A 55,339-nucleotide genomic window follows, 5' to 3' on the forward strand; every position below is an offset into this window, starting at 1 on the left:
GACCGGTAGTTCAGTTGGTTAGAATGCCGGCCTGTCACGCCGGAGGTCGCGGGTTCGAGTCCCGTCCGGTCCGCCAGTTTCACTCGATCCAGTTCGCTGGAAAAGTCCGGTCCTGTTACCGGCGCTTATTTCGAAAGGCCCCGCTGCTACGCAGCGGGGCCTTTTTCGTGTGCGTCAGGTCAGCGGTGGTGGACGAGGGTTGCCTGGAGGGCTATCTAGAGAGCTGTTCCAGGAGGGCGATTCCAGGGGCCATTTTAGTAGCTGTTTCAGGAGCTGTTTCAAGAGCTATCCCCGGAGCTGGCCGGAAAGAAACCTTTGCCCGACGATGCGTTTTGCGCGCATTTTCATCGTGGGGGGTGGCAGAGGGTGGACTGCTATCATACAGTTGTTTGAAATTGGTCGATGAGTGGCGCCAATTGTGTGAGCGCGCCATCCGACACCGCCAACAACAACGCGCAGCCTGTGCTGCGAAGGACCGCCCCGTGACCGCCTATCCCCAGCTCTTCACTCCCTTGCGCCTGGGCCATCTGAGCCTGCCCAACCGTGTGCTGATGGGCTCCATGCATACCAACCTGGAAGAAGCACCGCGCGGCTTCGAGCGTCTGGCCGCCTTCTACGCCGAGCGCGCCCGGGAGGGAGTGGCGCTGATTGTGACCGGCGGCATCGCCCCCAACGTCGAAGGCGCCGTCTTCCAGGGTGCCTCGCAGTTGACCAGCGAGGACCAGCTCGAGGGACATCGTCAGGTCGTCGAGGCGGTGCACGCCGAGGGCGGACGCATCTGCATGCAGATCCTGCACGCTGGGCGCTACGCCTACTCGCCGGAGCTGGTGGCGCCGTCGGCGATCCAGGCGCCGATCAACCCCTTTACCCCGCGTGAGCTTACTGACGAGGATGTGGAGCGGCAGATCGACGACTACGTGCGCTGCGCGCGCCTGGCCCAGCAGGCCGGCTACGATGGCGTCGAGATCATGGGCTCCGAGGGCTACCTGATCAATCAGTTCATCTGTCGGCGCACCAATCAGCGCCAGGATCGCTGGGGCGGCGACTTCGACAATCGCTGTCGCTTTGCGCTGGAGATTTTGCGCCGGGTACGCGCGGCGGTGGGGGATCGCTTTCTGCTGATCTACCGGCTGTCGATGATCGACCTGGTGGAGGACGGCAGCACCCATGACGAGGTCATCGCCCTGGGGCGGGCGGTGGAAGCCGCCGGTGCCGACGTGATCAACACCGGCATCGGCTGGCACGAGGCCAGGGTGCCGACCATCGTCACCAGTGTGCCGCGGGCGGCCTTTACCGAGGTGTCCCGGCGCATGCGCCAGGCGGTGACAATTCCGCTGATCACCACCAACCGCATCAACATGCCCGAGGTGGCCGAGCGGGTGCTCGCCGAGGGCCACGCCGACATGGTCTCCATGGCTCGGCCTCTGCTGGCCGACCCCGCCTGGGTGGCCAAGGCTCGCGGCGACAGGGCAGACGAGATCAACACCTGCATCGCCTGCAACCAGGCCTGCCTCGACCACACCTTCCAGGGCAAGCTGACCTCGTGCCTGGTCAACCCTCGCGCCTGTCATGAGACCGAGCTGTCGCTGGAGGCGGCCGCCACGCCGCAGACGGTGGCGGTGGTAGGGGGCGGTCCTGCCGGACTCGCTACCGCCGTCAGTGCCGCCGAGCGGGGCCACAGGGTCACCCTGTTCGAGCGCCAGGCCAGTCTGGGGGGACAGTTCAACTTTGCCCGTCGGATACCTGGCAAGGAGGAGTTCGACGAGACGCTGCGCTACTTCCGGGTCATGCTCGACAAGACCGGTGTCGACGTCAGGCTGTCCTGTGAGGCAACGCTGGCCGACCTCGAGGGCTTCGATCACGTGGTGCTGGCCACCGGCGTCCGTCCCCGCCAGCTTCAGTTGCCCGGTGCCGATCATGCCAGTGTGCTGAGCTACGCCGAGGCAATCGAGTCACCTGGGCGGGTCGGGCGGCGGGTCGCCATCATCGGCGCCGGCGGTATCGGCTTCGACGTGGCGGAGCTACTGACCCACGTCGCCCCGGGTGACGACCCCCTGGCCGAGTGGTGTGACGAGTGGGGCGTGGATCTCGCCGTGAGCGCGCCGGGAGGGCTCAAGCCCGCACAGCGTCCCGAGTCACCGCGGGAGGTCTTTCTGCTGCAGCGCAAGAGCTCCAAACCCGGCAAGGGGCTCGGCACTACCTCTGGCTGGGTGCATCGGGCCTCGCTGCGCCATCGGGGCGTCCAGGCGATACCCGGCTGCGAGTATCAGCGTATCGACGACCAGGGCCTGCATCTGAGCGTTGACGGCGAGGAGCGCACCCTGGCCGTGGACAGTGTGGTGGTGTGTGCCGGGCAGGAGTCGGTGCGTGAGCTGGTAGCGCCACTTGAGGCCGCCGGCGTTCGGGTGTCGATCATCGGTGGGGCGGACAAGGCAGCGGAGCTGGACGCCAAGCGCGCCATCGATCAGGGCGTGCGTCTGGCGGCGTCGCTGTAGGATTGTCGACAATAAAATATGCAGATTCGGTAATCCTCAGGAGGTGCGTTGTCGTGCCTCATGAGGACCGGGCAGGTGGCGTCCGGCGCTGGCTTCCCGGCCGTCGGCTACCTCGGCTTTGGTGCCTCTTGACCCTCTTAGGTCGAATTACGTCTGGACAATGAAACGCTTCTGCTGGCATGAGTTCTTATAGGTAAGGACGTTCAGCGTTGAAGACTCGAGCATCGTCATTGGCTAATGCTGTTCTACGCTGAGAGTACCCCCTCGACAAGGGCGATGGCAGGCAAGGGTGGGTGACGTCGTCCAGATCGAGTCCCGGGCATCACAGGAGGCATCGATGAGCATCTTCGACCACGTGCAGAACCGCTTCGCTCGCGTCCAGCAGGAAGAAATGTCCCTGCAGGAATATCTGGAACTCTGCCGTCAAGACCCTTCCGCCTACGCCAGTGCGGCCGAACGCATGCTGGAGGCCATCGGTGAACCCGAGGTGATCGACACCGCCAAGGACCCGAGGCTGGCGCGGATCTTTTCCAACAAGGTGATACGCCGCTACCCGGCGTTCAGTGAATTCCACGGCATGGAGGAGGCCATCGAGCAGATCGTGGCCTACTTCCGCCACGCCGCTCAGGGCCTGGAAGAGAAAAAGCAGATTCTCTACCTGCTGGGGCCGGTGGGTGGCGGCAAGTCGTCTCTGGCCGAGCGGCTCAAGCTGTTGATGGAAAAAGTGCCGTTCTACGCCATCAAGGGTTCTCCGGTGCACGAGTCCCCGCTTGGCCTGTTCTCGCCCGAAGAAGACGGCGAGCTGCTCGAGAAGGAGTACGGTATTCCCGGTCGCCACCTGCGCAGCGTGATGTCCCCCTGGGCAGCCAAGCGACTCAAGGAGTCCGGTGGTGACATCTCCCAGTTCCGGGTGGTGCGGCTGTATCCCTCACGTCTCAATCAGATCGCCATCTCCAAGACCGAGCCTGGCGACGAGAACAACCAGGACATCTCCTCGCTGGTGGGCAAGGTGGACATCCGCCAGCTCGAGCTTTATTCCCAGGATGACCCGGACGCCTACAGCTTCTCCGGTGGCCTGTGTCGGGCCAACCAGGGTCTGATGGAGTTCGTCGAGATGTTCAAGGCGCCGATCAAGGTGCTGCATCCGCTGCTGACCGCCACCCAGGAAGGCAACTACAACCCCACCGAGGGCATGGGCGCGATCCCCTTCGATGGCGTCGTGCTGGCCCACTCCAACGAGAGCGAGTGGCAGGCGTTCCGCAACAATCGCAACAACGAGGCCTTCCTCGACCGGGTCTACATCGTCAAGGTGCCTTACTGCCTGCGGGTCTCCGAAGAGATCAACATCTACAAGAAGCTGCTCGAGCACTCCTCGCTCAACCAGGCTCCCTGCGCGCCGGATACCCTGCGCATGCTGGCCCAGTTCTCGGTGCTGTCGCGGCTCAAGGAGCCGGAGAACTCAAGCGTCTACTCCAAGATGCGGGTCTATGACGGCGAGAACCTGAAGGACACCGATCCCAAGGCCAAGTCGATTCAGGAGTATCGCGACAGCGCCGGGGTGGACGAGGGCATGGACGGGTTGTCCACACGCTTCGCCTTCAAGATCCTGTCGAAGGTATTCAACTTCGACAACCATGAGGTGGCGGCCAACCCGGTGCACCTGCTGTACGTGCTGGAGCAGCGTCTGGAGCAGGAGCAATTGCCCAAGGAGACCTTCGAGCGTTACCTGCGCTACATCAAGGAGTACCTGGCGCCGCGCTACGTCGACTTCATCGGCAAGGAGATCCAGACCGCCTACCTGGAGTCCTACTCCGAGTACGGTCAGAACATCTTCGACCGCTACGTCACCTACGCCGACTTCTGGATCCAGGATCAGGAGTATCGGGATCCTGAGACTGGCGAGCTGTTCGATCGCCAGTCGCTCAATGACGAGCTGGAAAAGATCGAGAAGCCGGCGGGCATCTCCAATCCCAAGGACTTCCGCCACGAGGTGGTCAACTTCGTGCTCAGGGCGCGTGCCCAGAACAACGGCATGAATCCGGGCTGGCAGTCCTACGAGAAGCTGCGTGGTGTGATCGAGCACAAGATGTTCGCCAACACCGAGGAGCTGCTGCCGGTGATTTCCTTCAACGCCAAGGCATCCTCTGCCGACATCAAGAAACACGAGGACTTCGTGGCGCGGATGAAGGATCGAGGCTACACCGAGAAGCAGGTGCGCCTGCTGTCGGAGTGGTACCTGAGGGTGCGCAAGTCGCAGTAGCCGTGAAGGCACCGGGAGCGTCCCGGTGCCTGCCACCCTTGTCGACTGCGCCCAGGAGGTCCCATGACCTACTTCATCGATCGCCGAGCCAACGCCAAGAACAAGAGCGCGGTCAACCGCCAGCGCTTTCTTGACCGTTATCGGACCCATATCAAGCGCTCCGTGGAGGAGGCGGTGAATCGCCGTTCCATCACCGACATGGAGCGCGGCGAGAAGGTCTCGATCCCGAGCCGTGATATCTCCGAGCCGGTATTCCAGCACGGCAGCGGGGGGCGTCGCTCCATCGTCGCGCCGGGCAATCGCGAATTTCAGGAAGGGGATCGCCTGCGCCGTCCGGACGGTGGCGGCGGTGGTGGCGATGGCAGCGGCGAAGGCGGCGCTTCCAATCAGGGTGAGGGCATGGACGAGTTCGCCTTCACCCTGACGCGGGAGGAATTTCTCGAGTTTGTCTTCGACGGCCTGGAGTTGCCCCACCTGGAGCGCAAGCCGCTGGTCGACGTCGAGGAGGTGCGGCCGGTGCGCGCCGGGGTGTCCCGGGACGGGGTGCCGGCGAGGATCAACATCGTGCGCTCCATGCGCGAGGCCCAGGCCCGACGTATCGCTATGCGGGCGCCCATTCGTCGGGCCCTGCGCGAGGCTCAGGAGGCACTGGAGGTCGAGGAGCGCAAGGATCCGGTGCTCCGAAACCCCGCTCGCATCCAGGAGCTCAAGGACGAGATCGAGCGCCTGGAGCGGCGCCTGGAGGCGGTGCCCTTCATCGACACCTACGATCTTCGCTACAACCACCTGATCAACCAGCCCCAGCCATCGAGCAAGGCGGTGATGTTCTGCGTGATGGACGTCTCCGGGTCGATGACCCAGGCCCACAAGGACATCGCCAAGCGCTTCTTCCTGCTGCTGTACCTGTTTCTCGAGCGCAGCTACGAGCGGGTCGAGCTGGTCTTCGTCAGGCATCATACCGCCGCCAAGGAGGTCGACGAGGAGGAGTTCTTCTACTCCCGCGAGACCGGCGGCACCATCGTCTCCAGCGCCTTGACCCTGGTCGACGAGATCATCGACAAGCGCTATCCGCCGGGGCAGTGGAATCTGTACGTGGCCCAGGCCTCGGATGGCGACAACTGGGACGATGATTCGGTGAACTGTCGTGAGCTCCTGACCAAGTCACTGATGGGGCGCCTGCAGTACTTCACCTACGTGGAGATCACGCCCCACGCCCACCAGGCCCTGTGGGAAGAGTACGAGCGGGTGGAGGCGGCCTATCCTGACCGTTTCGCCATGCGTCAGATCGTCGAGCCGGGGGATATCTATCCGGTGTTCCGTGCCTTGTTCAAGCGTCGCGCCGAGAGTTGACCCCTAGGTCGACTCGACAGCAGGCCGGGGCCTTGCGGCCCCTGAACAAGCGCTACGCAACTCCGGGCGATAATAGAGCCCCGGAGAGGAGGGGAGCTCCATGACCACCTTGACCAAGCGCCACGCCAAGCCCATCGCCACCGGCTCCGACTGGAGCTTTGACGATCTCACCGAGTTCGAGGCCGAGATCGCGCGACTGGCAGACGAGTACCGGCTCGATACCTACCCCAACCAGATCGAGATCATCACCACCGAGCAGATGATGGACGCCTACGCCAGCGTCGGCATGCCGGTGGGCTATCACCACTGGTCCTTCGGCAAGCAGTTCCTGGCGGTGGAGCAGGCCTATCGGCGTGGTCAGATGGGGCTGGCCTACGAACTGGTGATCAATTCAGATCCCTGCATCGCCTACCTGATGGAAGAGAACACCCTGATGATGCAGGTGCTGGTCATGGCGCACGCCTGCTATGGCCACAACTCCTTCTTCAAGGGCAACTATCTGTTTCGGACCTGGACCGACGCCTCCTCGATCGTCGACTACCTGGTGTTCGCCCGCAAGTACATCAGCCAGTGCGAAGAGCGCCACGGTGTTCAGGCGGTGGAGCAGCTGCTCGACGCCTGTCACGCCCTGCAGAATTATGGCGTCGACCGCTACAAGCGTCCGTCCCCGGTATCTCCCGAAGAGGAGGCTCGCCGTCAGCAGGAACGCGAAGACTACCTGCAGACCCAGGTCAACACCCTGTGGCGCACCATTCCGACCGGTGATGTGGGCAGCATCGCAGAGCCCATGGCGTCCGAGGACGATCCGCTGGGGCTGCGAGGTGGCGGGCGTTATCCGCCGGAGCCCCAGGAAAACCTGCTGTACTTCATCGAGAAGAACGCTCCGCTGCTGGCGCCCTGGCAACGCGAGGTGGTGCGTATCGTGCGCAAGCTGGCCCAGTACTTCTACCCCCAGCGCCAGACCCAGGTGATGAACGAGGGCTGGGCGACCTTCTGGCACTACACCCTGATGAATCGTTTGTTCGACGAGGGCGCGGTGGACGAAGGGCTGATCCTCGAGTTCCTGCAGTCGCATACCGCCGTGGTCAGTCAGCCGGCCTTCGATAGCCCCTACTACAACGGCATCAACCCCTACGCCCTGGGGTTCGCCATCTTCACCGACCTGAAGCGTATCTGCGAGGCGCCCAATGACGAGGACCGCGAGTGGTTCCCCGACATCGCCGGCAGTGACTGGCGCGAGACGTTGAACTTTGCCATGCGCAACTTCAAGGACGAGTCCTTCATTCAGCAGTTTCTCTCGCCCAAGGTGATCCGCGATCTGAAGCTGTTCCAGATCGTCGACGATGACCAGGAGGAGACCCTGGAGGTCGGCGCCATCCATGATGAGCGAGGCTACCGGCGGGTGCGCGAGGCGCTGTCCACGCAGTATGCGCTGTCGCTGCGTGAGCCCAATATTCAGGTCTACGAGGCGGATATCCGTGGTGATCGTTCGCTGACGCTGCGCCACGTGCAGGATCAGCGGCGACCGCTGGCACGCAGTGTCTACCCGGTGATCCGTCATCTGCATCAACTGTGGGGCTTTCCGGTCAAGCTGGAGTCCTGGGACGGCGATGAGGTGGTGCGTCGCTATCAGTGGCCGCTGCCGGACAGCGAAGAAGGCGCTTGAGACTCGGCAAGAGCGGCAAACGACAACACCCCGGGCCATCGGCCCGGGGTGTTGTCGTTCTGGTGTGGCTCAGGGGTGAGCTCTTTTCAGCCTACCCCTGGTAGATCCGACGCTGGGTCAGCCAGACGTCAAGGCTTGGCGGTCCAGGACTGGCACCACCCGCCCGGCTCCACGCTGTTCTGCGGGAACAGCTGGCAGCCTTCGGTCTCGGCGTTGAAGAACATGCAGTTGGCGCAGGTCTCTCCCTCTTCGTAGGCGGCGTTGCCACTGGCGTCGCTGGCGTTCTCGACGTAGCCGAGCGCCTTGGCCTGGGCGTTGTCGATATCCAGGCGCGGCAGGCTCTGGGCCAGGGCGGTGCGGGACAGTACGCCAGCGCCCAGAGGCAGGGCGGCGATGCCCAGCAGACTGTGGCGCAGGAAGTCACGGCGGCTGTGCTTGGCCATGGTGGGGCTCCTCGTTGTGGCTCGATCGATAGTGATCGAATTCGATAGTCGAACGGTCTTGGTTGGGTCCTTTTCTGCTGGACCGATGTTATCGAGTGTGCCCGGTGAGCCTGGGCGACCTCGTGCGCTCTAGGCGGCGCTGAACATTCAGATTAGCTAAGCCTTTGAGTCTTGGCGAATCCTCGCTACTCCGCTGCGGCAATCCGCCACGCAGGTGGTGCCTGTCGGGTGGTGCTGCCCGTGCCGCGCCGGCGCTGATATACTGCGCCGCGAGCACACCACATCTTGCCGTCTGTGCCGTGGGCTTGGTTGGCCTGGCGAAGACGGACATCGAAGGAGGGCGACCATGCAGAATGCAGTGATCCTGATCAATGCCGAAAAGGGCCAGGTCAAGGCGGTGGCGGAGCGCCTCGCCGAGGTCGACGGCATCAGCGAGGTGTACTCCACCTGCGGTCGCTACGACCTGGTGGCGATCGCGCGCACCCGTGATTTCGAGAGCCTGGCCGAACTCGTCACCGGGCGCCTGAACGCGGTGGAAGGGATCGCCGACACCGAGACCCTCAACGCCATGCAGGTGCACTCCCGTCACGACCTGGAGACCATGTTCTCGCTGGGGTGGTAGCAAGATCGCGTCGGCGGCCCGGTGACTGCGCCGGGCCGGCGCAACGCCGCTCGTTCGACGCGCCGGCGACCAGCACCTCTTCGCCATCTCGTGACTCTTTGCATCAAGGAAGCGTGTGGACCTTTCACTCGATCGCCTGATACCCCGCCCCCGAAACCTCCTTGTCTCGCTGGTGCTGGTCGCCGCGGGTGCCTTTCTGTGGCACAGCACAGAGCAGGGCTACCGTGATCGCATGAGCTGGATGGGGGTAACCGAGTGGGCCGAGCCCGGCGTCTTGTCCTTCACCCGCGTCATGCGTAACGATGGCTATCTGCTGGGATGGTCGGATGTCCGCGTCGGTGCGCTGTGGGTCAGCTATGAGCTACGCCAGAGCGGGGATCGGCAGATCGGGCCGCGACCCGGTTTCCGCCAGGACTGGCGCACGCTGTGGCCTGTCAGCACCACGAGCTACTCGGGCAGTGGTTACGACCGCGGCCACCTGGCCCCGAACTACGCCATGGCCAAGGTGTGGGGAGAAGACGCCCAGGACGACAGCTTTCTGATGAGCAACATGATGCCGCAGAAGCCCGCGCTCAATCGGCAGCTGTGGCAGCGCCTGGAGGAGGTGGTGATGGACCACTTCCTGCCGCGCTTCGGCCGGCTGCAGGTGATCACCGGCCCGATCTATGCCGAGACACGAATCACCGATCTCGAGATCGATCGTCTACTCGATCGCGTCGGCTTCGTCGAGGTGCCGGTGGCGTTCTACAAGATCGTGGTGGTACCGGGGGATACGCCGCTGGCGGTGGCTTTTATCATGCCCCAGGACGTGCGCGGCGACGAGTCGCTCAAGCAGTATCTGGTCAGCATCGACGACGTGGAAGCAAAGACCGGGTTGAATTTCCTGCCGAGGCTGCCGGCGAGTCAGGAAGCCGACTGGGAGTCGGTCGCGGGGGTCGGCGACTTGGCATTGTCCCAGGTGGCCGAGTTGCCCTCTCGATTCGACTAGGTAGCGAGTTCGCGGGTGCCGGAAAGACGGCGGAGCTGGCTGTTGCTGTTCTGCTGCGTCAGGAGGGGGCGCAGAGGGATAGTGCAAGAGGAAGGTGAGGTAGAGGGATAGCCGGGAGCGGTGCAGATTTCAGGCACAAAAAAACCGCGACGAGGCGCGGGTTCTTGTTGATCCGATGTGGATCCGTTGTCTGCATGACGATGGTGCCCAGGAGAGGACTTGAACCTCCACGTCCATAAGGACACTAGCACCTGAAGCTAGCGCGTCTACCAATTCCGCCACCTGGGCGAACACGTGCTGCTTGACTGACAAAGAGCGTGACGACTTGCATCGTCGTGATCCCGAAGGATCGTTGGTGCCCAGAAGAGGACTTGAACCTCCACGTCCATAAGGACACTAGCACCTGAAGCTAGCGCGTCTACCAATTCCGCCATCTGGGCAAGTGGCGCGTATGTTACCGAATCATCTGAATAATGCAAGCGTCTCGATAGGGAATCGCGCGATTTTTTTTGCCGTTGTGACCATCGCCTGAATGGGCCCTCGGTGGGCGGCGGGTCTATCCACGGGCGCTTATGGTTGGGTCAAGGCCGCGCCAGCGCTATACTGCGCGCATGTTACGACAAATTTTCGACAAGACCGCACGCTCGCGCCCGGGAGTCGGCGCTCACCTGCCGTCCTCGACCCTGCCAAGGATGCCTTTCGCATGACCCATTGGACGCTCGACGCCGACGAACACGCTCTCCGCGAAGCCCACAAGTACGACAACCCCGCCCCGTCCCGCGAATACCTGCTCAAGCGGCTCGAGGAAATCGGGGCGCCGGTGACCCATGAGGCCATGAGTGATCAGCTGGGTCTCGATGACGAGGACCTGCGCGAGGCGGTGCGTCGCCGACTGTCCGCCATGGAGCGGGACGGCCAGGTGCTGCGCAACCGTCGCAACGCCTATGCGCTGATCGACAAGCTCGATCTGATCAAGGGCAAGGTGCTGGGGCATCGGGACGGTTTCGGCTTTCTATTGCGCGACGACGGCAAGAAGCCTGATCTGGTGATCCCCCCGCGACAGATGCGCCGGGTGTTTCACGGTGACCACGTGCTGGTGCGCATCAGCGGACGCGATCGCAGGGGCCGTGACGAGGTCACGGTGGTGGACGTCATCGCGCGCAACACCCAGACCATCGTCGGTGTGTATCGCGAGAATACTCCCGAGTTCGGGGTACTGATCCCCGAGAACAATCGGATCACCCAGGAGGTGATCATCCCGCACAGCGCCTGTGGTGGCGCCCAGGACGGCCAGGTCATCTCGGCACGCATCGTCAAGCAGCCCGAGACCCGGGTGCAGCCGGTGGGCGAGGTCATCGAGGTGCTGGGAGAGCGTATGGATCCCGGTATGGAGATCGATATCGCGCTGAGAAGCTACGAGATCCCGTCCGAGTTTCCGCCGGATGTCACCGACCAGATCGCCAGCATGTCCGCCGAGGTCGCCGAGGAGGACAAGCTCCACCGCATTGACCTGCGTGACAAGCCGCTGGTCACCATCGATGACGAGACCGCCAAGGACTTCGACGACGCGGTGTGTGCCTACAAGACGCGTTCGGGCAGCTGGAAGCTCCTTGTCGCCATCGCCGACGTGTCGCACTACGTGCGTCCCGGCAGCCCGCTCGATCAGGAGGCCATCGCCCGCGGCAACTCGGTGTACTTCCCGGGGCAGGTAGTGCCGATGCTGCCGGAGCTGCTGTCCAATGGATTGTGCTCGCTGAATCCGGACGTCGATCGTCTGGCGCTGGTGTGCGAGCTCAACATCTCCAAGACCGGGGCCATCAGCCGTTATCGCTTCTACGAGGCGGTGTTCCGTTCCCATGCCCGGCTGACCTACAACAAGGTGGCGGCGATCCTTCAGGACGAGGGGGAGGAAGGCGAGGCCCTGCGCCAGGAGTACAAGTCGCTGGTGCCGTCGCTGAAGAACCTGCACAGCCTCTACCAGTTGCTGCGAGAAGCGCGCACCGAACGGGGTGCCATCGACTTCGAGACCACCGAGACCGCCATCGTCTTCAACGACGAGCGCAAGATCGAGAAGATCGTGCCGCGCTCACGCAACGACGCCCACAAGATCATCGAGGAGTGCATGCTGGCGGCTAACGTTGCCACCGCGCGCTTCCTCGACAAGCACGACCTGCCGGCGCTGTACCGTATCCACGAGCGTCCGTCGCCGGAGCGCCTGGACAAGCTGCGGCTGTTCCTCAACGAGATCGGCATGTCACTCGGCGGTGGTGATGAGCCGACGCCCCAGGACTACCGTGACCTGGCCGAGGCGATCAAGGGTCGCGACGATGCCGACATCATCCAGACGGTGATGCTGCGCTCGATGAGTCAGGCGGTGTATTCGCCCCACAACGAGGGCCACTTTGGCCTGGCCTACCCGGCCTACGCCCACTTTACCTCGCCGATTCGTCGCTATCCCGATCTGCTGGTGCACCGCGCCATTCGTTCGGTGATCCGCGGACCGCGCCAGACCAACACCGTGCTGCGCGCCGAGGGAGCGCCGGTGGAGCCGCCGACCAAGTGGTGTCCCTATACCTTCGAGCAGATGCTCGAACTTGGCGAGCACTGCTCGATGACCGAGCGTCGTGCCGACGACGCCACCCGTGACGTCGAGGGCTGGCTCAAGTGCGAGTTCATGTCCGACAAGCTCGGCGAGGTCTACGACGGTACCATCGCCTCGGTCACCCAGTTTGGTATCTTCGTGCGCCTCGACGCGTTCTATGTCGAGGGACTGGTCCACGTCACCTCCTTGCCGTCGGACTACTACCACTACGAGCCCGAGAAGCATCGTCTCAAGGGCGAGCGTACCGGCACCAGCTATCGCCTGGGCGATGGGGTCACCGTTCAGGTGGCTCGGGTCGACCTCGACGAGCGCAAGATCGACTTCGAGATGGCCGACGACAAGCCGCGCCCTCGTCGGGCACCGCGCAAGCGTCGCGACGCAGGCGCCCAGAGTCAGGGCAAAGGCCAGGGTAAGGGGCGCGGCGGCAGGACGGCCCAGGGCGACACCAAGCGCCGTGCCGACGGCCCTTCCGGGGTCGGCGAACAGGATGCCCCGAAGAAGAAGGGCGGACGTCGGCGCCGCGGTCCGCGGCGTGGCAACAAGGGATGAACACCCGCGTGAAGATTGACCAGGAGGCCGCCCGTGGCCAAGCATGATTCCAGACGCCGTCGCCACGGCCAGAGCCAGTCCCAGGCGCATGACCAGGCGCGTACTCAGGCGCGTGGCAAGGGACGTGGTCAGCATGGTCCGGCAGTGCCGAACGGCCTCGACAGTGTGTTCGGCGTCCACGCCGTCCGGGCGCTGCTGGAGCGTGGCGAATCACCCAAGGAACTGTGGGTGCAGGAGGGCGACGCCGGGCGTCGTCTGAGTGAGCTGGTCGATACCGCGCGCAGTCGCGGCGCCAGGCTCAGGAGCGTGCTCCGTGAAGAGCTCGACGGCCTTTCCCAGGGTGCCTCCCATCAGGGTATCGTGGCGTTCTGTCCGCCACTGGCGCCGGAGGGCGAGGAGTCCCTGTGGCACAAGCTCAAGGCCTGGCCGCTGGAGACGCCGCCGCTGCTGCTGATCCTCGATGGTGTCACCGACGTTCACAACTTCGGCGCCTGTCTACGCAGTGCCGATGCCGCCGGGGTGCACGGCGTGATCGTGCCCAAGGACAAGTCGGCACCGCTCAACGCCACCGTGCGCAAGGTGGCCTGCGGTGCCGCCGAGAGCGTGCCGGTGTATCAGGTGACCAACCTGGCCCGCGCCATGGCGCGACTGAAGGAAGAAGGGGTGTGGATCACCGGTACCGCCGGCGAGGCCGACGCCAGCGTCTTCGCTGCCGACTTCACCGGGCCCATGGCGCTGGTGATGGGGGCCGAGGGCAAGGGCATGCGTCGGTTGACCCGGGAGGCCTGCGACAACCTGGTCAAGCTGCCCATGGCGGGCACCGTCTCGAGTCTCAATGTGTCGGTGGCCACCGGCGTCTGTCTGTTCGAGGTGGTACGCCAGCGCGAACTCAAGGCCCGCGGGTGACGGTGTCGCTCCAGCATCGGCTTGCAACCCTGATCACAACTCCGTAGAATCTGGGCGCCCGTGCGTTCTGCGCGGGACAGGCTAATTGTTATTCACTCCTTGCTTCCCCCGGCGCCGAGACGACTCAGGCCCCTGCGGAAGCTGCCAAACCGAAAGGAGAATCCATGCGTCACTACGAGATCGTCTTCATGGTCCACCCGGACCAGAGTGAGCAGGTTCCGGCCATGGTCGAGCGCTACACCAGCATCGTCACCGAGAACGCCGGTACTGTTCACCGTCTCGAGGATTGGGGCCGCCGTCACCTGGCCTACCCGATCAACAAGATCCACAAGGCTCACTACGTGCTGATGAACGTCGAGTGCAGCGGCGAGACCCTCGAGGAAATCGAGAACATCTTCCGTTTCAACGACGCCATCATTCGCAGCCTGGTGGTGCGCTGCAAGGAAGCCATCACCGAAGCGTCTCCGATGATGAAGCCGGTGGAAGAGAAGCGTGCCCGTCGCGAAGAAAAGCCGCGCACCGCTGAATCCGCCTGAGCCGCGCATCACTAGCTCTGCAACGCACGTATAAGGAGTCTTTCCATGGCACGCTTTTTCCGTCGCCGCAAGTTTTGCCGTTTCACCGCTGAAGGCGTGAAGCAGATCGACTACAAGGATCTGGACACGCTCAAGGCCTACATCACCGAGACCGGCAAGATCGTTCCCAGCCGCATCACCGGTACCAAGGCCCGTTACCAGCGCCAGCTGTCCACCGCGATCAAGCGCGCACGCTACCTGGCCCTGCTGCCTTACACCGACAGCCACCAGTAAGTCGTCGCCGATGCTGCCCGTCGCCCGATGGTCGATGAAAGGCATGCCCCAGGCGACTCTGGTCGCGCTGGTGGCGTCTGCGGTGCCCTGGCTGTTCTGGTTCGGGGCGGCGATTGCCGCTCTGGTGACCTTGCGCAAGGGCATGGCACCGGCGATGCCGGTGATCGCCGCTGCGGCGGTGCCGGCAGGCTGGTGGTGGACCCAGGGAGATCCGATCCCCCTGGCGACCACCCTGCTGGCGCTGTTGATGGCCATCGTGCTGCGCTCCCGCATGCGCTGGGGCGAGGCGCTGATCCTGGGGTCGCTGGCCGGCGCTGCGATGATCCAGCTGGGGGTGTTCCTGCCCAAGGCAGACACCGCCCTGATGCTGGAGCAGCTGCGCCAGAGTTCCTCCGAGGTGGCGGCCATGCTCGACGAGCTGGCTGCCCAGGGGCTCGACGCCAGTCGGCTGGCCGAGCTGGTCATCAGCGGTGTCACCGGTCTGGTGGTGATGCTCGCTGCGGTGGCCTGTCTGGCCCTGGCACGCAGCTGGCAGGCGGGGCTCTACAACCCGGGAGGTTTCCGGGAAGAGTTCCACGCCCTGCGGCTCACCCCGAGGGAGCTGATCCTGTTGGTGGTGCTGGTGATCGCCGGCACCCTGCTGGGTCTCCCCGGGATCGGCATGCTGGCCTGGATTCCGCTGCTGATGGCAGGCATCGGCCTGACACATGGTGTAGTTGGACGTAAGGGAATGAACGGGTTGTGGCTGGTCGCGTTCTATCTGCTGCTGATCACCACCTGGCCCATGATTCTCATCGTGCTGGTTGTGGCCCTGATCGATACCTTCGCGGACTTCCGCGGGCGTCTGGGTCACAGCAACTGACATAGAGGTTTACGAGATGGAAGTCATTCTGCTCGACAACATTGGCAAGCTGGGCGGTCTCGGTGACAAGGTCACCGTCAAGCCTGGTTACGGCCGCAACTACCTGGTGCCCTACGGTCTCGCCGTGCCGGCCACCAAGGACAACATCGCTGCCTTTGAAGCCCAGCGTGCCGAGCTCGAAGCTCAGGCCGCCGAGCGCAAGGCCGAAGCCGAAGCTCGCGCCGAGCAGCTCAACGACATCGAGCTGTCTCTGGTCGCCAAGTCTGGCGACGAAGGCAAGCTGTTCGGTTCCATCGGTCCGCGTGACCTGGCCGAGGCGATCTCCAGCGCCGGTATCGACGTCGCCAAGAGCGAAGTCCGCATGCCGGAAGGCCCGATCCGCCAGACCGGCGAATACGACATCGTGCTGCACCTGCATGCCGACGTCGACGCCACCGTGCGCGTGGTGGTGGTGGCCGAGTAAGGTCGTCTCCCACGGCAGTGGCAAGGGCGCGGGAGTCACATCCCGCGCCCTTTTTTGTGGCTCGCGATCGCCCGCATGGGTGATCGTGCGACGGACCCGGCTTCGGGTAGACTAAGGCTTGTCTGGAGAGTGGCTGCGCTCGTCGACTTTTCGGACACAGCCTGGATCCAGTGGCATGGCGCCGTGAACAACAGCGAAGAGACAAGCGCATGAGTGACGTCCAGACCATCGATCGTGAAGCCGCGGCGCTGAAGGTTCCGCCGCACTCGGTGGAGGCCGAGCAGTCGGTGCTGGGTGGCCTGATGCTCGACAATCAGGCCTGGGACAATATCGCCGACCGGCTGGTGGCCGACGACTTCTATCGCTACGAGCATCGCCTGGTGTTCAACGCCATGGTGGCGCTGGCCGAGTCGAGCCGTCCGCTGGACGTGGTGACCCTGTCCGAGGCCCTGGAGGGGCGCGACCAGCTCGACACCGTGGGCGGGCTCGCCTACCTGGCGGAGCTGGCCCGCAACACTCCCTCGGCCAGCAATATCCGCGCCTATGGCGACATCGTGCGCGAACGCGCCACCCTGAGAAAGCTGATCCAGGCGGCCAACCAGATCGCCGACGGCGCCTTCAGCCCCAATGGGCGTCCTGCCGATGAGCTGGTCAACGAGGCCGAGCGGCTGGTGTTCCAGATCAGCGAGGACCGCCCCAAGGCCGGCGGCCCCATCGGCATGAGCGAGCTGCTGACCAAGGCCGTCGATCGCATCGACGAGCTGTTCAACATGAAAGGCGAGATGACCGGCCTGTCGACCGGCTTTCGCGATCTCGATGACATGACCTCCGGGCTGCAGCCCTCCGACCTGGTGATCGTCGCCGGCCGTCCGTCCATGGGCAAGACCACCTTCGCCATGAACCTGGTGGAGCACGCGGTGGTGTCCAGCGACAAGCCGGTGATGGTGTTCTCCATGGAGATGCCGGCGGACTCGATCATGCTGCGCATGCTGTCGTCACTCGGCCGCATCGACCAGACTCGAGTGCGCTCCGGTCAGCTCGAGGACGAGGACTGGCCGAGGTTGACCTCGGCGGTCAACCTGCTCAAGGACAAGCAACTGTTCATCGATGACACCGCTGCGCTGTCGCCCAACGAGATGCGCTCACGGGTGCGTCGCGTGGTGCGCGAGCACGGCAACCTGGCGATGATCATGATCGACTACCTTCAGTTGATGCAGGTGCCGGGGTTCGGTGACAACCGTACCGGCGAGATTTCGGAGATCTCGCGCTCGCTCAAGGGGCTTGCCAAGGAGTTCGGCTGCCCGGTGATTGCGCTGTCGCAGCTCAACCGCTCGCTGGAGCAGCGCCCCAACAAGCGTCCGGTGATGTCGGACCTGCGTGAATCCGGGGCCATCGAGCAGGACGCCGACCTGATCGGTTTCGTCTATCGTGATGAGGTCTACAACCCGGATAATCCCGACAACAAGGGACTCGCCGAATTCATCATCGGCAAGCAGCGTAATGGCCCCATCGGGACGGTGCACATGGCCTTTATCGGCAAGTACACCCGCTTCGAGGATCTGGCGCCGGACAGCTACGGTGATACCTTCGGCGAATAAACGTGCTTGAGCCTGACCGACGGGCTCGTATAATGCCGCCCCTTGCGATTTCGACAGACACAGTGAAGGAGACCTGACATGGCAGGCGGATTTCGACGCGGCAATCGCCGTCGCGCGCCCAAGCTGGAAGCCCGTGGCGAATTGACCTCGGTGGAACGGGAAGGCCCGTTCAAGGAATGGCTCGGCATGCCCGATCTGTATCGCTATCACCTAGTAGTGGACGGCGTGGACTACAGCTACCAGACAGAAGACTCCGAGCTGCCGGTGCAGATCGGCGACAAGGTGGTGTTTCGCTACAAGGAGACCAAGGCCGGCAATTGGGTCGACCGCAACTCCCTCGGCAAGGCCATCGATCCCTCCGACTACCAGTAGTCTCACCGCCGGATCCGTCGCCCGCGAGCATTCGTGTCGCGGGCCTTCGTTTTCCCTCCTTCAAGCTCTCCACTTCCTCCCGCAAAGGCGCTGCCTGCCGCTGAAGACCCCCTTTTCTCCGCCGCGATCATGGAGGTCGTTTAACCCGCTGTGCGCGCGAAACGGCCAATATGTATCCAGATCAGAGAAATTCTTCACACCGTCACGGGAATGTCACCCGAAGGGCCCAGGCTGTGCCATGATCAGAGAGTCACATGCGCGGCACAGGGAAATGAAACGAGCGTCATGGTCTGCCGAAATATCATCGGCACGCTCGTCGCCGTAGTGTCGTCACATAAGGAGGGCGGGGGCCACAGGACCCCCGTCGCGACAGGATGAAAAGAGGCGAAAGATACGATGGAAATTAATGATCTCAAGGCCTTTGTCGGCCGCCACGACAACTTCGAGATTCGCGTGATCGGCCATGCCGGCAGCCGTTTTTACCAGGTCGAACTGGAAGACGTGGAAGGTGCCCGCAAGATGCTCTGCCGCCGCGGCAAGCCGGTGTTGTTCCGCTCGCTGGACGACGTCTACCTGGAGCTCAAGCGTGCCGGTATCCACCGCGCCTACCTGGTCCAGCACGTGGCCCACGACGAGGTGATCGGTCGCGAGGCCCACTATGCCGAACCGCTGGCCTCACGTATGCCCCTGGTGTTTTGAGTGACATCGTTCCACACCACCCTGGTGCTGGAACCCTCTCGACGGCAGTCTCGCCGTCTCTGCCTTGCCACTGATGTACCCACGTTCACCGAACAAGTCCCTGGCGCAAGCTGCCAGGGCCCTTGGCGGTGTCGACCTGCCTTATCGCTTCCTTTGAGTCCCTGTTAGTCAGGGGCGCAGTCGGGCGAAGCCCAGATAGCCGATGTCCAGCAGTCCACGCAAACCGGGTACGCTGCTTAGCTGCACCCAACGGCGATGACCCAGCGTCGCGTACAATGCGCGAGTGGCATCCATGCCGATGAACCAGCGACCTGTGGCGTCGCGCAGGTGCAGCTTGCCCAGCATGTCATCGAAGCGCTGGCCCCAGGCCTCGGCGCAAAAATCGTCGTCGCGGATATCGATAAAGTGGATCAGCCGGCTGCGCGGATGCCGCCTCAGCCAGGCGATCTCCTTGCGGCATAGTGGGCACTGACCATCATGAAACAGCGCAAGCGGTGTGGCGAGTGTCTCGAACCGATTCATGGATTCGCTCCCTGAGGTCGATAGCCGTCGCGGTGGGGACCCTGACCGTAGCTCGGTTCGCATGCCAGGTTGTCGAGAAAGGACGTGGCCTGGCGGCGCATGGCGCTGCGCTTGTCATCGCTCATGCGGCGCAGCGAGCCATAGATCAGCTTCATGCGAGGATTGCTCGCCAGGGTGTCGGCGTGACGTTCGAGAAAGTCCCAGTAGAGGCTGTTGAAGGGACAGGCGTCTTCGCCCAGGGTCTTTTTCACGTCATAGCGACAGTGGCGGCAATGGTCAGACATCCGATCGATGTACTTGCCTGACGCACAGTAGGGCTTCGAGCCCATCAGTCCACCGTCGGCGTGCAACACCATGCCAAGCGTATTGGGCAATTCGACCCATTCGCAGGCGTCGGCGTAGACCGCCAGGTACCAGTCGCACAGGGCCTCGGGGCTGACGTCGCACAGCAGAGCAAAGTTGCCGGTCACCATCAGACGCTGGATATGGTGCGCGTAGGCGTTGTCCCGGGTCATGCCGATCGCGCGGGATAGACAGCGCATGCCGGTGTCACCGCTCCAGTAGAAGTGGGGCAGACCCCTGCGGGCCTGCAAGGCGTTATAGCCCTTGTAGTCCGGCATACGGGTCCAGTAGATGCCCCTGACGTACTCTCGCCAGCCGAGGATCTGGCGGATAAAACCTTCCACCGCATTGATCGGTGCATGCCCCTCGAGATAAGCGGTTTCGGCGGCCTCGCAGACCTCTCTCGGGCTGAGCAGGCCAAGGTTCATGGGAGCGGACAGGCGCGAGTGGAAGAGAAAGGGATCGCTGTCGCTGATGGCGTCCTGGACGTCACCGAAGCTCGGCAGCAGGTGATCGATGAAGTGTCTGAGATCGACCAGCGCCTGGCGTCGGGTGACCGGCCAGTGGAAGCCATCCAGACGACCGAAGTGTTCATCGAAGTGTTCCTCCACCAGTGTCAGCACCTCACGGGTCATGTCGTCGACGGTGTGGCGGGGAGGCTTGGGCAGCGTGTAGTGCTGGGGCAGGGGCCGTCGGTTGTCCTTGTCGAAGTTCCACTGGCCGCCCATGGGTTCATCGCCCTCCATCAGCAGGCCGGTGCGGCGACGCATCAGTCGATAGAAGCCCTCCATGCGAGGCTGCCGGCGATGGGACAACCAGTCGCCGAATTCACCAGGCGTGCAGTAGAAGCGGTCGTCCTCGACCCATTGCCAGGGTATCCCGCCCTGGCGGCGCTCCATGGCATCCAGCAGCCGCCATTCGCCGGGCCTTGTGGTGACAATCCGCGAACAGTCGTAGGCTTGCGCGAGGCGTTCCGCCTCCGCCAGCAGGCCATGGGCGTTGTCCGGATCATCGAGGGCGCTGTAGTGGACGCGATAGCCCTTGTCGCGAAGAGTGGCGGCGAAGTGGCGCATGGCCGACAGCATCATGGCGATCTTCTGAGGATGATGCGGCACGTAGCGGCCTTCCTCGGCGACCTCGCACAGCGCGACGACGTCGTCGTCGCCAGTGGTCTGCAAGAGTCCGAGGTCCAGGCTCAACTGGGCGCCGGTGATCAGGATCAAGGATCTGGACATGGGTTCACCAAAAATTGTACAAATCCTCTTCATAGTAACACTTCATTCGAGCCTGATACCCACCGGTGATAGGCTTTGTGCATTCGCTACCAAGAGGAAGTCACCTTCATGGATCAGTCCGTTCCCCCCTCAGTGGTGGAGGCCCATCGCCCGGAGCAGGCGCCGGTCGACCACCCCGCCGTCGCACGTGAAAAGATCGGCGTGCTGGTCGCCAACCTGGGTACGCCGGACGATACCGACTACTGGTCCATGCGCCGCTATCTCAGCGAATTTCTGTCGGACCAGCGGGTGGTCGACTATCCGCGCTGGCTCTGGCAGCCGCTGCTGCAGTTGATCATCCTGAGTCGCCGGCCATTTGCCTCCGGGGCGGCCTATCGCAGCATCTGGAACACCGACAAGGACGAGAGTCCATTGCTGACCATCACCAGAAGCCAGAGCGAGAAGCTGTCGACGCGGCTGCGCGCTGAGCTGGGGGACTCGATCGAGGTCAGCTTCGGCATGCGCTACGGCAATCCTTCCACCGACAAGGCGCTCAAGGAGCTGGAGGAGAAGGGATGTCGGCGTATCCTGTTCTTCCCGCTGTATCCCCAGTACGGCTCGCCCACCACCGCCACCGCCTGCGATCAGTTCTTCCGTCAGCTGATGAAGCGCAAGTGGCAGCCATCGGTGCGAACGGTGCCGGCCTACTTCGACGAGCCGGGCTACATCGAGGCCCTGGCTGCCTCGGTCAGCGAACGCCTGGAGAACGAGACGCACCAGCCTTCGGTGGTGGTGGCGTCCTATCACGGCGTACCCAAGCGCTTTCTGGAGGAAGGCGACCCCTACTACTGTCAGTGCAGGAAGACCACGCGACTGCTGCGCGAACGGCTGGGGCAGGCCGAGGACGAAGTGGTTACCGCCTTCCAGTCCAAGTTCGGGCCTGAAGAATGGGTGGGCCCCGCCACCGTCGACAAGGTGGCGGAGCTGGCGCGTCAGGGTCACAAGAGTATCGCCGTACTGTCCCCCGCCTTCAGCGCCGACTGCGTGGAGACCCTGGAAGAGATCGAGGAAGAGATCCGCGACGCCTTCATGGAGGCCGGCGGCGAGCACTTCATCTACATTCCGTGTCTCAACGATCGCGACGACCATATCGCAGTGCTGGCCGATATCGTCAAGCGCGAACTGGGCGGCTGGATCTGATCGCTCGGCCTTTCGCGCCACGATAGCCAGACACAAAACGGGCAGCCCATGGGCTGCCCGTTTCGTATCCAGCTTGCATGAAGCTAGGCTTTTAGTCTCGGTCGGGGTGGGGCACCGGCTTATCCCCAACCTCTTCCTCACGAAATTCGAGCGGCTTGCCGCGGGTCTTGTCCAGATACTTGAGGCGCTGGTGCAGGCCTGTCTTGGCCAGCATGTGGGCGCTTACCGGGGCGGTGATGAACAGGAACAGGGTGATCAGCATCTCCTGCAGGTGGGTGCCTTCCTGGGTGGCGCTGAAGTACACCATGGAGCCGGACAGGATGCAGCCCATGCCCAGGGTGGTGGCCTTGGTCGGGCCGTGCAGGCGCATGTAGAAGTCCCGCAGGTGGGCCATGCCCAGCGAGCCGATGAAGGCAAACAGCCCGCCGGCGATCAGCAGCACCGAGATCAGCCCCTCGAGAATGACGTAGAACATGGAATTCTCCCGAAGTTACTCGATGATATCGCCGCGCAGCAGATACTTGCAGACGGCAATGGTGCTGATGAAGCCGAGCAGCGCGATCAGCAGCGCGGCTTCGAAGTAGGTCTTGGAGTTGAGCCACACTCCCATCAGGATGATCAGGGCGATGGAGTTCACGTACATGGTATCCAGCGCCAGGATCCTGTCGGGCATGTCCGGGCCCACGGTCAGGCGAAACAGGTTCAGCAGCAGCGCCAGGCAGACCAGCGCCAAACTGATGGTCAAGGCGGTGTCTAGCATTCGAAGATCTCCTTCAGCGGCTGCTCGTAGCGTTCGCGGATGGTGCGGATCAGGGTCTGTTCGTCACGCACATCCAGAGCGTGGATCAGCAGCGTCTTGCCGTCCATGCGCAGGTTGGCCGACACCGTCCCTGGGGTCAGGGTGATGGTGCTGGCCAGTAGGGTGATGGTGAATCGCTCCTCGAGCATCAGCGGATACTCGACGAAGTGGGGCCGAGTGCGGCGCCAGGGATTGATGATGATCCAGGCCACCTGCATGTTGGCCACCACGATGTCACCGATCAGCCGGAAGAAGAAGCGCAGCAGTTTCCAGGGCTTCTTTACACCGGGCTGCATGTCCCAGAAGGGGTAGGTCAGCCAGGGGATGAGCACGGCCAGAAAGCCGCCAAGCAGCAGGTGACCGACCGAGACCGTGTTGACCAGCAACAGCCACACGACCAGCAGCAGCAGGCTGAGCAGCGGTGTCGGCAGTAGTGAGCGAGTGCGTCGGTTCATTGGGCGTCTCCCTGATCGATCAGAACGGCCTGAATCATCGGTTGCGGGTCGCTCAACTGTTCTGCGGTGGCCTCGGTGTAGCCGGCCAGGGGGCCGGCCAGGATCACCAGCAACGGCGACGATGCCAGCAGCCAGCCGGTGCCCGCCCACTGCCAGGGGGACAGCGACTCGCCGTCATCGCTGGCCTGGCTGCGCCAGAACAGGGTGGACCCTGCCCGCGACAGCGCCACGATGGCGCACAGGCCGGTGGCCAGCAGCAGAGGCCAGAACCAGAGACGTTGGGCGCTGTCGCCGGCGTTCATCAGCATGACCTTGCCCAGCGCCCCGGACAGCGGGGGCAGGCCCGCCACCGCCATGGACCCGATCAGGAACATCAGGCCCAGCGCCGTGGCGTTGCGCGGTATCCGGCCGCGCACCAGGCGGGTACCGGCCTTGCCACGCTGGACGCCGATCATGTCCGCCAGCAGGAACAGCCCGCCGGTGACCAGGGTGGTGTGCACCAGATAGAACAGGAGGCCCGATACCGCCTCGGGGGAGCGCATGCCGACGCCGGCGAGCAGGGTGCCCACCGACACCAGTACCAGATAGGCCACCAGCAGACGCAGGTCGCGGGCGGCCAGCACGCCGACACCGGCAATCGCCAGGGTGCCGAGCGAAAGCCACCACACCCAGCTCTGCTCAAGCGCCTCCAGGGGGCCTGCCTGGTCGCCGAAGACCAGCCAGTAGACCCGCAGGATGGCGTAGACGCCGATCTTGGTCATCACCGCAAACAGGGCGGCCACCGGCGGCGGCGCGCTGGCGTAGGCCCGCGGGAGCCAGAAATACAGTGGCAGTACCGCCGCCTTGAGGCCAAATACCACCAGCAGCAGCAGAGCGCCGGCGACGACCATGCCCTGACGCTCTCCCGGCAGCTGACTCACCGCCTGGGCCATGTCCGCCATGTTGAGGGTGCCGGTGGCCCCGTACAGCAGACCCACGGCGAACAGGAACAGCGCCGATCCGGCCAGGTTGAGGATGGCGTAGTGGACCGCCGACTGGATGCGCGCCTTGCCACCACCGTGGACCAGCAGGGCGTAGGAGGCCAGCAGCAGCACCTCGAAGAACACGAACAGGTTGAACAGGTCGCCGGTCAGGAAGGCGCCGTTGATTCCCATCAGCTGCAGCTGGAACAGGCCGTGGAAGTTGCTGCCCTTCTCGTCGTCGCCGCCGCAGGCGAACAGCACCGCACCAACCGCCAGCATCGAGGTCACGAACAGCATCAGCGCCGATAGCCGGTCCAGCACCATGATGATGCCGAAGGGCGGCTGCCAGTTGCCCAGGGCGTAGTACTGAATCTCGCCGCTGGCCGCCTGGCGCAGCAGCATCACGCTGATCACCAGCAGCGCCAGGGTGGTGGCAAGGCCAAGACCACGCTTGAGCGTGGCATTGCCGAATCGGGTCAGCAGCAGCGCCACCGCTGCTGCCAGCGGCAGCACGATGGGCATCACGATCAGGTGGGACATCAGCGTCGCTCCTCCTTGTCCTCGGCCTTGCGCCCGTCCACGTGGTCATTGCCCATGTCGCCCCGTGCACGCATCGCCAGGATCACCGCGAAGGCGGTCATGGCGAAGCCAATGACGATGGCGGTCAGCACCAGCGCCTGGGGCAGCGGATCGCTGTAGTCGCTCTTGCCGTCGATGATGGCGGAACCACCGGTGGTCAGTCCGCCCATGGAGAACAGAAAGAGGTTGGTGGCGTAGGAGAGAAGCGTCAGACCTACCACCACTGGGAAGGTTCGGCCGCGCAGCATCAGATACAGGCCACTGGCGGCGAGCACGCCGGTCGTTATGGCATAGAGCATTTCCATGTCACACGGTCTCCTTGCCGTCGGGGGTGGGGTCGTCGGTGCGGTGCAGGCCGCGTTCCGTCGCGTCATGGTCTTCCTTGGCCGGACGGTGGGGGGTGGTCACCTTGCCCAGGTTGGCCAGGATCATCAGGGTCGCACCGACCACCGCCAGATAGACACCGAGATCGAACAGCATCGCGGTGGCCAGTTCGATATCGCCGATCAGCGGGATATGGAAATGGCCGAAGGACGAGGTCAGGAAGGGTGCGCCGAACAGCCAGCTGCCGAAGCCAGTCAGGGCGGCGACACCGACGCCGAGGATCGCCACCGGCTGGTAGGGGAAGTCGAGACGCTTCTGGGTCCAGGCAACGCCCCGGGCCATGTACACCAGAATCAGCCCCACCGCGGTGATCAGGCCGGCGATAAAGCCGCCACCGGGCTGGTTGTGGCCACGCAGGAAGATGAACACCGACACCAGCAGTGCCAGCGGCAGTACCGTCTGGGAGATGGTGGTCAGAATCATCGGGTAGCGGTCCGGTGCCCAGATGCGTCCCTCGCTGTCGCTGTGAGGCATGAACAGGCGCAGACGGTTGAGCAGCTTGAAGATGGCGAGACCGGCGATCGCCAGCACCGTGATCTCGCCCAGGGTGTCGAAGCCACGGAAGTCGACCAGGATGACATTGACCACATTGTGGCCGCCGCCGCCGGGCACGCTGTTGTCGAGGAAGAAGTCCGAGATGCTTTCGGTGTCGCGGGTCAGCACGGTGTAGTTGAGTCCGGCGATCACTCCGCCCAGACCGGTACACAGCACCAGGTCGCGCAGCGCCCGCGCCGGGGTGGACTCCCGCGGGGTCTTCTGGGGCAGGAAGAACAGCGCCAGCATCAGCAGGATCATGGTGACCACCTCGACCGATAGCTGGGTCAACGCCAGGTCCGGTGCCGAGAAGCGGGCAAAGGTCAGCGATACCAGCAGGCCCACCACCGACAGCATCAGCAGCGAGATCAGACGATGGCGATGGGTAATGGCGGTGCCGATGCCGGTGAACACCAGCAGCAGGGCGCCGACCAGCAGCACGCCGTCCACCGGTTGGTTGCCCTTGGCCCCGGTCAGGGTATCCATCTGGGCCAGACCGATGGCGCCGACCACGAGGGAGGCGGTCAGCAGCAGGGTCATGAAGCGCTGCAGCGAGGCGTTGTCGACGCATTCGGTGATGCGCTCGGCGCGATCGCCGATGCACTGGATGACACCCTCGAAGATACGGCTGGCATCACGCGGCGGGAAGTCCCGCACGAACTGGCGAATCTTGCGATGCAGGATATAGGTGATGACGCCGGCGACCAGGGCCACGGCGCTCATCGCCAGCGGCAGGTTGAAGCCGTGCCACAGGGCCAGGTGGAACTCCAGCGGCTCGAGCAGCACCGCCTCGACCGCAGGCGCCATCAGCCAGGTGGCCATCAGCGCCGGGAACAGGCCGACCAGGATACACAGCACCGCCAACAGCTCCGCCGGAGCCCGCATCAGATGGGGCGGCTCGTGCGGCGTCTTGGGCGGCGCGTGGCGCGGAGGGGAGAAGAACACCGCGTGGACCAGCCGCGCGGAGTAGGCCACCGACAGCACGCCGCCAATGGTGGCCAGTACCGGCAGCACCAGGCTGAGGCCGCCGAAGGCGTGGGTCTCGAGGGCCTCGGTGAAGAACATTTCCTTGGAGATGAAGCCATTGAACAGCGGCACGCCCGCCATGGCGGCGCCGGTGATGCTCATCACCACGCAGGTGACCGGCATCGCCTTGGCCAGTTTGCCCAGCCGGGCCAGGTCGCGGGTGCCGGCCTCATGGTCGATGATCCCCGAACACATGAACAGTGCGGCCTTGAAGGTGGCGTGGTTGAGGATATGAAACAGCGCCGCCAGGACCGCCATGGGACTGCCGATGCCCAGCAGTACGGTGATCAGGCCCAGATGGCTGACGGTGGAGAACGCCAGGATTCCCTTGAGATCCGCCTTGATCAGAGCAAACCAGGCGGCATACACCATGGTGACGATACCGATCACGGTCACGATGGCCGACCACAGCTCGCTGCCGGCGATGGCGGGATGCAGGCGCGCCATCAGGAAGATCCCCGCCTTGACCATGGTGGCGGAGTGCAGGTACGCAGACACCGGAGTCGGTGCCGCCATGGCATGGGGAAGCCAGAAGTGGAACGGGAACTGGGCGGACTTGGCGAAGGCGCCGAGCAGCACCAGGACCAGCATCAGCGGGTAGCGCGGGTCGGCCAGGATCGTCTCGCCGCTTTCCAGCACCACCTGCATGTCGAGACTGCCGACGATATCGCCCAGCAGCAGAAAGCCCGCCAGCAGGGCGAGGCCACCGGCGCCGGTGACCGTCATCGCCATGCGCGCGCCCTTGCGCGCCTCCGAGCGGTGTGACCAGAAACCGATCAGCAGGAAGGATGACAGGCTGGTCAACTCCCAGAAGAACCACAGCACCAGCAGGTTGTCGGCCATGGCGATGCCCACCATGGAGGCCATGAACAGGATCAGGTAGGCGTAAAAGCGGGCGTAGTTCTCGCTGGCGTCCAGATAATAATGGGCGTACAGGATGATCAGCAGGCCGATGCCCAGGATCAGCACATTGAACAGCAGTGACAGGCCATCGAGGCGAAAGGCCAGGTCCAGCCCCAGTTGGGGCACCCAGCTCAGGGAGACCCGAGGGATATCCCCGGCACCCAGGGCGGGTAGCTGGGCCAGGGTCATGGCCAGGGCTATGGCGGGAAGGACCGCCGTGGCAAGGGTGCAAAGAGGGCGGCCTCTAGATCCGGTCAATGCGGGGACCAGCACACCGAGAAGGGGGAGCAAGGGAATCCATAGCAAAGTCATCTGTCGGTCATCCTGCCTGTCCTTGAACGTGGTGAGCGCCGCGATGGTCTGAAAACACGAGCCCTCACAATGCCTTGGCCTACCGCCAGGGGTGTTGATCAGCTCACCCTGAAGCGCCGACCCACTTTACCCGAAAGATGGACGGATCGCTGCCCCGTGCGGATTCAACGTGATAGTCGTCGGCGCTCTAAAAGTTGTACATGTGGTGTACAAGACCTATATATTATCGCTATGCAGTAGGGCAATGCCTCCGTCGGTAGCGCACGATCTGTGCCCTCGGGGCGCGTGCCGAGAATCTTCAGGCCTGTCGGGAGCGTGACATGGAAACAGAGCTGGTGTGGTTGCGTGGGGAACTGCGGCTGGCCGACAACCCCTTGCTGGACATCGCGCCCTCGGTCAGCGAGCGCCTGGTGGTGTTCGTGATCGACGAGGCACTGCTTGATGGCACATCGGCAGACGGCGTGGCCGGTATCGGCGCTCGGCGGCTGCGCTTTCTGTGGCAGTGTCTCAAGGAGTTGCGTGGGACGCTGTTGAAGAAGGGTAGCGACCTGCTGGTGGCGGTGGACGAGCCGGTGTCGCTGGTCGCCCGGCTGGCCGAGCAGTATCAGGTGACACGGGTGGTGGCCAGCGAGGCCGCAGGCGGGGACGACCAGCTTGAGCGACTGGCACGCTGCCTGCCAAGGCAGTGTCGACTGGAGCGTCGTGGTACGGGCACGCTGTGGACGTCGCAGACGTTGCCGATGACGTTGGATGAGGTACCGGCAAGCTGGTCGGCTTTCCGGCGTCGTCTCGGCGAGGCGTCTCCTCGAAGCCACAGCCGTCCGGCCCCGGCGACGCAGCCGGCGTGGCCGGAGCGAGCGCCACGCGGCCTGCCCTCGTTGCAGCGATTGTCACGCGAAGCGGACGCCTTGAACGACGTGCCCGACAGCGCCGGGCTTGCCTTTGTCGGCGGTGAAGCGCCCGCCTGGCAGCGTCTCGACGACGTCGTGTGGGAGTCCGATTTGCTGGCGACCTATCAGCAGACGCGCAATGGTTTGATCGGCGCTGGCTTTTCGTCCCGTCTATCGCCCTGGCTGGCGCTTGGCTGTGTGTCGGCGACCCAGGTCCTCGAAGCACTGAGAGAATGGGAAGACCGGCGGGGTGCCAACGCATCATCTCGCCACTTCTATCACGAGTTGTTATGGCGCGAGTACTTCCACTGGGTGGCACGCCAGGAAGGCAAAGCGCTGTTCGGCGATCCCCCATCATCGCCGGGGCAGGCATTCGAGTGCTGGCGCCTGGGCGCTACCGGGCAGCCGCTGATCGATGCAGCCATGCGTGAGTTGTCGGTCAGCGGCTGGCTCTCCAATCGAGCGCGTCAGCTCGTCGCCAGCTACCTGGTGCACGATCTCGGGGAGGACTGGCGCCACGGCGCCGCCTGGTTCGAACGCTGTCTGATCGACCATGACGTTGCCAGCAACTGGGGCAACTGGAAGTACATCGCAGGAGTGGGCCGCAACGCCAAACCCAGGATCTTCGATATCGACGAACAGAGCCGGCGCTACGACCCCGATGAACGCTATGTCCGCCACTGGAACGAGGTGAGCTTGCAGCCGTCTTCCTACGAGGCACTGGGGCATTGAGGCACTGGGGCATTGAGGCACCGGTGTAGGGAAGAACGAGCGATGCCCTGTTCACTACGTTGTTCGACCTACCGTATGAGGTCTCTTGCCCCTGCGGGTGGCTCTCACCTTGGTGGTAGTGGTGCCACATCTTGCGATGCTCTGGCGGCCTGACTGGCTGGTATGACAGCGGGTCCTGGGTCATCATGCCCGCATATTGATCGCCAAGGATTGCTTCATCATGCTGACCCGATTGTTCCCCGCCCTTCTCGTGGTGACCCTGGCCGGTTGCCAGAGTACCTCCGCCGCCCCCTCCGGCGATGCCGCGGCCGGTACCAATGCCAGTGCTGGTGCAAGCGTCACCGCCAGCGCCAGTGGCGAAGCGTCTGGGCAGGCCGCCCATGCCGCCGCTGCAGTCGAGCCCCAGAGCTTCGATCAGTGGCTGGCCGGCTTTCGTGATCAGGCGCGTGCAGAAGGCATCAGCGAAGCGACCCTGGCGCGCGCGCTGGATGGCCTGCGCTACCGTCCCCGGGTGATCGAACTCGACGGCTCCCAGCCGGAGTTCGTGCGCCCGATTTGGCAATACCTGGATACCGCGGTCTCCAACGCCAGGGTGACCCAGGGGCGTGACAAGCTCGCCGCCAATCGCTCCGCGGCCGACCGCGCCGAGGCCGACTACGGTGTGCCCGCCGAGGTCCTTACCGCCATCTGGGGTATCGAGAGCAACTACGGCCAGAACTTCGGTGACTTCTCGACCCTGGAGGCACTGGCGACCCTGGCCTATGACGGTCGGCGCCGAGACTTTGCACGCGGTGAACTGATGGCAGCGCTCGAGATCATCGACGCCGGCGATATCACACCGCAGCGCATGAAGGGCTCCTGGGCGGGGGCGATGGGCCACACCCAGTTCATTCCTTCCAGTTTCGTGGCCTACGCCAAGGACGGAGACGGCGACGGTCGCCGTGATATCTGGGCGAGTATCCCCGACGTCATGGCGTCGACTGCCAACTATCTGGATCGTGCCGGTTGGCGTCAGGGCGAGCCCTGGGGTGTCGAGGTGCAACTGCCGTCCGGGTTCGACTACGCCCAGACCGAGCTCGATACCCGCAAGAGCGCTTCGGCTTGGGCCGGCCTGGGTGTGAGCCCGCTGGGCGGTGGCGATCTGCCGGCCTTCGATGAGGCGTCGGTGATCACTCCGGCCGGCGCGCGTGGTCCTGCTTTCCTGGTGGGACCGAACTTCCGCGCCATCCTGCGCTACAACAACGCCACCAGCTACGCCCTGGCGGTGGCCTCGCTGAGCGACCGTATCGCCGGGCGCGCCGGCATCGAGGGTGGCTGGCCGCGTGACGAGCAACCGCTCTCTCGTACTCAGGTGAAGACGCTGCAGTCGCGGCTTCAGGCGCTTGGCTACGAGGTGGGAACCCCGGACGGCATCATGGGTCCCAATACCCGGGCAGGGTTGCGCGCCAGGCAGCGCGACCAGGGGCTGGTGCCCGACGGTTTCGCCACGCTCAACCTGCTCGAACGCCTAAGCCACTGAGCGATCAATCAGCCCTGAAAACATCAAGGCGGCCCCTGACTCAGGGGCCTGACGTATCGGCGTCCGGCGGGACGCCCTCCACATGGAAATGGCACGATGACTCTCTGGAATCGATGGCTGTCGGGCCCCGCCCGACTGATGGCGCTGGCGGCGCTACCCCTGTGCATGGCGCCGGCCGGCGGCGCCCTGGCCGATGACGGCCCTGACGTCTTTGGCTGGGTCGAGATGGCGACCCTGGAGCCCTGGGACGTCGAAGTGAAGGCAAAGCTGGACAGCGGCGCGCTGACGTCTTCGCTGGATGCCCGGGATATCGAGCGCTTCGACAAGGAAGGCGAACCCTGGGTGCGTTTCGCCCTCGAGCTCGAGGACGAGGAGACTGGCGAGACCTTCAAGAAGCAGCTCGAACGCCCGCTCTATCGCGACATGACGGTGCGCGGGGCCGGCGGTCGCGACGAGCGCCTGGTGGTGTTGATGGAGGTGTGCATGGGGGACACCATCCACGAGGAGCAGTTCAGCCTGCGCAACCGGGAAGAGATGAACTACCCGATGCTGCTGGGGCGCCGTACCATCGGTGAGCTCGGGCTGCTGGACGTGCGCGAGACCTTCATGATCGAGCCGAGTTGCGACGAGAACTCTCCGGTCATCGAGCATGAGGGAGAGGGCGAGTACGGCACCAACAAGGATGACGGTGCCGATGACGAGGACAGCGAGAGCTGATACGTCGATGGCACCGCTGGTGTGGTCTACAGGGTTGGCCTAGAAGAGCCTGGACAGTAGCGCGGTCACCGCGGTTTCCACCCGCAGGATGCGCTCGCCCAGGTGGATGCCCTCGCAGCCTGCCGCCAGCATCTGTTCCACCTCCCATTCGATGAAGCCGCCCTCGGGGCCGACCAGCAGGGTCACAGGCTCGGTCAGGCCTCGAGGGCAGGCAGTCGCCATCCCGGGGTGCGCCAACAGGCCCCGCCGTCCTTCCAGCAGGGACGGCAGACGGTCCTCGACGAAGGGCCGAAAGCCCCGCGCCGTGTCCACCACCGGCAGCGCAGTATCGCGGGCCTGCTCCAGGCCAAGCACCAGGTGCTGGTGGATCTTGGCGGGATCGAGTTCGGGGGACTGCCAGTAGCTCTTCTCCACCCTGCGGCTATGCAGCAACGTGATGCGCTTCACCCCCAGCGCGGTGGCATGCTCTATGCTTCTTGCCAGCATGCGTGGGCGAGGCAGCGCCAGCACCAGGTGCACCGGCAGCGCCGCGGGCGGAGCCTGATCGAGCCCGGAAACGTCGAAGCAGGCCTCATCGTCGGTCAGCGACACGAGCTGACCGCGGCCCAGCGGGCCGTTCTCCAGTCCCAGGGTCATCACGTCGCCCTGGCGGGCGCGGTGGACCTGGCGCAGGTGGGCCAGGCGCCGGGGGTCGCGGACCCGTGCCAACCCGGCGTCATCGACGTCGTTCCGGGTGAGAAGTATCAGATTCATGGAGCCTCGAGTACCGGTTTGTCTTGCAAGGGCCGTGTCGCGGTGCAAAATGGATGCGAACGAAGCCGAGGATCTGCAACTGCAGTCCCTGGGCTTCCCACGAACAAAGGAGCAGCGCCGTGCGCGTGATTCGCAAGTATGCCAATCGCCGGCTCTATGATACCGAACAGAGCCGCTATGTAACGCTCGAGGATCTACGAAGCCTGATTCTCGAGGAAGTGCCTTTCCGTGTGGAAGATGCCAAGAGTGGCGAGGACCTGACGCGTACCATTCTGCTGTCGATCATCATCGAGCAGGAGCAGGCCGACAGCGACGCCGAGGTGTTCTCCAATGACCTGCTGCAACAGCTGATTCGGGTGTACGCCATGTCTCAGCCGCTGCCCCTGGCGCGCTACCTGGAGCAGGGCACCCGGTTGATGATGGAGCAGCAGAAGAAGATGCAGGATCAGTGGCAGCAGGCCATGCGGCATTCGCCGATGGAGCTGATGCGCGAGCTGGCCGAGGAAAACATGCGTTTCTGGCAGAACACCATCAGCCAGGGCGGAACCAGCCAGGGCGGGACCACCAAGGACGACGACGAGCGTTCCTCCTGACCCTCCCACGCCCGGCTCTGATGGAGAGAGGTCAGGAGGGCGAGAGCGGGCTTTTTCTGCCATAATGCCGCCTCATTTGGTACTCGAAAGGTAGTTGAGCGGATGAAGGTCCTGATCATCGGCGGCGGTGGCCGCGAACATGCCCTGGCCTGGAAGGTCGCCCAGTCGTCCAGCGTCTCCTCGGTCTTCGTGGCGCCAGGCAATGCCGGCACCGCACGGGAGGCGGGACTGACCAACGTCGATATCGCGGTATCCGACCTCGACGGGCTGGTGGACTTTGCCCGGCGCGAGAGCGTCGGCCTGACCATCGTGGGCCCCGAGGCGCCGCTGGTCGAGGGAGTGGTGGATCGTTTTCGTGACGCCGGGCTCGCGATCTTCGGCCCGACCCAGGGCGCTGCCCAGCTCGAGGGGTCCAAGTCCTTTACCAAGGACTTTCTGGCTCGCCACGCCATTCCCACCGCTGACTACAGCACCTTCACCGCCGTGGAACCGGCGCTGGCCTATCTGCGGGACAAGGGCGCACCCATCGTCATCAAGGCCGACGGCCTGGCGGCGGGCAAGGGCGTCATCGTGGCCATGACCGAGGCCGAGGCCGAGGCGGCGGTTCGCGACATGCTCGAAGACAACGCCTTCGGTGATGCCGGTGCTCGTGTCGTGATCGAGGAATTCCTCGAAGGTGAGGAAGCCAGCTTTATCGTCATGGTGGATGGCGAGTCCATCGTGCCCATGGCCACCAGCCAGGACCACAAGCGGGTGGGCGAGGGCGACACCGGCCCCAACACCGGCGGCATGGGCGCCTATTCGCCGGCACCTGTGGTCACCGACAGCGTCTACCAGCGCATCATGGACGAGGTGATTCGCCCCACGGTGCGTGGCATGGCCGACGAAGGGCATCCTTATACCGGCTTCCTCTACGCCGGGCTGATGATCACCGACGCGGGTGAACCCAAGGTGATCGAGTACAACTGCCGCTTCGGCGACCCCGAAACCCAGCCGATCATGATGCGCCTGCAGAGCGATCTGGCCGAGCTGTGTCTGGCCGGCGCCGAGGGTCGCCTGTCCGGTCACGATTGCCGCTGGGACCCGCGTCCGGCCATCGGTGTGGTGATGGCCGCCGAAGGCTACCCCGGCAGCTACCGCAAGGGCGACGTGATCAGCGGAGGCGACAGTGCCGAGGCCCTGGGCGTCAAGGTCTTCCACGCCGGCACCGCGGAAAAGGATGGCCAGGTGGTCACCTCCGGCGGACGAGTGTTGTGCGTAACCGCCCTCGGTCAGGATCTTGGCGAGGCTCGGGAGCTGGCCTACCGCGGGGTCAAGACGGTGAGTTTCGAAGGCGCCTTCTGGCGTTCGGACATCGCCCACCGCGCCATGGCCCGGCAGTCCTGATCGTCGGGTACCGGTCTGGCTTGCCCCATGGTACTGACCAACAATAATCAGCAAGGAGCGAGCATGGAACGCGTCAAACTGGAGTTTCCCGAGCAGGCGATCGTCCACCGTCATGGTTTGACGGTGCGCGTGACCGACATGAACTACGGGCACCATCTGGGCCATGACGCCGTGATTTCGCTGTTGCACGAGGCCAGGGCGGCCGCCCTGGCCCATCTCGGGCTTCACGAAGGTGACATGGGAGGCTATCCCAGTGTCGCCGCCGACCTGGCGGTGCAGTATCAGGCCGAGTCTCGTTGGCCGGATGCCTTGACGGTCGAGACCGCCATCCCCGAACCGGCGCGCAAGGCCATCACGGTCTACCATCGCATGCGTCGCGACAGCGATCAGCGGATAGTGGCGACCGCCAGGCTCAACCTGATGGTGGTCGACCCCCAGGCAGGGCGTGCGGTGGCGGTGCCCGAAGCGGTACGTGACGCCCTGGCGAGGGCTGGCTGATGTCGAGGGAGTATCCAGTCATCGCGGTCACCGGCTCGTCCGGTGCCGGCACCACTACGGTCAAGCGTACCTTCGAGCGCATGTTCGCCCGGGAAGATGTCCATGCCGCCTTCGTCGATGGTGACGCCTTCCATCGCTACACCCGCCAGGAGATGGCGCGGATCTTTCGCGAGGAGCCCGAGCGCAAGGATGAGCTGTCCCACTTTGCGGTGGAGGCCAACCTGCTCGATCGCCTGGAGACGCTGTTCCAGGAGTACGGTGACAGCGGCGCCGGGACCTTCCGGCACTATATCCACGCCGAAGACAAGAAGATGATCGAGGCCGGCTACCAGGTCGGCACCTTCACTGAATGGCAGCCGCTGCCCACCGGTACCGACCTGCTGTTCTACGAGGGTCTGCACGGCGGGCTGGTCACCAGTGAGGTGGACATCGCCCGCCACGTCGATCTGCTGGTGGGCGTCGCCCCGACCATGAACCTCGAGTGGATCCAGAAGATCGACCGCGACATGCACGCCCGCGGCTACACCCAGGAAGCGGTCATCGACACCATCCTGGGGCGCATGGATGACTACGTGCGCTACATCCTGCCGCAGTTCTCGCGTACCCATATCAACTTTCAGCGGGTGCCCACGGTCGATACCTCGAACCCCTTCGAGGTCCAGGATATTCCCACCGATGCCGAGTCCTTCGTGGTGATCCGGTTCCGCGATCCGTCCACCGTGGACTTTCCCTACCTGCTGGCGATGATTCAGGACGCCTTCATGAGTCGCCCCCACACCCTGGTGGTGCCCGGCTCTCGTCTATCCTTGGCGATGGAGCTGATCCTCGGTCCGCTGGTGCGTCATCTGCTGGCCCAACGACGTTTTCGTTGAGCCGCCGCACCGTTGATGCCGGCTTCGTCTGACTGACAGGTCGGGATCGACGGCACCGGAGCTGGTGTGGCGAAGCGTTTTGCACCGGCGACGCACACCACGACCGCGGCACAGGTGGCGAGCATCGCCACGCTGATCGACTCGTTCAACAACCAGGCCGCCAGGCCAAGCCCGAGAAACGGCTGCAGCAACTGTAGCTGACCCACCGCGGCCACCCCACCGAGCGCCAGGCCGCGATACCAGAAGATGAAGCCAATCAGCATGCTGAACAGCGATACATAGCCCAGCGACCACCAGGCGGCGCTGCCGATACCCTGCAGTGTCGGCGGTTGCGATGCGACCGCCAGAGGCAGCATCAACGGCAGGGACAGGGTCAGCGCCCAGCAGATCACCCGCCAGCCTTGCAGCCGTCGTGATAGTCGCGCGCCCTCGGCGTAGCCGAGCCCGCAGACGGTCACGGCGGCCAGCATCAACAGATCGCCGGTCAAGGAGGCGCTGCCAGGCTGGCCGAGCGCGAAGCCTGCGACCAGCGCAGCACCGCTCAACGAGCAGGCCCAGAACGCCGGGCGGGGCCTGTCGCCGGTACGCAGCACCCCGAACAGCGCGGTGGCCATCGGCAGCAGGCCGATATAGACCAGCGAGTGCGCTGCGCTGACGTGCTCCAGCGCCATGGCGGTCAGCAGTGGAAACCCCACCACCACGCAGGCGGCAACCAGCCCCAGCGATGCAAGCTCATCGGTCCGCGGCCGGCGTCCCTTCAGGCACGCCAGCAATACCACCGCCACCAGTCCCGCCAGGCTGGCCCTGGCAAAGGTCAGAAACAGCGGATCGAAGGCCCCCACCGCCACCCGGGTGGCGGGCAATGAACCGCTGAAGATGGCCATGCCGAGGGCGCCGCAGGCCCAGCCCCTGCCAAGGTCCGGGCGGTGTGTCGGGTTCAATGGTCGGTGTCGTGAGGGCATCTGCGCGAACTCCGTGGCGGGTCAGTAGCGCCTAGGGTGAAGGGCGTGCGCTGGTGCAGCCAGAGACGGTGCAGTACAGTTTTGACAAACTGTCATGGTGGAGCCTCCAGTACAGATGAAGGCACAGGACATCGATCGTCGGGCGGGCAGCAGCCTGGTCGAGCAGGTGGTAGCGCTGATCCAGCGCCGCATGGCCCAGCGTCAGCTGGCGCCAGGTGCGCGCCTGCCGTCGATTCGCGGCTTGGCTGAATCGCTCGGGGTGTCACGCTCCACCGTGGTCGAGGCCTACGATCGGCTGGTCGCCGAGGGCGCCATCCATTCCCGTCGCGGCGCCGGCTTTTTCGTCGGTGATCGCTTGCCGCCGCTGTCCCTGGCGGAGCTGGCGCCCCGTCGCGAGCGCGAAGTGGACCCGCTGTGGCTGACCCGCCAGGCGCTCGAGAGCGACCATTACCGGCTGAGGCCAGGCTGTGGCTGGCTGCCGGCAGAGTGGATGCCCCACGAGGAGATTCGCCGTGGGCTGAGGCAGTTGGCGAGGCGTTCCGGCGCTGTCGCCAGCCTGACCGACTATGCGTCGCCCCAGGGCCTGCAAGCACTGCGTCAGGTGCTGGCGCATCGCCTTACCGAGCGGGGTGTCGAGGCGGCGCCGTCCCAGATCCTGCTGACCGAGTCCGGCACCCAGGCCATCGATCTGTTGTGTCGGTTTCTGCTCGAGCCGGGCGACCGCGTGCTGGTCGATGACCCCTGCTATTTCAACTTTCATGCCCTGCTGCGTGCCCACCGGGTCAAGGTGGTGGGGGTGCCCTTCAGCCCTGCGGGGCCGGACCTATCGCGCCTTGCCGAGGCCCTCGAGCAGCATCGTCCGCGGCTCTATATCACCAACTCGGGGCTGCATAATCCAACCGGTGCCAGCCTGTCACTGGCGGTGGCCCACCGCGTGCTGCGCCTGGCCGAGCGTCACGACCTGCTGATCATCGAGGACGACATCTTCGCCGACTTCGAGCACCAGGCGTCACCACGCCTGGCGGCGCTGGACGGGCTCGAGCGGGTAATCCAGGTGGGCAGCTTCTCCAAGACCCTGTCGGCCTCGGTGCGCTGTGGCTATATCGCCATCCGCCCCGAGTGGTTCGAGGAGCTGGTCGACCTGAAGCTGGCGACCTCCTTTGGCGCCAGCGCGCTGTCGGCAGAGCTGGTGTTCCAGCTGGTCAGGGAAGGCGCCTATCGACGTCACCTCAACGTGCTCAGGACGCGCCTGGCAGACGCCATGGGACAGGTCATGCCGCGACTGCGCTCGGCGGGCCTGGAGCCCTGGGTGGAGCCCAGTGCGGGGCTCTTTCTGTGGACGCGACTGCCCGCGGGGCTCTGCGCCAAGGACGTGGCCAGAGCGGCGTTGGACGAGGATCTGGTACTGGCGCCTGGGGAGGTGTTCAGCCCGGAAACGGCGAACAGTCACTACCTGCGCTTCAATGTGGCGCAGTCGCTGGATGATGACGTCTTCAGGGCGCTGGACCGGGCCATGGAGCGGGCGGCCCGGGGCGGGGACTGACCTTCGTGGTGCCATGCCAGTCCCGCTCATCCTGGAGGGGGGCTCAGTGGCCGGGAGGCGCCTGCTTGACGGGGGCGTCCTTGGCGGCGCCAGAGCCAACAAAGCGCTGGGCCATGGGCTGGGCGCTGACGCCGTGCAGCACCACCGAGATCATGACCGTCAACACCACGCAGGCGAGGATCTCGTCGCTGCCGGGGATCGGGTACTGATCGTAGATCAGCAGTGCGAACAGGATGCTGGCCAACCCCCGAGGTCCGAACCAGCCGAGGAAGGTCTTTTCATAGGCGGACAAGCCGAGTCCGGTGAGCGATATCCAGATCGGAATCATGCGAATCACCGACAGGTACATCAGCGCCAGAGCAACGGTCTTCCAGGACGCATGCGAGAGGGCCAGCGGCACCATTACCGCACCGAAGATCAGGAAGGTGGCGATGGTCAAGAGCTGGCCCTCGCTCTCCATGAACTCCTCGATGAAGGTGGTGTCATGGCGTAGCTGGTTGCCGAAGGTCAGGCCGCCGAGGAACACCGCGATAAAGCCGTTGCCGCCGACGGTTTCGGCGACCAGATAGATCAGGAAGGCCAGCGCCAGAAACAGGATGCCCTGATAGATGACGGTGACGTAGCCGCGGTCGATGGCGGCGTCGAGCAGGCGGGCAAAGCCCCAGCCGAACAGCACCCCGACCAGCGGCCCGAGGGTCAGTTGCAGCAGGGCGAAGGTCCAGAGGTTGTTCGGGGCGTCGGCGACCTCGGTGCCGGTGGCCGCCACCGCCAGCAGTGCCGAGGCAAGAATCACGGGTACAGCCAGACCATCATTGAGCCCACTTTCGACGTTGATCGACTGGCGGATACGTTCCGGCACGCTGGGACTCGACACCACCGCCTGGCCCAAGGCCGCGTCGGTCGGGGTAAGAATCGCCGCCACCAGCATGGCGGTGCCCCAGGCTGCTTCCGGCGAGACCCACTTGGCCATCAGCGTGCCCAGCAAGACCGTCAGGGGCATGCCGATCAACAGCATGCGCAGCGGAATCGCCAGGTTCTGGCGCAGAGACTTCAGCTTGACCACCGAGGCATCGGCGAACAGCACGATGATCAGGGTGATCTCGGCGATCACCTGGGTCAGCTCCTGCTGCATGTCCATGGGCACCAGGTCCGGCGTCAGCGCGCCCAGCCCCATCCCCGCGGCCATGAACACCATGGGCAGACTGATCAGCGAGGCCGAGATGCGCCGCGACAGCAGGGCAAAGGCGATGATGATCAGAAGGATCAGCAGCAAGGCGGTGTGATGCATGGCAGGCGACACTCCGAAAATGCATGGGAGCTACGGTTGTACCATAGCCGCAATGGCTTGGGGGGGCAGGCGAGCGCGATGACCAGAGGTGCATAACTGGCGGTTTGGGAACGTTGCTCATGGGGCCTGGGTCAGTGATCGGGCGAGTCAGGGGACTGACAGCGGCCCTGTTGGCGGGTAATCTCGAAGACACCGTTTTTTCAGTGTGCCCCGGAGCCTGCCATGGATTGCCTGTTCTGCAAGATCATCAACCGCGAGATTCCCGCCGATATCGTCTACGAGGACGATCAGGTGCTGGCCTTCAACGATATCGATCCCAAGGCCCCGACCCATATGCTGGTCATCCCCAAGAAGCATATTGCCACCCTCAACGACATCACCGAGGAAGACCAGGCACTGGTGGGGCGCCTGCCGCTGACCGCCTCGCGTCTGGCCAAGGACCTCGGGTTTGCCGAAGACGGCTTCAGGGTGGTGATGAATTGCAATGAAGACGGCGGCCAGACGGTCTATCATATTCACATGCACGTGATGGGCGGTCGTCGCTTCACATGGCCGGCTGGCTAGCCGGCGCGCGACGGAGTCTCTTCCGGCAGTTCAAGCGCTCGACGCATCCGTGCATTCTCCGGCGTCGCCTGGTGTCCCCCAGGCGGCGCCGATCGGTTTTTGTTTCTAGGCGCCGCCGAGGGGCTGGTGCCCCATTTGAAAAGCCGGCGCTTGAGTGCCGCCGACGCTTGCGTAGAATAATCCCTTGATGCGAACGTTCATCGTTTCGCCCATGTTCGCTGGCTCACTTAGTCGTACAAGGATCGCGCCATGTCCCGCTCTCTCAGCCCCGCCGATCGGGCCATCCATCAGTTCGACAATGTATTGCGCACCCTGGTGCCGGGGGCGGCGCGGGCATCTCGGCCGACGCCCGCGGTCGATACGATCCATGACGGCGAAATGAGCCCGGATGAGCGCCATCACGCGGCCGGCCTGATGCGCATCAACCACACCGGAGAGGTATGCGCCCAGGCGCTGTACCAGGGCCAGGGCCTGACCGCCAAATTGCCGGAGGTGCGCGGCCAGATGGAGGAAGCCGCCCAGGAAGAGATCGATCACCTTGCCTGGTGCGAGGACCGGCTCAGGGAGTTGAATGCGCCGACCAGTCGACTCAATCCGCTGTTCTATGTGGCGTCCTTCGGCATGGGGGCGCTGGCGGGGGCGGTTGGCGATCGTGTCAGCCTGGGCTTTGTCGCCGCCACCGAGGAGCAGGTGGGCAAGCATCTGGACGAGCACCTCGAGACCTTGCCCGAAGGGGACAAGCGCTCCCGGGCGGTGCTCAGGCAGATGGCCATCGACGAGGCCCACCACGCTCAGCAGGCGCTGGAGGCTGGTGGCGCCAGGTTCCCTGGCCCGGTCAAGGCCGGCATGACGCTGATGTCCAGGGTGATGACCAAGAGCGTCTACCGCATCTGATCCTGTGCCGGTGGCCAGCGCCTGATGCTGCGATGGCCTCGCCCTCACGCAAAAGCCCCTGCCGATCGGCAGGGGCTTTTGCGTGAGGGTGGCTGTCGATCCGAGGCGCTCGCTGCTGCGCGGCGCTCGAAGCGGCCTCAGGATTCGACGATGGTGTAGGAATGGGTGACCTCGACGCCGCCCTTGGCCAGCATGATGGAGGCGCTGCAGTACTTGTCGGCGGAGAGTTCCACCGCGCGCTGGACCTGCTTTTCCTTGAGCCCCTTGCCGGTGACGGTGAAGTGCACGTGGATCCTGGTAAACACCGACGGCACGCTGTCGGCGCGTTCGGCCTCGATGTCGGCGACGCAGTCTTCCACCGGGGCGCGGGACTTCTCGAGGATCTCCAGCACGTCGAAGGAGGTGCAGGCGCCCATGCCCATCAGCAGCATCTCCATCGGGCGCGGCCCGGTGTTGCGGCCACCGTGATCGGGGGGGCCGTCGATGACCACGGCGTGGCCACTACCGGATTCGGCCACGAACTGACGGCCGTCGGTCCATTTGACGCTGGCTTTCATGGGGATTCCTTCTTTTTCTGCGATAGTGATGTCGATGTTTTTTGATGCGGTCTGCAAGATGCGGTCTGCAGGATGCAGCCGGACTCGATCAGCGTTCGCCAGGAGCGCCGCCGAGTCGGTGATTCAACGCCTCGAGGCGCTCGGGCGTACCCACGTCGACCCAGTCTCCCCGATGGTGGGTGCCGGCGACGAGGTCGCGGGCCATGGCCTCGCGAAGCAGTGGAGCGACAGGATAGCAGGGAGCGGGCAGGTCATTCACCAGACGCGGGTCGATCAGCGCTATCCCCGAGTAGGTCAACTTTGGCGAGCCGTCGCTCGAAACTCTGCCGCCGGCCGCCAGGTGGAAGTCGCCGTCCGGGTTGTGGACGGGGTTGTCGACCAGCACCAGATGGGCCAGATCGCCCTCCAGAGAGGGCAGGGCGCTGGGGTCGATGTCGCAGAAGGCATCGGCGCTGACCAGCACGAAGGGCTCCTCGCCGAGCAGTGGGCGAGCCTTGGCGATACCGCCGGCGGTCTCCAGCGGCTCGTCCTCGCGACTGTAGGCAATCGATACCCCGTAGCGTTCACCGTCGCCCAGGGTCTCGATAATCTGGTCGGCACGGTAGCTGACGTTGATCACCACCTGTTCGATACCGCAGCCGGCCAGGCGCCTGAGGTGGTGGCCAATCAGCGGTTCGCCGGCCACCGGCAACAGGGGTTTGGGGCAGTGGTCGGTCAGCGGCCGCATGCGTTTGCCGAGACCGGCGGCCAGGATCATGGCTTTCATGGGCGCACCTCTGCGACGCGGGCTTCGATCAGCGGGCGCAGGCTGTCTTCGACCCAGGCGCTGAAGTCGGCGTGTCCCGCGAGGCCCTCCAGCCCCTCGAGGCTGTCCTGAAGATGGGCAAGAAAGTGAGGTAGACGCGCCAGGTAGCCGTCGCGCTGGTCGCGCAGGGTCAGGCGACAGAAGATGCCGAGCACCTTGAGCGCACGCTGGGCAGCCATGGCATTGACCCAGCGCAGGAAACTGTCGCTATCTACCGAGTCAGACAGGCGCCCGTCGGCTATCGCGCGCTGGCGGAAAGCCTCGCTCCAGGCCGCCCGGGTGGCCGCATCGAAGCGCCGATAGCGCCCGTGCAACAGCGAGATCAGGTCATAGGTGATGGGGCCTGCCAGGGCGTCCTGGAAGTCGATCAACCACAGTTCGGCGGCGTGACGCATCAGGTTCATGGCATCGAAGTCGCGGTGCACGGTGACCACCGGCTGGGCCAGCGCCTGTTCGATCAGCGCCTGGCGCAGCGCAGGCCAGCCGGGAGGCTGGCCATCCAACTCCAGCCACTGGGCGAGGCACCAGTCGGGGAACAGGTCCAGCTCCCGGGCCAGCGTTACGGCGTCGTAGGGCGGCAGGCTATCGCTCGGAGCCTTCCGCTGAAGCTCCTCGAGCAGCGCGATGGCGGCGTCGAAATGGGCGTGGGTGGTGGCCTCGTCGGCACCGTCGAGGGCCAGGTGCAGCGGCTCGTCGCCGAGGTCCTCAAGCTCCACGAAGCCCTGGTCGGCGTCCACGGCATAGACCCGGGGTACCGGCAGGCCCGCTGCGTGCCAGTCACGGGCGATGGCGACGAAGGGGCCGACGTCCTCCTGGGGGGGTGGGGCGTCCATCAGCATGCGGGTCTCCCCACTTTCCAGGGTGAGGCGGTAGTAACGCCTGAAGCTGGCGTCGCCGGCGGCCAGCACGAGATCGCTCGAGCCCTCGATGGACGGGTGCTGTGCCTGTGCCCAAAGGCGCAGTTGCTCGAGTCGGCGGGGGCTTTCAGCCTGGGACATCGGGGGGAAAACTCCTGGTGGCGGCAGGGCGAAGGATGCCAATGTCGGTTGACGCTCCGTTGGCCTCACCGCATGCTGTGCATGGATCAAGGGCGGCCGTGGCGCGAATCTCGTTGGAACAGATCGGCGTTACAGGTCGGCCGCGGCCTGTATAATACCGATTCACCCCGTCGAGGACAGCGTGCAACATGGCCAAGCGATACGCATGGACGGCCCTGGCGGGCCTCGCCACCACCAGTCTGGTGTCGTCCCCCCTGTGGGCGGCCCCACCTGAACCCCTGCCGGCAAGCCAGATGGATTGGCAGCCCTGGGGCGATGACCGTCCCGCCGGGACGGTGTGCCGAGGCTACTACGTTCAGCCCGAATACCGCCTTCCTGCGCCGGCCATCGATGGCCAGGTCAACAGCGAATCCAACACCGCCAACTACGGCACCGACGGTGACACCGTGCTCGACGGTGAAGTGGTGCTGCGCAAGGGCGATACCCAGCTCGAGGCAACCCGGGTGCAGGTACCACCGGAGCGTGACCTGGCCAACGCCAGTGGTCCCCTGACCCTGCGCGACAAGGGCCTGCTGGTGCGCGGTGACAGCGCCGAGGTGTCGCTGAACAGCGACCAGGCCACCATCGATTCGGCCCACTACGTGGCCCACGAGTCGCGCCTGCGCGGCGATGCCATCCAGCTCGAGCGAGTCAGTGACAACGTCTTTCGTCTGCGCGAGGCCAGCTTCACCACCTGTGAGCCTGGCGACAGCACCTGGCGCCTGATCGGCAACGATATTCTGCTGGATCGCAATCAGGGCTACGGTACCGCCAAGCATGCCCGCCTGGAGGTAGGCGATGTGCCGGTGTTCTACTGGCCCTGGGTGCGCTTTCCCATCGACGAGCGGCGCCAGACAGGCTTCCTGTGGCCGACCATCGGCGTCTCCGACGGTGGTGTCGACTACGCACAGCCCTTCTATCTGAATCTGGCGCCCAACTATGACGCCACCATCACCCCGCGCTGGATCGACGACAGCGGGTTACTGATGGGGGCGGAGTTCCGTTACCTGTTTCCCACCGATCAGGGCACTCTGGAAGGCGCCTACATCGGTGACGACGAGTCCGCCGGAGATGACGACTCCACCACCGAGCTCGAGAACGGCGACGAACGCTGGTACTTCGACTACAGCCATTACGGGCGCTTCAGCTCGCGCGTTCCCTACCGGCTGCGCTATGGCGCCGCCAGTGACGGCCGCTATTTCGATGACTTCGGGCGTACCTTTGGTGAGACCGATACCAGCAACATGGCGCGTCTGGCCCAGATCGACTACCTCGGCGACACCTGGAACCTCCAGGCCAAGGCCCAGGGCTATCAGCTGCTGGACGATCCGGTCGACGAAGGCGACAAGCCCTTCTACCGGCTGCCGAGCCTGACCGCCAACGGCCGCTGGTCCCAGGACCTCGGCTTCTATCAGGAGTGGAACTCCAACGCCACCTACTTCTGGCGCGATATCGAGGGCGACGAGAACGGCTTCTACGACTACGAGGATACCCAGCGCCGCATCCCGCTCAGGGAAGACGTCAAGGGCGCCCGCCTGGATCTGGCGCCGGCGGTGGGCTACCGCTTCGAGCCGAGCTGGGGCTTCTTCGAACCCCGCGTGGCGCTGCAGCACACGAGCTATGACCTCGACTATGACGAGCGCATCACCGACAACAGCGAGAGCCCGACGCTGACCGCACCGGTGACCACCATCGACGCCGGGCTGATCTTCGAGCGCGACTTCGCCTTTGGCGGTGACGACTGGCGCCAGACCCTCGAGCCACGCCTCAACTACGCCTACGTACCGGAGCGCGACCAGAGCGACTTCCCCGACTTCGACACCGAGGAACTGGCGTTCTCGTGGGGCCAGCTGTGGTCGCCGTACCGCTTCTCCGGCGGCGATCGTCTGGGTGACCTGAACCGTTTGTCCTACGGCGTGGAAAGCCGCTTCCTCGAAGACCAGAGCGGCCGCGAGCGGTTGTCTGTCGGGGTCGGGCAGTCGGCCTACTTCGAGGACCGCAATATCGATATGGCCGGTGATCCCGACACCTTGCCCGGTGATGAGGAGTCGTTCGACTACTACGAAGCCACCCGCGATCGTTCGCCCTGGGTGACCCGAATCAACTGGCAGATCACCGACAACTGGAGCACCCGCTGGCAGTGGCTCTACGACGACGAGGAGAGTCGCACCGAGAGCACCGGCCTTGGCGTGCAGTACCGTGCTGACGCCGGTCACGTGCTCAACCTCGGCTACCGCTGGGAGATCGAAGGCTTCGACAACGCCGACGATGACGATGACGTTCGCAACTACAACCGCGAAGAGTACGACATGTCCTTCGCCTACAAGGCGACGGATCGTTTCGACGTCATCGGCCGGGTGCTCTACGACAACACCAACGACCGTGCCCTCGACCAGATGGCGGGTGTGCAGTGGAACGACTGCTGTTATGGTGTGCAGGTCGTGTGGCGCGAGTGGATCGAAGACGAGGACACCGCCAACAACATCGAGGACGACACCACGGATCGCGGGCTCTTCCTGCGCTTTGTGCTCAAGGGCTTCGGTGGCATCGGTGGCGACGCGGACACCTACTTCCAGTCTGCGGTGCCCGGTTACCGTCCCGGCCTGAACTAAATACCCTGGCGTATCCCCAACGGCGAGCACGAGACGTGCTCGCCGCATCGAATCTGAGTGAACGAGGAAGCATGACTATGCGTAGCCGACCCCTTGCCGCCCTGGCGATGGCCGCCTGTCTGGCACTGACTACCGTGGCGGCCCACGCCCAGGACGGTTACCGCCAGCCGCTGGATCGGATCGTCGCCGTGGTCAACGAGGACGCCATCATGGCCTCCCAGCTCGATGACCGTGTCGAGCAGGCCATGGCCAGACTGCGCGCCAGCGACATGGACACTCCTCCGGAGCAGGCCCTGCGTGAGCAGATTCTGGACCGCATGATCGTCGAGGAGATCGAGGTGCAGATGGCCGAGCGCATGAACCTGAGCGTCGACGATACCGAGCTCAATCGTCAGGTGCGCGCCGTGGCCAACCAGAACGGTGTCAGCCTGGAGCAGTTCGCCGATCGGCTCGAGTCCCAGGGCATGAGCCTGTCCCAGGTGCGTGATCAGATCCGTCGCGAGATGCTGATCATGAAGGTCCAGCAGGCCCAGGTGTCCAGCCGGATCAACATCTCCGAGTCCGAGGTCGAGCGCTATCTGCAGCAGCAAGGCGTCGGCACCAGCCGCGAGGAGGCGCGCCAGGCGATCTTCCAGCGCAAGGCCGGCGATGAACTCGAGAAGTGGGTTCAGGAAATTCGCGGCGAGGCCTTCGTCGAGAAGCGCCTGAACCAGGGCTGATGTCGCAGCGGATGAAGGCGCCGATCGTGGTGACCACCGGCGAACCCGCCGGTATCGGTCCCGAGCTTGCCCTGATGCTGGCTGCGCGCCACGTCACCGACTGGGTCGCCATTGGCGACCCAGAGCTGTTGAGGGCTCGCGCCCTGGCGCTCGGACTGGATGTCGAGGTGGTAATAGTGGCACCGGGCGAGGCGCATCCGGGGCCGCGCCGGCAGCGTCTGGCGGTGTGGCCGGTCGCGCTCAAGGAGGCCAGCGAGCCTGGCGTGCTGTCGACGGCCAACGCCGACTATGTGCTCGAGACCCTGGATATGGCGGTGGCCCAGTGCCTGGCAGGCAAGGCCTCGGCGATGGTCACGGCGCCGCTGCACAAGGGGGTGATCCGCGATGCGGGCCATCACCACTTCACCGGCCACACCGAGTACCTGCGCGATGCCTGCGGGGTCGAGGAGGTGGTCATGATGCTGGCCACCGACAGCGCCCTGCACGGGCGCGTCGTCTCGGCCGACGCCACCACTGATCCATTGCGTTCGATACCGCTGCGGGTGGCCCTGGCGACCACCCACCTGCCGCTGCGCGAGGTGGCCGATGCGCTGTCTCAAAAGGGGCTCGAGCGAGTGCTGCGTATTCTGGCCCGGGACCTGACAGACTTCTTTGGCGTTGTCTCTCCGCGGATCGCCGTGTGCGGTCTGAATCCCCACGCCGGCGAGGATGGGCATCTCGGGCGCGAAGAGATCGAGATCATCACCCCGGTGCTCGAACGGCTACGTGAAGAAGGACTGGCCCTTGACGGGCCGCTGCCGGCGGATACCCTGTTCACCCCGCGCCATCTCGACGGCGTCGACGCGGTGCTGGCGATGTATCATGACCAGGGTCTGCCGGTGCTCAAGTACTCGGGATTCGGCCAGGCCGCCAACATCACATTAGGGCTGCCGCTGGCACGGACCTCGGTGGACCACGGCACCGCCCTGGACCTGGCCGGGCATGGCACCGCCAGTCCCGATAGCCTGGCGGTGGCGATTGCCCTCGCCGAGGATATGGGCACCCGGGTGGCCGAGCGCTGAAGGTCCGTCACCCCAACCCTCGTTTTGCAAAGGATTCAAGCATGTCATCCCGCCCCACGGCGCACCGGGCCCGCAAGCGCTTCGGTCAGAACTTCTTGCGTGATCCCGGCGTCATCTCGCGCATCGTGCGTTCCATCGGGGCGCGCCCCGGCGACCGTATGGTCGAGATCGGCCCTGGCCAGGGGGCGCTGACCGAACCACTGCTCGATGCCACCGACGGTGATCTCGAGGTCATCGAGCTGGACCGGGACCTGATTCCGGGGCTGCGGGTGCAATTCTTCAATCACCCGAACTTCGTCATCCACGAAGGCGATGCGCTCAAGATGGACTTCGTTGCGCTACGCGGCGAGGGCCAGCCACTCAGGGTCGTCGGCAACCTTCCCTACAACATCTCGACCCCGCTGATCTCGCACCTGCTCAGGGCCGGCGACGCCATCCAGGACATGCACTTCATGCTGCAGAAGGAGGTGGTGGATCGTCTTGCGGCGCCACCGGGCGGAGGTGATCGTGGGCGGCTGTCGGTGCTGGCGCAGTACTTCTGCGACGTCGATTCGCTGTTCGTGGTACCGCCGGAGGCCTTCGTGCCGCGTCCCAAGGTGGACTCGGCCATCGTCAGGCTGACCCCGCGTGAGCGACCCCAGGGGCGGGCCAAGGACGAGACGTTGCTGTTCGACGTGGTGCGCGAGGCCTTCGGTCAGCGGCGCAAGACGCTGCGCAACAATCTTAAGGGACGCATCGACGGTGACGCCCTCGAGGCCCTCGGTATCGATCCGAGCCGGCGGCCCCAGACGCTGGAGGTGGAAGAGTTCGTGTCCATCGCCAACGCCTTGAGTGCAGAGGAGAATCCGTCATGAGCGAGATGCCTGACGTAAGGGTCGATGTGGAGCCCGCCTATCGTGAAGATGAATCTTCGCCGATGGAGAACCGCTTCGTATTCAGCTACACGGTGACGGTGCACAATCATTCGCCGGGGAATATTCAGTTGATGGCGCGTTTCTGGAAGATCACCCAGACCAGCGGGCAGGTCCAGGAGGTTCGCGGCAAGGGGGTGGTCGGCAAGCAGCCGATGATAGGCCCCGGTCAGACCTTCCAGTACACCAGTCGTGCCATTCTCGACGGGCCGGTAGGGTTCATGGAAGGGGCCTACACCTGCGTGGACACCGCCAGCCAGCGTCCCTTCGAGGTGCCGATCACGGTGTTTCGCCTGGCCACACCCAACCAGATTCACTGATCTGGCGAATCGAACGCCCTTCAAGAGCCCCGAGATCCTATGAAACGCTACGCTATCGGTGACCTTCAAGGCTGTCACGAGGAATTCATCGCCCTGCTCGAGGCGCTCGACTTCGATCCACGTCGGGATCAGTTGTGGCTGGCCGGAGATCTGGTCAACCGCGGGCCGGGGTCGCTGGCCTGCCTGCGCGAAGTGATGGCGCTGGGGGAGGCGGCCAGGGTGGTGCTAGGCAACCACGACCTGCATTTGCTGGCGGTGGCGCGAGGTGGCGCCGCGACCAAGCGCAAGGACACCATCGACGATATTCTAGAGGCCGAGGATCGCGAGACCCTGCTCGACTGGCTCCAGGCCAGGCCGCTGCTGGTGCGCGATGGCAATACCCTGATGACCCACGCCGGCCTGCCGCCCCAGTGGGGGCTGGATCAGGCCGAGTCGCTGGCCGGTGAGGTCGAGTGGATGCTGACCGGCGAGCGTGCCGGCGATTTTCTCACGCGCATGTACGGCAATCGTCCGCGCCGCTTCAAGCCGCACCAGGAAGGGGTCGACCGCCTGCGGGCCATCGTCAACACCCTGACCCGTATGCGCTTCATCGACGCCGAGGGGCGCCTGGATTTCGACGCCAAGGAAGGCCTGGACAGTGCGCCGGATGGCTTCGCTCCCTGGTTTCAGTACCCTCGCCAGGATGATCCCTGGCTGCTGTTCGGCCACTGGGCCGCGCTCAACGGCGAGGCCATCGGCAGTCGGGTTCGCGCCGAGGCGCTGGATACCGGCTGCGTCTGGGGCGGCAGTCTGACCGCGCTGGACCTGGACAGCGGCGAGCGCATCAGCGTGCCCAGTCGGCAGTTTGCGTAACGCCGCAGGCCACTCGCCGAGACCCGCTTCCCCGTGCCCGACCCTTCCCTTTATCAAGGAGTCCATATGACGTCCGCCGCCTTCGAACATCTGGATATCGAGCGCCTGAGCCAGTGGCTCGATGAGCAAGGCGAGCTGTGTCTCGTCGATATTCGCGATCCCGGCAGCTACGCCCAGGGCCACATTCCCGGCAGCCGCCATCTGGACAACCACAGCGTAGGGCCGTTGGTCGAACAGACGCCGAAGGATAGACCCCTGGTAGTGGTGTGCTATCACGGCCATTCCAGCCAGCAGGCGGCAAGCTGGCTCAGCGCCCAGGGCTTCGAGCGCGTCTACAGCCTCGATGGTGGCTTTACCGAGTGGCAGCATCGCCTGCCCGAACGGGTGAGCCGGACGGCGTCATGACCCAGGAACGCGAGCAGCGTCAGGGCGACGAGCCTTGTGCGGGGCTGGAGGTCTATCGGGTGGGTGGCGCGGTACGCGACGCGCTGCTTGGCTGGCCGGTGAAGGACACCGACTGGGTGGTGGTCGGTGCCACCCCCGAGGCCATGCGCCAGCGTGGTTTTCGCCCGGTGGGGCGCGACTTTCCGGTATTTCTGCACCCCGAGACCCACGAAGAGTACGCCCTGGCGCGGACCGAGCGAAAGTCCGGTCACGGCTATACCGGCTTTGTGGTGCACGCCAGCCCCGAGGTGACCCTGGAGGAAGACCTGGCCCGCCGCGATCTGACCATCAACGCCATGGCCGAGTCACTCGACGGCGCGCTGGTGGATCCCTTCGATGGCCGTCGAGACCTCGATGATCGACTGCTGCGCCACGTCAGCCCGGCCTTCGTCGAGGATCCCTTGAGGGTGCTGCGTACCGCCCGCTTTCTGGCCCGTTATGCAGGTCTTGGCTTTCGCATCGCCGAACCGACCCAGGCGCTGATGCGCCAACTGGCCGACAGCGGTGAGCTCGACCATCTGGTGGCCGAGCGGGTCTGGGTGGAGACCGAGAAAGCGCTCGGCGAGCCCGAGCCGCGGCATTACTTCGATGCCCTGGCCGCCTGCGGTGCACTTGAGCGGCTGATGCCGGCGCTGAACGAGGCGGGCGGTGATGCCCTGGAGCGTGCGCTTGTGCGGATGACGAGATTGCCAGAGGCGTTGTCCGGTTCGCCCTGTTGGCGCTGGGGGCGACTGGTGGAGGCACTGAGTGCGCCCGCACGCAAGGCCCTGGAGGAGCGCCTCAAGCTACCCAACGACTATCGTGACGCAGGGCATCAGTTAGCGTCGACCCGACAGCTGGCGTCGTCGCTTGCTCAGGACGGTGATCGCTCGGCGCCGTTGATCGCCATGGACTGGCTCGATGGCATCGACGCCTGGCGCCGCGGTGAGCGGGTGGCGCCGCTGCTGGCGGTGCTGGCACTTAGGCGTCCCGGGGACGCCGAACGGTTGGCGCTGGGCTATCGTACGGCGCTGGCGCTCTCGCCCAGAGACCTGCTCGATGAGGGCTTCAAGGGTGCGGCGCTGGGTCAGGAGCTACGACACAGGCGGCTTGCCGTCCTGGAAGACGCCTGGCGCTAGCGGGCTTGCGGGGCTACTGCTCGAGAGTCCCCTCGAGTGCTGCGCGTGAAGGCAGCGCCCGATCCCCCCAGTGGAACTCGATGGGCCACAACGGCTGGTCGTCCGCGTCGAAGGCCTGCCAGATCTCCTGATAGCAGCGCCCGTCGAGGGGGTGGCGGTGCTCCGGCAGCAGCTCGGCCATGGGCCAGAGCACGAAGGCGTGGTGCAGGATTTCGCCTCGCGGCAGGCTGACGCCGTCGATGTCGCCTACCTGCTCGCCGACGGTGAGGATGTCCACGTCGAGGGTGCGAGGGCTGAACTTGGGGCTGTCCTTGCGTCGACCATTGGCGGCCTCGAGACGTTTGCACCAGGCCTGCAGTTCGCCAACGGACCAGTCGCTGTAGAGGGCGACCACCAGGTTGTAGAAGTTGCGACCGTCTTCGAAGCCGACCGGCTTGCTTTCGTAGACCCGCGAGATGGCAAGCTCGCCAAAGGTCTCCGACAGGGCGTCCAGGCAGACGCGAATATGCTGGTCGCGCTCGATATTGCTGCCAAGACTCAGGGTTACCAGCGCCATCAGTGGCCCCCGGGGCGCTGACCGCGCTCGATGCTGACGCCTACGGCGCGGGCGTTGGCCACCGCCCCGGGCTTGCGGAGGGTCATCTTCAGCCAGGGCACGCCGAACTCCTCCTGCAATAGTTCCGCCAGCCGCTCGGCGAAGGTTTCCACCAACTCGAAGCTGTGTTCTTCGGCGAAGACCCCGATGCGACGGCTGATGGCGTCATAGTCGAGGGTCTGGCTCAGGTCATCGTCTTGCGCTGCAGCGCGGATGTCGGTGGCCAGCACCAGGTCCAGCGTCAGGCGCTGGGTGATGCTGCGCTCCCAGTCATAGACGCCGATGACGGTATCCAGTTCAAGGCCTTCGATCAGTACCTGATCCATCGGTGATCCCCGGTGATTGTCCTCCCGGCCGCTAAGCAAGAACCGGGAAAAGCAGGTGTGACAAGGCGCCCGATTGTACTTGAGCCGCCCCCCGGGAAACAGGCCGCGGGTGACTCGCGAGTGCTCGTACTGGCAAACTACGACGGAATGCCCTTGAGTGTGGCATCTTTCGCCAGCACCGGTTGCGTCGGGTCAGGAGTCGCCATGGGTTCATCGTTGGAAGTGATACTGCCCTTGACCGCTCTTGCCTACCTGAGCGGCACCTGGCTGGGCGCCATCAGCGTCTGCCGCTGGGCCGGGCGCCCGGATCCGCGGCTCAGCGGCTCCTGCAATCCCGGCTTCTCCAATGTGCTTCGCCAGCACGGCGTGCCGCTGGCGCTGGCGACGCTGGCGATCGACGCCCTGAAAAGCTGGCCGGTGCTGCTGCTCGGCCTGTGGCTCGAACTGCCGCCCTGGGGGCTAGGCCTGGTGGGGCTCGGTGTGCTGCTGGGCCACTGCTACCCGGCGTGGTATCGCTTCCGTGGTGGCAAGGCGGTGGCCAGCGCCTTCGGCGTGATGCTGTTGTTGACCCCTGGGGTAGCCCTGGTCAGCGCCGTGATCTGGGCGCTGCTTGCCTGGTGGGCGCACACCGCGGCGGTGGCCTCATTGACCAGCGCCACCCTGGCCCCGCTGCTGAGCCTGTGGCTGGCGCCGGACTTTGTCTGGGTAGTGCTGGTGTTCGCCGGTCTTGTGGTGGCCCGCCACGCCATCAATATCGGCCGGTTGCGCCAGGGCAAGGAGCCCCACCTGTAAAGCGACCGGCTCGATGGGGCAGGCTGGGCTCCTGGGCGTATAGAGAGCGCAATCATGGCCCTTTCTTCTTGCTAGTCGACTACGGCGCGCTGAGTTGATCCATCGGCCAGCGCGGCACCGCCTTCATCTGACCCACGGTATCCTTTTCTCCTGCGATCAAACGCTGGGCTCCCGCATAAGCGATCATGGCGCCGTTGTCGGTGCAGAAGCGGCCGCGAGGGTAGTAGGCGCGAGCCCCCTGTTTTCGCGTCGCTTCTTCCAGCTTGGCGCGCAGGCGCACATTGGCACTGACACCGCCGGCCACCACCAGGCGGGTGAGCCCGGTCTGCTTGAGGGCCCGACGGCACTTGATCGCCAGGGTGTCGGCGACGGCCTCCTCGAAGGCTCTGGCGACGTCGGCGCGGGCCTGGTCGTCGAGCTGGCCAGCCTGTTCTAACTGACGAATGGCGGTCAGGGTGTGGGTCTTGAGCCCCGAAAAGCTGAAGTCGAGACCCGGGCGATCGGTCATCGGCCGGGGGAAGCGGAAGCGGCCCGGGTCGCCGCCCTCGGCCAGGGCAGCTACCCGCGGGCCGCCGGGGTAATCGAGGTCCAGCATCTTGGCAGCCTTGTCGAAGGCTTCACCGGCGGCATCGTCCACCGATTCGCCCAGCAGTTGATAGCACCCGATGCCGTCAACCTGGACCAGCTGGGTGTGGCCGCCCGAGACCAGCAATGCCACGAAGGGAAAGGCCGGAGGCTCGTCCTCGAGCATGGGAGCGAGCAGGTGTCCTTCCATATGGTGAACGCCGAGCACCGGAATGCCGAGTGCGCGGGCCATGCCGTGGGCGGTGCTGGCGCCGACCATCAGCGCGCCGACCAGCCCGGGGCCTGCCGTGTAGGCGATGGCGTCCAGCTGGGTGCGTTCGAGCTGTGCTCCAGAGAGCACCTGGTCGATCAACGGCAGCAGGCGCCGGGTATGGTCGCGAGAGGCGAGTTCCGGCACCACACCGCCGTAGTCCGCGTGCATCGCCACCTGGCTATGCAACGCATCGGCCAGCAAGCCGCGGTCGGTGTCGTAAATGGCGACGCCGGTCTCGTCGCAGGAGGTTTCGATGCCTAGTACGCGCATGGATCGGGCTCGGGAAACGGTGAAAGGGGGGAGTATTCTACGCCGATTTGGCTTCCGCTGCATAAGCGACGGGCTCCCTTTCGGCGGCCGCGGCGCGCCTTGTGGCAGGCAAGCAGCGCTGGCGGCGGGTACAGATTGAAGGGTGAGCGAGACGAAAGCATTTGCAAGAAAGCGGGATGGTCACTAAAATACTGTCCGCTGCAAGACTGGGTCGTGCATCCAGGGCTCGCTTCCCCCGTCTCTGTTCCGTTTCAGGTCATGCCCGCAGGGTTCCTGCGCTGAGCTGTTGTCAGCTCAAGGGTTGGCCGGACAAGGAGTGGTGCGGGGTATTGGCCTTGAAGGTGTGCGTACAAACCGAACTCAAGTTACCCAAGGTAGGTGAGTGCTTAATGCCTTCTGTCAAAGTACGTGATAACGAGCCGTTTGACGTCGCTCTGCGTCGCTTCAAGCGTTCCTGTGAAAAAGCCGGCGTTCTGTCCGAGGTTCGTCGTCGTGAGCAGTACGAGAAGCCGACTGCCGAGCGCAAGCGCAAGGCTGCTGCCGCTGTCAAGCGTCACGCCAAGAAGCTCCAGCGCGAGCGCAAGCGTTTCGAACGGCTCTATTGATCCGTACTTGAGTCGAGCGCGGTCCGCCGCCCTCGGTTCAGGAGGACGCCAAGCGGCCGCCATTGAGGTGGCCGCTTGTTTTTCTGACGTTTGTCGCCGACTCCCGCTTCGCTTCTCTTGCTCCTGCTAGTGCATTGTCTAGCGCGTTTCAGTCTAGACTAGCGCGCTTCAGTCGAGAGAGCTCCTGTCGAGCAGAATATGGCCGGTCAGATTCCCCAGCGTTTCATCGATGATCTCCTTGCCCGCGTCGACGTGGTCGAAGTGGTGGGAGAGCGCGTCAAGCTGAAAAAGGCCGGGCGCAACCATTCCGGTCTGTGCCCCTTCCACCAGGAAAAGAGCCCGTCTTTCAC

Annotated in this window: 55 protein-coding genes and 2 tRNA genes (1 of these 57 cut by a window edge); 37 read left to right on the forward strand and 20 right to left on the reverse strand. The window is 64.6% G+C overall.

Features of this window, described 5'->3' with window-relative positions:
- The first annotated feature begins 482 nt into the window (after positions 1-482).
- The 4 genes from RBB39_RS11565 to RBB39_RS11580 all read left to right on the forward strand — a co-directional run bounded on the left by RBB39_RS11565 (position 483) and on the right by RBB39_RS11580 (position 7,771).
- Positions 483-2,495, forward strand: coding sequence for an NADPH-dependent 2,4-dienoyl-CoA reductase (locus RBB39_RS11565; RefSeq protein WP_045992148.1), 2,013 nt, complete (start codon positions 483-485; stop codon positions 2,493-2,495).
- A 337-nt stretch (positions 2,496-2,832) separates the two neighbouring features.
- A complete protein-coding gene (locus RBB39_RS11570; protein ID WP_045992147.1) occupies positions 2,833-4,755 on the forward strand; it encodes a PrkA family serine protein kinase in 1,923 nt (640 codons plus the stop codon).
- 63 nt (positions 4,756-4,818) lie between these two features.
- A complete protein-coding gene (locus RBB39_RS11575; protein WP_045992146.1) occupies positions 4,819-6,105 on the forward strand; it encodes a YeaH/YhbH family protein in 1,287 nt (428 codons plus the stop codon).
- Between the two features lie 100 nt (positions 6,106-6,205).
- On the forward strand, positions 6,206-7,771 hold the full coding sequence (locus tag RBB39_RS11580) for a SpoVR family protein (protein ID WP_108131324.1): 1,566 nt from the start codon (positions 6,206-6,208) through the stop codon (positions 7,769-7,771).
- Positions 7,772-7,899: 128 nt separating this feature from the next.
- Here the strand turns inward: RBB39_RS11580 and RBB39_RS11585 are convergent, their stop codons facing one another.
- Positions 7,900-8,214, reverse strand: a complete 315-nt coding sequence (locus tag RBB39_RS11585) for a high-potential iron-sulfur protein (RefSeq protein WP_306169098.1) — start codon at positions 8,212-8,214, stop codon at positions 7,900-7,902.
- Between the two features lie 346 nt (positions 8,215-8,560).
- On the opposite strand from RBB39_RS11585, the gene RBB39_RS11590 reads away from it, so the two are divergent.
- Positions 8,561-8,836 carry an Lrp/AsnC family transcriptional regulator gene (locus tag RBB39_RS11590; protein ID WP_045992143.1) on the forward strand — a complete coding sequence of 92 codons (276 nt, stop codon included), beginning with the start codon at positions 8,561-8,563 and terminating at the stop codon, positions 8,834-8,836.
- A 115-nt stretch (positions 8,837-8,951) separates the two neighbouring features.
- Positions 8,952-9,824, forward strand: a complete 873-nt coding sequence (locus RBB39_RS11595; RefSeq protein ID WP_306169099.1) for a DNA/RNA non-specific endonuclease — start codon at positions 8,952-8,954, stop codon at positions 9,822-9,824.
- Between the two features lie 201 nt (positions 9,825-10,025).
- Here the strand turns inward: RBB39_RS11595 and RBB39_RS11600 are convergent.
- Together RBB39_RS11600 and RBB39_RS11605 are read right to left on the reverse strand one after the other, a co-directional pair.
- Positions 10,026-10,112: transfer RNA gene (locus RBB39_RS11600), tRNA-Leu, on the reverse strand.
- Between the two features lie 65 nt (positions 10,113-10,177).
- Positions 10,178-10,264, reverse strand: a tRNA-Leu gene (locus RBB39_RS11605).
- A 263-nt stretch (positions 10,265-10,527) separates the two neighbouring features.
- On the opposite strand from RBB39_RS11605, the gene rnr reads away from it, so the two are divergent.
- The 9 genes from rnr to RBB39_RS11650 all read left to right on the forward strand — a co-directional run bounded on the left by rnr (position 10,528) and on the right by RBB39_RS11650 (position 18,684).
- Positions 10,528-12,975: a ribonuclease R gene (gene rnr / locus RBB39_RS11610; protein WP_306169100.1), complete on the forward strand. Its 2,448-nt coding sequence runs from the start codon at positions 10,528-10,530 to the stop codon at positions 12,973-12,975.
- A 165-nt stretch (positions 12,976-13,140) separates the two neighbouring features.
- Positions 13,141-13,881, forward strand: a complete 741-nt coding sequence (gene rlmB / locus RBB39_RS11615; RefSeq protein WP_204248931.1) for a 23S rRNA (guanosine(2251)-2'-O)-methyltransferase RlmB — start codon at positions 13,141-13,143, stop codon at positions 13,879-13,881.
- A 164-nt stretch (positions 13,882-14,045) separates the two neighbouring features.
- Positions 14,046-14,417 carry a 30S ribosomal protein S6 gene (rpsF, locus tag RBB39_RS11620; protein WP_045992140.1) on the forward strand — a complete coding sequence of 124 codons (372 nt, stop codon included), beginning with the start codon at positions 14,046-14,048 and terminating at the stop codon, positions 14,415-14,417.
- A gap of 45 nt (positions 14,418-14,462) precedes the next feature.
- The gene (rpsR, locus tag RBB39_RS11625; protein WP_016853668.1) at positions 14,463-14,690 is read left to right on the forward strand and encodes a 30S ribosomal protein S18; all 228 of its coding nucleotides are present in this window, start codon (positions 14,463-14,465) and stop codon (positions 14,688-14,690) included.
- Between the two features lie 10 nt (positions 14,691-14,700).
- Positions 14,701-15,552 (forward strand): hypothetical protein, encoded by an 852-nt coding sequence (locus RBB39_RS11630; RefSeq protein WP_222515625.1) that lies wholly within the window; start codon positions 14,701-14,703, stop codon positions 15,550-15,552.
- Positions 15,553-15,568: 16 nt separating this feature from the next.
- On the forward strand, positions 15,569-16,015 hold the full coding sequence (rplI, locus tag RBB39_RS11635; RefSeq protein ID WP_045992138.1) for a 50S ribosomal protein L9: 447 nt from the start codon (positions 15,569-15,571) through the stop codon (positions 16,013-16,015).
- A gap of 209 nt (positions 16,016-16,224) precedes the next feature.
- Entirely contained in the window at positions 16,225-17,613 is a 1,389-nt protein-coding gene (gene dnaB, locus RBB39_RS11640) for a replicative DNA helicase (RefSeq protein WP_045992137.1), read from the forward strand.
- A gap of 78 nt (positions 17,614-17,691) precedes the next feature.
- Positions 17,692-17,985, forward strand: coding sequence for a hypothetical protein (locus RBB39_RS11645; RefSeq protein ID WP_045992136.1), 294 nt, complete (start codon positions 17,692-17,694; stop codon positions 17,983-17,985).
- 396 nt (positions 17,986-18,381) lie between these two features.
- Complete coding sequence (locus RBB39_RS11650; protein WP_045992135.1) at positions 18,382-18,684, forward strand: DUF6482 family protein; 303 nt, start codon at positions 18,382-18,384, stop codon at positions 18,682-18,684.
- 168 nt (positions 18,685-18,852) lie between these two features.
- Here RBB39_RS11650 and RBB39_RS11655 read toward each other — a convergent pair whose 3' ends face one another.
- Both RBB39_RS11655 and RBB39_RS11660 read right to left on the reverse strand, forming a co-directional pair.
- Positions 18,853-19,206 carry a thiol-disulfide oxidoreductase DCC family protein gene (locus tag RBB39_RS11655; protein WP_306169101.1) on the reverse strand — a complete coding sequence of 118 codons (354 nt, stop codon included), beginning with the start codon at positions 19,204-19,206 and terminating at the stop codon, positions 18,853-18,855.
- Positions 19,203-20,783, reverse strand: a complete 1,581-nt coding sequence (locus RBB39_RS11660) for a cryptochrome/photolyase family protein (protein WP_045992133.1) — start codon at positions 20,781-20,783, stop codon at positions 19,203-19,205. The genes RBB39_RS11655 and RBB39_RS11660 overlap by 4 nt, the downstream gene beginning before the upstream one ends.
- 108 nt (positions 20,784-20,891) lie before the next feature.
- On the opposite strand from RBB39_RS11660, the gene hemH reads away from it, so the two are divergent.
- Positions 20,892-21,962 (forward strand): ferrochelatase, encoded by a 1,071-nt coding sequence (gene hemH, locus RBB39_RS11665; protein ID WP_045992132.1) that lies wholly within the window; start codon positions 20,892-20,894, stop codon positions 21,960-21,962.
- 91 nt (positions 21,963-22,053) lie between these two features.
- Here the strand turns inward: hemH and RBB39_RS11670 are convergent, their stop codons facing one another.
- The 6 genes from RBB39_RS11670 to RBB39_RS11695 are packed head-to-tail and all read right to left on the reverse strand — an operon-like array spanning position 22,054 to position 27,916.
- Positions 22,054-22,437 carry a Na+/H+ antiporter subunit G gene (locus RBB39_RS11670; protein WP_045992131.1) on the reverse strand — a complete coding sequence of 128 codons (384 nt, stop codon included), beginning with the start codon at positions 22,435-22,437 and terminating at the stop codon, positions 22,054-22,056.
- 15 nt (positions 22,438-22,452) lie between these two features.
- Positions 22,453-22,722, reverse strand: a complete 270-nt coding sequence (locus RBB39_RS11675; protein ID WP_045992130.1) for a K+/H+ antiporter subunit F — start codon at positions 22,720-22,722, stop codon at positions 22,453-22,455.
- Entirely contained in the window at positions 22,716-23,216 is a 501-nt protein-coding gene (locus tag RBB39_RS11680; protein ID WP_306169102.1) for a Na+/H+ antiporter subunit E, read from the reverse strand. The genes RBB39_RS11675 and RBB39_RS11680 overlap by 7 nt, the downstream gene beginning before the upstream one ends.
- Positions 23,213-24,721: a monovalent cation/H+ antiporter subunit D gene (locus RBB39_RS11685; protein ID WP_045992128.1), complete on the reverse strand. Its 1,509-nt coding sequence runs from the start codon at positions 24,719-24,721 to the stop codon at positions 23,213-23,215. The genes RBB39_RS11680 and RBB39_RS11685 overlap by 4 nt, the downstream gene beginning before the upstream one ends.
- Positions 24,718-25,062, reverse strand: a complete 345-nt coding sequence (locus RBB39_RS11690) for a Na+/H+ antiporter subunit C (protein WP_045992127.1) — start codon at positions 25,060-25,062, stop codon at positions 24,718-24,720. Before RBB39_RS11690 ends, RBB39_RS11685 begins: the two co-directional genes overlap by 4 nt.
- Before the next feature lies 1 nt (position 25,063).
- Entirely contained in the window at positions 25,064-27,916 is a 2,853-nt protein-coding gene (locus RBB39_RS11695; RefSeq protein ID WP_045992126.1) for a monovalent cation/H+ antiporter subunit A, read from the reverse strand.
- A 320-nt stretch (positions 27,917-28,236) separates the two neighbouring features.
- Here RBB39_RS11695 and RBB39_RS11700 point away from each other — a divergent pair, with 320 nt between their 5' ends.
- The 3 genes from RBB39_RS11700 (at position 28,237) to RBB39_RS11710 (ending at position 31,774) form a co-directional block, all read left to right on the forward strand.
- On the forward strand, positions 28,237-29,538 hold the full coding sequence (locus RBB39_RS11700) for a DASH family cryptochrome (RefSeq protein WP_045992125.1): 1,302 nt from the start codon (positions 28,237-28,239) through the stop codon (positions 29,536-29,538).
- Between the two features lie 220 nt (positions 29,539-29,758).
- On the forward strand, positions 29,759-31,057 hold the full coding sequence (locus tag RBB39_RS11705; protein WP_306169103.1) for a lytic murein transglycosylase: 1,299 nt from the start codon (positions 29,759-29,761) through the stop codon (positions 31,055-31,057).
- Positions 31,058-31,195: 138 nt separating this feature from the next.
- Positions 31,196-31,774 (forward strand): ATP-dependent zinc protease, encoded by a 579-nt coding sequence (locus RBB39_RS11710; protein ID WP_045992177.1) that lies wholly within the window; start codon positions 31,196-31,198, stop codon positions 31,772-31,774.
- A 39-nt stretch (positions 31,775-31,813) separates the two neighbouring features.
- Here RBB39_RS11710 and RBB39_RS11715 read toward each other — a convergent pair whose 3' ends face one another.
- Positions 31,814-32,527: a 16S rRNA (uracil(1498)-N(3))-methyltransferase gene (locus RBB39_RS11715; protein ID WP_045992123.1), complete on the reverse strand. Its 714-nt coding sequence runs from the start codon at positions 32,525-32,527 to the stop codon at positions 31,814-31,816.
- A gap of 119 nt (positions 32,528-32,646) precedes the next feature.
- On the opposite strand from RBB39_RS11715, the gene phaR reads away from it, so the two are divergent.
- The 4 genes from phaR to RBB39_RS11735 all read left to right on the forward strand — a co-directional run bounded on the left by phaR (position 32,647) and on the right by RBB39_RS11735 (position 35,876).
- On the forward strand, positions 32,647-33,120 hold the full coding sequence (phaR, locus tag RBB39_RS11720; protein WP_045992122.1) for a polyhydroxyalkanoate synthesis repressor PhaR: 474 nt from the start codon (positions 32,647-32,649) through the stop codon (positions 33,118-33,120).
- A gap of 102 nt (positions 33,121-33,222) precedes the next feature.
- Complete coding sequence (gene purD, locus RBB39_RS11725; RefSeq protein ID WP_045992121.1) at positions 33,223-34,506, forward strand: phosphoribosylamine--glycine ligase; 1,284 nt, start codon at positions 33,223-33,225, stop codon at positions 34,504-34,506.
- Between the two features lie 63 nt (positions 34,507-34,569).
- A complete protein-coding gene (locus RBB39_RS11730; protein ID WP_045992120.1) occupies positions 34,570-35,004 on the forward strand; it encodes a thioesterase family protein in 435 nt (144 codons plus the stop codon).
- Complete coding sequence (locus tag RBB39_RS11735) at positions 35,004-35,876, forward strand: phosphoribulokinase (protein ID WP_045992119.1); 873 nt, start codon at positions 35,004-35,006, stop codon at positions 35,874-35,876. Before RBB39_RS11730 ends, RBB39_RS11735 begins: the two co-directional genes overlap by 1 nt.
- Here RBB39_RS11735 and RBB39_RS11740 read toward each other — a convergent pair.
- Positions 35,846-36,838: a DMT family transporter gene (locus RBB39_RS11740; RefSeq protein WP_083970315.1), complete on the reverse strand. Its 993-nt coding sequence runs from the start codon at positions 36,836-36,838 to the stop codon at positions 35,846-35,848. The genes RBB39_RS11735 and RBB39_RS11740 overlap by 31 nt on opposite strands.
- Positions 36,839-36,953: 115 nt before the next feature.
- Between RBB39_RS11740 and RBB39_RS11745 the strand changes: the two genes are divergently transcribed.
- Positions 36,954-38,381 (forward strand): PLP-dependent aminotransferase family protein, encoded by a 1,428-nt coding sequence (locus RBB39_RS11745; protein ID WP_045992118.1) that lies wholly within the window; start codon positions 36,954-36,956, stop codon positions 38,379-38,381.
- Positions 38,382-38,424: 43 nt separating this feature from the next.
- Here the strand turns inward: RBB39_RS11745 and RBB39_RS11750 are convergent, their stop codons facing one another.
- Complete coding sequence (locus tag RBB39_RS11750; RefSeq protein ID WP_045992117.1) at positions 38,425-39,669, reverse strand: sodium:proton antiporter; 1,245 nt, start codon at positions 39,667-39,669, stop codon at positions 38,425-38,427.
- 222 nt (positions 39,670-39,891) lie between these two features.
- Between RBB39_RS11750 and RBB39_RS11755 the strand changes: the two genes are divergently transcribed.
- A complete protein-coding gene (locus RBB39_RS11755) occupies positions 39,892-40,233 on the forward strand; it encodes a histidine triad nucleotide-binding protein (RefSeq protein ID WP_045992116.1) in 342 nt (113 codons plus the stop codon).
- A 249-nt stretch (positions 40,234-40,482) separates the two neighbouring features.
- Positions 40,483-41,127, forward strand: coding sequence for a 2-polyprenyl-3-methyl-6-methoxy-1,4-benzoquinone monooxygenase (gene coq7 / locus RBB39_RS11760; protein ID WP_045992115.1), 645 nt, complete (start codon positions 40,483-40,485; stop codon positions 41,125-41,127).
- A 137-nt stretch (positions 41,128-41,264) separates the two neighbouring features.
- Here the strand turns inward: coq7 and RBB39_RS11765 are convergent, their stop codons facing one another.
- From RBB39_RS11765 to RBB39_RS11775, 3 genes are all read right to left on the reverse strand, one after another.
- Positions 41,265-41,684, reverse strand: coding sequence for an OsmC family protein (locus tag RBB39_RS11765; RefSeq protein ID WP_045991845.1), 420 nt, complete (start codon positions 41,682-41,684; stop codon positions 41,265-41,267).
- An 88-nt stretch (positions 41,685-41,772) separates the two neighbouring features.
- Positions 41,773-42,450, reverse strand: a complete 678-nt coding sequence (gene murU / locus RBB39_RS11770) for an N-acetylmuramate alpha-1-phosphate uridylyltransferase MurU (RefSeq protein WP_045991846.1) — start codon at positions 42,448-42,450, stop codon at positions 41,773-41,775.
- A complete protein-coding gene (locus RBB39_RS11775) occupies positions 42,447-43,487 on the reverse strand; it encodes an aminoglycoside phosphotransferase family protein (RefSeq protein WP_045991847.1) in 1,041 nt (346 codons plus the stop codon). The genes murU and RBB39_RS11775 overlap by 4 nt, the downstream gene beginning before the upstream one ends.
- A gap of 188 nt (positions 43,488-43,675) precedes the next feature.
- Here RBB39_RS11775 and RBB39_RS11780 point away from each other — a divergent pair, with 188 nt between their 5' ends.
- From RBB39_RS11780 to RBB39_RS11815, 8 genes are all read left to right on the forward strand, one after another.
- On the forward strand, positions 43,676-46,138 hold the full coding sequence (locus RBB39_RS11780) for an LPS-assembly protein LptD (protein ID WP_045991848.1): 2,463 nt from the start codon (positions 43,676-43,678) through the stop codon (positions 46,136-46,138).
- Positions 46,139-46,215: 77 nt separating this feature from the next.
- A complete protein-coding gene (locus RBB39_RS11785) occupies positions 46,216-46,857 on the forward strand; it encodes a SurA N-terminal domain-containing protein (RefSeq protein ID WP_045991849.1) in 642 nt (213 codons plus the stop codon).
- A complete protein-coding gene (gene pdxA, locus RBB39_RS11790) occupies positions 46,857-47,918 on the forward strand; it encodes a 4-hydroxythreonine-4-phosphate dehydrogenase PdxA (RefSeq protein WP_239452514.1) in 1,062 nt (353 codons plus the stop codon). Before RBB39_RS11785 ends, pdxA begins: the two co-directional genes overlap by 1 nt.
- A gap of 41 nt (positions 47,919-47,959) precedes the next feature.
- A complete protein-coding gene (rsmA, locus tag RBB39_RS11795; protein ID WP_045991850.1) occupies positions 47,960-48,772 on the forward strand; it encodes a 16S rRNA (adenine(1518)-N(6)/adenine(1519)-N(6))-dimethyltransferase RsmA in 813 nt (270 codons plus the stop codon).
- Positions 48,769-49,149, forward strand: coding sequence for a Co2+/Mg2+ efflux protein ApaG (apaG, locus tag RBB39_RS11800; protein WP_045991851.1), 381 nt, complete (start codon positions 48,769-48,771; stop codon positions 49,147-49,149). Before rsmA ends, apaG begins: the two co-directional genes overlap by 4 nt.
- A 39-nt stretch (positions 49,150-49,188) precedes the next feature.
- Positions 49,189-50,001 carry a symmetrical bis(5'-nucleosyl)-tetraphosphatase gene (locus RBB39_RS11805; RefSeq protein WP_045991852.1) on the forward strand — a complete coding sequence of 271 codons (813 nt, stop codon included), beginning with the start codon at positions 49,189-49,191 and terminating at the stop codon, positions 49,999-50,001.
- Between the two features lie 66 nt (positions 50,002-50,067).
- Positions 50,068-50,406, forward strand: a complete 339-nt coding sequence (gene glpE, locus RBB39_RS11810) for a thiosulfate sulfurtransferase GlpE (protein ID WP_045991853.1) — start codon at positions 50,068-50,070, stop codon at positions 50,404-50,406.
- The gene (locus tag RBB39_RS11815; RefSeq protein WP_045991854.1) at positions 50,403-51,563 is read left to right on the forward strand and encodes a polynucleotide adenylyltransferase; all 1,161 of its coding nucleotides are present in this window, start codon (positions 50,403-50,405) and stop codon (positions 51,561-51,563) included. The genes glpE and RBB39_RS11815 overlap by 4 nt, the downstream gene beginning before the upstream one ends.
- Before the next feature lie 13 nt (positions 51,564-51,576).
- Here RBB39_RS11815 and folK read toward each other — a convergent pair whose 3' ends face one another.
- Both folK and folB read right to left on the reverse strand, forming a co-directional pair.
- Positions 51,577-52,119, reverse strand: a complete 543-nt coding sequence (gene folK, locus RBB39_RS11820; RefSeq protein WP_045991855.1) for a 2-amino-4-hydroxy-6-hydroxymethyldihydropteridine diphosphokinase — start codon at positions 52,117-52,119, stop codon at positions 51,577-51,579.
- Entirely contained in the window at positions 52,119-52,484 is a 366-nt protein-coding gene (folB, locus tag RBB39_RS11825) for a dihydroneopterin aldolase (RefSeq protein WP_045991856.1), read from the reverse strand. Before folB ends, folK begins: the two co-directional genes overlap by 1 nt.
- Positions 52,485-52,688: 204 nt before the next feature.
- Between folB and RBB39_RS11830 the strand changes: the two genes are divergently transcribed.
- Positions 52,689-53,276 carry a glycerol-3-phosphate acyltransferase gene (locus RBB39_RS11830; RefSeq protein WP_045991857.1) on the forward strand — a complete coding sequence of 196 codons (588 nt, stop codon included), beginning with the start codon at positions 52,689-52,691 and terminating at the stop codon, positions 53,274-53,276.
- A gap of 79 nt (positions 53,277-53,355) precedes the next feature.
- On the opposite strand, the gene tsaD is transcribed toward RBB39_RS11830, so the two are convergent.
- Entirely contained in the window at positions 53,356-54,384 is a 1,029-nt protein-coding gene (tsaD, locus tag RBB39_RS11835; RefSeq protein ID WP_045991858.1) for a tRNA (adenosine(37)-N6)-threonylcarbamoyltransferase complex transferase subunit TsaD, read from the reverse strand.
- 389 nt (positions 54,385-54,773) lie between these two features.
- Here tsaD and rpsU point away from each other — a divergent pair, with 389 nt between their 5' ends.
- Positions 54,774-54,989 (forward strand): 30S ribosomal protein S21, encoded by a 216-nt coding sequence (gene rpsU, locus RBB39_RS11840; protein WP_013333229.1) that lies wholly within the window; start codon positions 54,774-54,776, stop codon positions 54,987-54,989.
- Between the two features lie 198 nt (positions 54,990-55,187).
- Positions 55,188-55,339 carry the start of a DNA primase gene (dnaG, locus tag RBB39_RS11845; RefSeq protein ID WP_045991859.1) on the forward strand. Its footprint extends 1,663 nt past the window's final position, so only the first 152 of its 1,815 coding nucleotides appear in the window; it begins with the start codon at positions 55,188-55,190; its stop codon lies beyond the right edge, outside the window.

Origin of the sequence: Halomonas sp. MMSF_3323, assembly GCF_030733595.1 — a bacterium.
GTDB lineage: Bacteria > Pseudomonadota > Gammaproteobacteria > Pseudomonadales > Halomonadaceae > Halomonas > Halomonas litopenaei.

Excerpts from the sequence above, each read along its gene's own strand:
- RBB39_RS11775 (WP_045991847.1), bottom strand. The coding sequence starts at position 43,487 with ATGTCCCAGGCTGAAAGCCCCCGCCGACTCGAGCAACTGCGCCTTTGG.
- RBB39_RS11705 (WP_306169103.1), top strand. The coding sequence starts at position 29,759 with ATGCTGACCCGATTGTTCCCCGCCCTTCTCGTGGTGACCCTGGCCGGT.
- RBB39_RS11580 (WP_108131324.1), top strand. The coding sequence starts at position 6,206 with ATGACCACCTTGACCAAGCGCCACGCCAAGCCCATCGCCACCGGCTCC.
- RBB39_RS11815 (WP_045991854.1), top strand. The coding sequence starts at position 50,403 with ATGACCCAGGAACGCGAGCAGCGTCAGGGCGACGAGCCTTGTGCGGGG.
- RBB39_RS11805 (WP_045991852.1), top strand. The coding sequence starts at position 49,189 with ATGAAACGCTACGCTATCGGTGACCTTCAAGGCTGTCACGAGGAATTC.
- folB (WP_045991856.1), bottom strand. The coding sequence starts at position 52,484 with ATGGATCAGGTACTGATCGAAGGCCTTGAACTGGATACCGTCATCGGC.
- RBB39_RS11675 (WP_045992130.1), bottom strand. The coding sequence starts at position 22,722 with ATGCTAGACACCGCCTTGACCATCAGTTTGGCGCTGGTCTGCCTGGCG.
- RBB39_RS11655 (WP_306169101.1), bottom strand. The coding sequence starts at position 19,206 with ATGAATCGGTTCGAGACACTCGCCACACCGCTTGCGCTGTTTCATGAT.
- RBB39_RS11735 (WP_045992119.1), top strand. The coding sequence starts at position 35,004 with ATGTCGAGGGAGTATCCAGTCATCGCGGTCACCGGCTCGTCCGGTGCC.
- RBB39_RS11755 (WP_045992116.1), top strand. The coding sequence starts at position 39,892 with ATGGATTGCCTGTTCTGCAAGATCATCAACCGCGAGATTCCCGCCGAT.
- rpsR (WP_016853668.1), top strand. The coding sequence starts at position 14,463 with ATGGCACGCTTTTTCCGTCGCCGCAAGTTTTGCCGTTTCACCGCTGAA.
- rnr (WP_306169100.1), top strand. The coding sequence starts at position 10,528 with ATGACCCATTGGACGCTCGACGCCGACGAACACGCTCTCCGCGAAGCC.
- RBB39_RS11585 (WP_306169098.1), bottom strand. The coding sequence starts at position 8,214 with ATGGCCAAGCACAGCCGCCGTGACTTCCTGCGCCACAGTCTGCTGGGC.
- RBB39_RS11715 (WP_045992123.1), bottom strand. The coding sequence starts at position 32,527 with ATGAATCTGATACTTCTCACCCGGAACGACGTCGATGACGCCGGGTTG.
- rpsF (WP_045992140.1), top strand. The coding sequence starts at position 14,046 with ATGCGTCACTACGAGATCGTCTTCATGGTCCACCCGGACCAGAGTGAG.
- RBB39_RS11785 (WP_045991849.1), top strand. The coding sequence starts at position 46,216 with ATGCGTAGCCGACCCCTTGCCGCCCTGGCGATGGCCGCCTGTCTGGCA.
- RBB39_RS11745 (WP_045992118.1), top strand. The coding sequence starts at position 36,954 with ATGAAGGCACAGGACATCGATCGTCGGGCGGGCAGCAGCCTGGTCGAG.
- rsmA (WP_045991850.1), top strand. The coding sequence starts at position 47,960 with ATGTCATCCCGCCCCACGGCGCACCGGGCCCGCAAGCGCTTCGGTCAG.
- dnaB (WP_045992137.1), top strand. The coding sequence starts at position 16,225 with ATGAGTGACGTCCAGACCATCGATCGTGAAGCCGCGGCGCTGAAGGTT.
- RBB39_RS11590 (WP_045992143.1), top strand. The coding sequence starts at position 8,561 with ATGCAGAATGCAGTGATCCTGATCAATGCCGAAAAGGGCCAGGTCAAG.
- RBB39_RS11700 (WP_045992125.1), top strand. The coding sequence starts at position 28,237 with ATGGAAACAGAGCTGGTGTGGTTGCGTGGGGAACTGCGGCTGGCCGAC.
- apaG (WP_045991851.1), top strand. The coding sequence starts at position 48,769 with ATGAGCGAGATGCCTGACGTAAGGGTCGATGTGGAGCCCGCCTATCGT.
- rpsU (WP_013333229.1), top strand. The coding sequence starts at position 54,774 with ATGCCTTCTGTCAAAGTACGTGATAACGAGCCGTTTGACGTCGCTCTG.
- RBB39_RS11630 (WP_222515625.1), top strand. The coding sequence starts at position 14,701 with ATGCTGCCCGTCGCCCGATGGTCGATGAAAGGCATGCCCCAGGCGACT.
- RBB39_RS11680 (WP_306169102.1), bottom strand. The coding sequence starts at position 23,216 with ATGAACCGACGCACTCGCTCACTACTGCCGACACCGCTGCTCAGCCTG.
- RBB39_RS11740 (WP_083970315.1), bottom strand. The coding sequence starts at position 36,838 with ATGCCCTCACGACACCGACCATTGAACCCGACACACCGCCCGGACCTT.
- RBB39_RS11570 (WP_045992147.1), top strand. The coding sequence starts at position 2,833 with ATGAGCATCTTCGACCACGTGCAGAACCGCTTCGCTCGCGTCCAGCAG.
- glpE (WP_045991853.1), top strand. The coding sequence starts at position 50,068 with ATGACGTCCGCCGCCTTCGAACATCTGGATATCGAGCGCCTGAGCCAG.
- RBB39_RS11650 (WP_045992135.1), top strand. The coding sequence starts at position 18,382 with ATGGAAATTAATGATCTCAAGGCCTTTGTCGGCCGCCACGACAACTTC.
- RBB39_RS11695 (WP_045992126.1), bottom strand. The coding sequence starts at position 27,916 with ATGACTTTGCTATGGATTCCCTTGCTCCCCCTTCTCGGTGTGCTGGTC.
- RBB39_RS11690 (WP_045992127.1), bottom strand. The coding sequence starts at position 25,062 with ATGGAAATGCTCTATGCCATAACGACCGGCGTGCTCGCCGCCAGTGGC.
- RBB39_RS11730 (WP_045992120.1), top strand. The coding sequence starts at position 34,570 with ATGGAACGCGTCAAACTGGAGTTTCCCGAGCAGGCGATCGTCCACCGT.
- RBB39_RS11765 (WP_045991845.1), bottom strand. The coding sequence starts at position 41,684 with ATGAAAGCCAGCGTCAAATGGACCGACGGCCGTCAGTTCGTGGCCGAA.
- folK (WP_045991855.1), bottom strand. The coding sequence starts at position 52,119 with ATGGCGCTGGTAACCCTGAGTCTTGGCAGCAATATCGAGCGCGACCAG.
- RBB39_RS11670 (WP_045992131.1), bottom strand. The coding sequence starts at position 22,437 with ATGTTCTACGTCATTCTCGAGGGGCTGATCTCGGTGCTGCTGATCGCC.
- RBB39_RS11710 (WP_045992177.1), top strand. The coding sequence starts at position 31,196 with ATGGCGCTGGCGGCGCTACCCCTGTGCATGGCGCCGGCCGGCGGCGCC.
- RBB39_RS11645 (WP_045992136.1), top strand. The coding sequence starts at position 17,692 with ATGGCAGGCGGATTTCGACGCGGCAATCGCCGTCGCGCGCCCAAGCTG.
- tsaD (WP_045991858.1), bottom strand. The coding sequence starts at position 54,384 with ATGCGCGTACTAGGCATCGAAACCTCCTGCGACGAGACCGGCGTCGCC.
- hemH (WP_045992132.1), top strand. The coding sequence starts at position 20,892 with ATGGATCAGTCCGTTCCCCCCTCAGTGGTGGAGGCCCATCGCCCGGAG.
- pdxA (WP_239452514.1), top strand. The coding sequence starts at position 46,857 with ATGTCGCAGCGGATGAAGGCGCCGATCGTGGTGACCACCGGCGAACCC.
- RBB39_RS11660 (WP_045992133.1), bottom strand. The coding sequence starts at position 20,783 with ATGTCCAGATCCTTGATCCTGATCACCGGCGCCCAGTTGAGCCTGGAC.
- murU (WP_045991846.1), bottom strand. The coding sequence starts at position 42,450 with ATGAAAGCCATGATCCTGGCCGCCGGTCTCGGCAAACGCATGCGGCCG.
- RBB39_RS11575 (WP_045992146.1), top strand. The coding sequence starts at position 4,819 with ATGACCTACTTCATCGATCGCCGAGCCAACGCCAAGAACAAGAGCGCG.
- RBB39_RS11780 (WP_045991848.1), top strand. The coding sequence starts at position 43,676 with ATGGCCAAGCGATACGCATGGACGGCCCTGGCGGGCCTCGCCACCACC.
- RBB39_RS11750 (WP_045992117.1), bottom strand. The coding sequence starts at position 39,669 with ATGCATCACACCGCCTTGCTGCTGATCCTTCTGATCATCATCGCCTTT.
- purD (WP_045992121.1), top strand. The coding sequence starts at position 33,223 with ATGAAGGTCCTGATCATCGGCGGCGGTGGCCGCGAACATGCCCTGGCC.
- rplI (WP_045992138.1), top strand. The coding sequence starts at position 15,569 with ATGGAAGTCATTCTGCTCGACAACATTGGCAAGCTGGGCGGTCTCGGT.
- RBB39_RS11830 (WP_045991857.1), top strand. The coding sequence starts at position 52,689 with ATGGGTTCATCGTTGGAAGTGATACTGCCCTTGACCGCTCTTGCCTAC.
- coq7 (WP_045992115.1), top strand. The coding sequence starts at position 40,483 with ATGTCCCGCTCTCTCAGCCCCGCCGATCGGGCCATCCATCAGTTCGAC.